The organism is Methylobacterium soli (assembly GCF_008806385.1).
Classification (GTDB): Bacteria; Pseudomonadota; Alphaproteobacteria; order Rhizobiales; family Beijerinckiaceae; genus Methylobacterium; species Methylobacterium soli.
On the sequence record NZ_VZZK01000042.1, the window covers coordinates 1 to 45,095 of the forward strand.

Sequence of the window (45,095 nt, forward strand, 5' to 3'; positions counted from 1 at the left end):
GCCGCCGAAGGAGCCGACCGGGGTGCGCGCCGCACCGACGATCACGATCTCTTCGCTGCCTGCCATGTGGCATACCTCAGGAGAATGGCTCTTTGATAGTGGACCTTAGGACGCCTCTTAGGAGTTTACATACAGCAGGCGGCACAGGAGGTGACTTTTGTCAGCAACACGTCACTTGCCAACTTGTGTCTATGGCTCCAGTTTCATCCACAATGCTTCTGCGAGATTTTTATTTCGCATTGCAGCAATTTAGGTGCCGCGCAAAAACGGTTGATGTCTTTGGTGCTGCTGATTTTCCTAATGAGGGATGCAAGAGGAGTCGAAAAACACAGGAGCCTGTCGTGCCGATAACATGCGCTGCGCAAGGAGCTTGTTGCTTAGGTCCGCAAGGATGTTGGGCCGATCGCCTCGCCGGACCTGATCCAGTTCGCTCTGGGGCTGCCCAAGACTCGGTCGGGCAAGATCATGCGCCGGATCCTGCGCAAGATCGCCGAGAACAAGTTTTCATCCCTTGGTGACACCTCGACGCTCGCCGAGCCCGCGGTGGTGGATGATTTGATCGAGAATTGACAAAATCGACGCTGACGGGGGCACGATGGCCCAGACGCTCACATTGAGCGCCCGGCCAACCAACGCTGAGAAGAACAAGACGGATAACATTCTGTGGCTGGCGTCGAACGAGCGAGAGCCAGTCCTCACGGGAGGGCAGTACCATGAGCAGAATACCGTATCCCCAGGCCATAAATCCTGCTGAGCCTGTCGTCCACGGACAGGGATCCTTGCAGGCGGCGAATGCGCAAAGCGCGTCGGAATACGACCGGATTGTCGCCAACCCAAAGTTCCAGCAGCTCGTGCACGAGCGTACGCGCTTCGGCTGGATCCTGACGGCGGTCATCCTGGTCGTCTATTTCGGCTTCATCGGGCTCATTGCCTTCGATAAGGCTTTGCTCGCCACGAAGGTTGGCGGCGGCACAGCCTCGCTCGGGCTATTCCTTGGCGTCGGTGTCATTCTCATCGCCTTCGCACTCACCGGCATTTACGTCGCGCGCGCGAACAGCCGCTTCGATGTCCTCAGCGCAGATCTCAAGCGGAGCCTCGGCCAGTGATCCGTTCCAGTTCTCTCGCCGTGCTCGGTACGGTCCTCGCCTTCCTCGCTGCCACTTCGGCATTTGCCGCCGGCCCTGATCTTGGCGCCGTCCAGCAATCAGCGACGAACTGGCCGGCCATCGGTATGTTCCTCTTCTTCGTGCTGTTCACACTCGGCATTACATACAAAGCTGCCATGGGGACTAAGTCGGCCGCGGACTTCTACGCGGCTGGCGGTGGTATCTCGGCCGGTACGAACTCGCTCGCCATCGCGGGTGACTACATGTCCGCCGCCTCGTTCCTGGGCATCTCCGGACTCGTCTACACGTCGGGCTTCGACGGGCTGATCTACTCCACGGGCTTCCTCGTCGGCTGGCCCATCGTGCTGTTCCTGATCGCCGAGCGGCTGCGCAATCTCGGCAAATTCACCTTCGCGGACGTCGCCTCGTTCCGCCTCGACCAGACGTCGATCCGCATCATCTCGGCGACCGGCACCCTCGTGGTCGTGGCCTTCTACCTGATTGCCCAGATGGTCGGTGCGGGGAAGCTGATTCAACTCCTGTTCGGCCTGCCCTACCTCTACGCCGTCATCATCGTCGGCGTGTTGATGATCGTCTACGTCGCCTTCGGCGGCATGAAGGCGACCACCTGGGTCCAGGTGATCAAGGCCTGCCTGCTTCTCGGCGGTGCCACCTTCATGGCGGCGGCGGTGCTCTACAAGTACGGCTTCAACCCCGAGGCCCTGTTCGCCTCCGCGGTCGCGACGCATCCCAAGGGCGATGCGATCATGGCCCCGGGCGGCCTCGTCTCGAACCCGATCGAAGCGATCTCCCTCGGCGTCGGCCTGATGTTCGGAACGGCCGGGCTGCCTCACATCCTGATGCGATTCTTTACGGTGTCGGATGCGCAGGCCGCCCGCAAGTCGGTGTTCTACGCCACCGGCCTGATCGGCTACTTCTACATCCTCACCTTCATCATCGGATTTGGTGGCATCGCCCTGCTGATGTCCGATCCAAGCTACTTCAAGCTCGGCCCTGCCGGCGCCTTTGACAAGCTGAAAGACATGATTGGCGGCACCAACATGGTGGCCGTGAACCTCGCCAACGCGGTGGGCGGCCCGTACTTCCTCGGCTTCATCTCGGCGGTTGCGTTCGCGACCATCCTCGCGGTGGTCGCCGGCCTCACCTTGGCCGGGGCCTCGGCGGTGAGCCATGACCTCTACGCGAGCGTGATCGCGCGCGGTCGCACCAACGAGGCGTCCGAGGTGCGGCTGTCGAAGATCGCGGCCGTCGTGATCGGTATCGTGGCGATCTATCTCGGCTACGTGTTCGAGAACCAGAACGTCGCCTTCATGGTGGGCCTCGCATTTTCGGTCGCGGCAAGCTGCAACTTCCCGGTTTTGGCGATGTCGATCCTATGGCGCGGCACCACGACCTGGGGCGCGCTCATCGGCGGCCTCGTTGGCCTGATCGCTGCCGTCGTGATGGTCGTCCTGTCGAAGGCCGTCTGGGTCAGCACCTTCGGCAATCCCACGGCAATCTTCCCCTACGACAACCCCGCTCTGTTCTCGATGCCGCTTGCCTTCCTGACGATCTATGCGGTGTCGAAGATGGACCGCTCGCGTCGAGCTCAGCGCGAACGCGCTTTGTTCGATGAGCAGTTCGTGCGCTCAGAGACCGGCATCGGAGCTGCCGGCGCTCACGCCCACTAAAAGCAACGCCGCGCTCTCCTAGGAGAGTGCGGCGCTGGATGACCAGGCATTGCAGCACCACCCGCCTGCCCGATGCCGCGGATGCCAAACCTCGAGCGATTGATGCGCCTGATCCTTCTCGGTCCTCCTGGAGCTGGTAAGGGCAAGCAAACCGCACGCATCATCGAGCGGTTGGGCATTCCCCAACTCTCCACTGGCGACATGCTCCGGTCTGCCGTGGCTGCCTCGTCGCCGATTGGCCTGCAAGCCAAAGCGATGATGGAGCGCGGTGAACTCGTATCCGACGAGATCGTGCTGAACCTTGTGGCCGCTCGAATCCAGCAGCCCGGTGCGCAACGAGGCTTCATTCTGGACGGCTTTCCGCGCACGGTCGCGCAGGCCGAAGCTCTCGATGCCATGTTGGAAGAGGAGGGTCTCGCCCTCGATGCTGTTCTCGAGCTGCAGGTCGACCTGAATGCCTTGATCGAGCGGATGGCCAATCGTGCCGCTGAAACACGCGCCAGGGGCGAGCCTGTCCGCTCCGATGACAACCCAGATGCCTTCAGAACACGGCTGGAGGCATGTGGAAAGCAAACGCTTCCTTTGTCGGCGTACTATGCAGAAAGAGGACTTCTACGATCTGTAGACGGGATGCGTAGCATCGGTGAGGTGTCACGAGAAACTATGTCTGCGCTAAATCTCTAATGGTAATTGCCATCGGCCGTGGCTTGCGCCGAATCTTCGCGTGCCCTGTAGTGACACGTCCCAGAAGCATCTGTGAGGGAACACAACGCTAAGGCGGCCTTTATGCTCAACGCACGAAAATGCCACCCGAACAAAACTCGGAGGTCGACCTTCACGGCGTGCGGGGGGGGGCTTGCCTGCTCCCGCAGAACGGAGCGGCGCTGCATCGTGGGCCAGCATAGGTCACTCGTGTGATGCTGTGGTGCGTTGCTGGGAGCAACTTCAGGCGCTGTGTTCAGCTGGCTTACTCGAGGCTGATTGACGTTCACCGGATGAACCCTGAGATATGATTGTAACAGGGGCAGCTCGTGAATGCTGCGCTGCAATAGATAAGCTCGAAATCAAGCAACCTGGAACTGGCGCCGAGTGACGCAGATACCCCAAGACCTGGGGGACTGACAGATGCTCATCGACGCCATCTCGATCGGCAAGAATCCGCCGCATGACGTCAACGTCGTCATCGAGGTTCCGCTCGGCGGCGAACCGATCAAGTACGAGATGGACAAGGAATCGGGCGCCCTCGTGGTCGACCGCTTCCTCTACACGGCGATGCATTATCCGGGCAATTACGGCTTCATCCCCCACACCCTCTCGGGCGACGGCGACCCCTGCGACGTGCTCGTGGCCAATACCCGGGCGGTGGCGCCCGGGGCGATCATGAGCGTGCGGCCCGTGGGCGTTCTCGTGATGGAGGACAATGCCGGCGAGGACGAGAAGATCATCGCGGTCCCGTCCCGCCACCTGACGATGCGCTACGACCGCGTCGAGAATTACACCGACCTGCCCGACATCACCCTGAGCCAGATCCAGCACTTCTTCGAGCACTACAAGGACCTGGAGCCCGGCAAGTGGGTCAAGGTCGTGCGCTGGGGCGACAAGGCCGAGGCGCAGCGCCTGATCCTCGAGGGCGTCGAGCGAGCCAAAAGCCAGAAGGCTTGAGGGAGGCGCGACGCAGACCTCTCTGACACACCACCTATAAAGTGATGGCGGGACAAACTCCGGCCGTTTTCGGTCGCGTTACATTCGACACACAGTTCACAAACCTGAGGAAAGTGCATCCGTCTTCTTCGGGTTCGGCATTGAGTACGAGGGCTCGCATTCTGGCTGCCCCTCGTCTGGTCGGCGCTTAGGGCGCTCGGGGTCGCCATGTACGTCGTCCGATTTCACCCCATCATTGTCAGCCATTCCGTCCTCCGAAGCAGGGTCAGTAGAACGGGTGTCACCATGCTGCGTTCGGCTGACCTCCCGATGCATGCGGTCGTCGGCAGCACTCGCATCGCTCTCTCTGCCTCGTCGTCACCCGCCCATACCGCCCCTTCGGGCCGAAGCGCTGAAGACGTGGCGGGGCTGCAACTCCAGCTGACAGCAGCCGGTGGCCCTCTCGCCTGCGGCCAAGTTCAGCAGCGTGACGATGCCTTGAGGGTTAAGCGCCGATCCCGAGATTGCCCACCGCGCCAGCACGGCTACGTGCGATGCGCACGCCGCGTTTCAGCATATCGTGCAACTGCACGTAGGCCATGGCAGTCATCAACGCATCATTGAAGGCATCGTGCTGAGCGAGTGGCGGGATCTTGAGATCCTGCAGCATGCTCGCGAAACTCAGGTCGATCATAAGATGATCCGGCGCACCCTTGTATTTGCACTCGTAGTACAGCGACGAGACGTCGATGCGTTGATTGGGCAGATGGATCTCCAGTAATCGCATCAGGTATCGATCGATCATCCTGACATCGAAGTCGGTGTAGTACCCGACGATCGGCCTGCTCCCGATGAAGTGCAGCAGGTCAGGCAGGATCTCGCGCATCGGCCGCCCGTTCTGAAGGTCTGCGTCCAAGATCCGATGGACCTTGATGGCGTCGGGATGCGACTTCCGCCTCCTTTGCGCAACGGCCTCAAAGCGCTGGCTCGTCAAGATCCGTTCTCCTCGGATCCGAATGGCCGCAATCGTGATGATCTCGTCCTTGCGCGGGTTGAGCCCCGTTGTCTCGCAATCAAGAGCGACGACCTCGTCCGGTGGCCCAGGCTCAAACAGGAAGGTAAAACGCCGATCGGCCAATCTCGCCCGGTCGAGCACACGCTGCAGTCGGCGCAGCATGTCAGAAGCTTCCGAGGTTGTAGCGCACACGGATCAGTTCACGGAAGCGGCGGACGATGCGCAGAGCGTCGCGCAGCATGTCGCGATCGACGGTCGTCATGGCACCGACATCTACAATCGAATCGGCATTGACGATGCCGCGCCGCCCCGCCTCAAGCTGTGCGCTAAGCCTCAAGTTCATGAAGATCAGAAGCGAGCTCGTGATCTCCTTACCGAACTTGTCATCGACGGCGCCCCGCGCGATCAGCGCCTGAACGCGTTTAGTCGTCGATCCGGCCAAGGTATCGTGCTCGAGCGACAGCACCCGCACCCCATGAACTAACGGGAAGGTGCCCTCGCGCTTCAGGTCGATCCGATTCTGCCGCAAGCCGATCGTGGCAAAGACAGTGCCGAGCACCCCGATGTCACTTGTGGGGAACAGCTCAATGAGCTTCGCAACTTGCGCCAGCAGTCGCGTCTCGCCCCGGAGCATCGCGATCAGAGCGTCCTTTGCCCGGAGTAGTACACTAGCATCGCCGGCCACGGCGGTTGCATCTGCGAAGATCGACAGGTTCATGGCTGCGTCACCATCGGCCGCTTGGACCCAGGTCCGGAGCTGCGCGACAAAGCCATCGAGGGGCTGCGACCACACAGGATTGCGCACCATGAGGTTGCCGGGGCAGAGCGGGAAGCCGAACGCCTCCAAAGCCTGTGAGAAAGCGCTGCGAAACGCCTTGAGGTCAGCCTCTGGTACGGCGTGGGAGAGGAGCAGCCCGTTGTCCTGATCAGTACGAACGGTCTGCTCTCCGCGTCCCTCTGATCCCATCAGCATAAGGCAGCCGGCCTCGCGGATAGAGGGTGGCGCCACGATCTCGAACAGCTTGGCATGAAGTCGATTGTTCAGGTCGGAGATGATGTCGCCGATCGCGTCGATCCGTACGCCCTGGCGGTGTAGCCGCTCCACCTGTTCCTGGATGTTGCGCGCCGCCTCGGATAGCTCTGCGATGGAAGTTGCGCGCGCAATGCGCCCCGGAATGAGCTGCGAATTTCCGGCAAACAGCCCAAGGATGTCGAGGTCGCGCAGCAGCCCAACGTAGCGGCCCTCTGCCTTAACGGCGATCCGGCGCTTGTTAAACCGCGTCATGATCAGCAAGGCGCCCACCAGCAGGTCATCGGCGTCGATCGCGACCACATCGAACTGGGCGATTTCGCGCACGGGTGTGTCAAGAGGTAGGCGCTGAATGATGCTGGCTCGGGTCAGCTTCAGGCCAGTCACGACCCCGATTCGGCCATCATCGTCCACGTAGACGGCGTCGATGTCGGCCTCAAGCATCGCGTGGGCCGCTTGCTCGAGTGTGTCGCTAGCCTTCACGAAGACGGCGGCGCCGTAGCGAACGTTGCGGATGCGGGTGCTGAGCACCGAATCCATGCCACGCGAGTCACGCGGCGCGAAGAGAGCATCGAGCTTCTGCGAGAGCTCGGCGTAGAAGAAGGCCGCGAAGCCCTGGTTCCGGTGAACCAACGCGAGGATGTGATCGCGGGGTAGCAGGAAACAGAGGGTCTCCTCGGCCGCGACGAAGTCTTCGCCCGCCTCGTTGTGGACGACCGCGCGTGCATCGAAGGTGTCGCCTGGCCCGAGCACCGCGTGCAGCGAGGCTCCTTCGCGAGCTTCCACCATTCCCTTGATCAGGACATGCAGGACCTCGGATGGTTGTCCTTGGCTGACGATGGTCTGGCCAGGCCGGAAGTACCCGATATCGACGCACCGCTTCAGCGCTTCAGCCTCATCATGGGTAAGCCGGTCGAAGGGTGGGCTCAGGATGTCGAAGCTCTGCATGTTTCACCTGCACCGCATCAGTCAGAGATAGTATTGGCGCTAACAAAAACCCGCTAGCCAATAGCTTGTCTGGTGCGTTCCTGCGAGCTACTGCCAGACCGCGGTCCCGGCCCACGTCTACTGACAGTCGAGGCAGTCCACTACGCTCTGGACCATCGCAGACGAGCCGACCGAACCTTTATGCATCGGCGTAGGCTTTGAACTCTCGCGGCTCACGATAATCCACCCACAGGGGCACGATGTGCCGATGGACATCATCACTGAGGGACACAGCAGCGGGGCTCCGTAACATTCAGGCGGAGAACGGGGTAGCGTGCGTGGACGAGGTGTAACTTCCACGACCGCTGCGGTGGGATTAGGGTGGCCATCGGGGTCAGCGGCTAAGATGGAGTTTGCGGACTTCAACCCGAGCCGAGAGAACCCCGATGACCGACGACAGAGTGGCACTGATCGAGGCGCTGCAGAAGGCCAACGACGGAAACTTCCTGCGCGCGATCGCCGAGACGGTCCTGCAGATCCTGATGTAGGCCAACGGTGTCCGGCCGGTTTTCCGGCACACAGCCTCCGCTGCCTGACGCATATCTTCCACCAACGATCCCGAACAAGAAAGTTCGGCATCTCTGCTGCCACCACTACCGTTGTTGTCTCTGTCGGCATCGTCCACCTCTGCTGCAGGCAGCGTCCGCAAACGAGGTGTTTCACTCAACTCTGGGGCGCAGGACAACGTACCTGTTCGTCTCGGACGAGGAGTGAGGCCTTTTCACCGAGCCAGACAAACAGAAGGCCCACCGGATGGCAGGGCTCAAGGAAGTCTCATTGGGGAAATGCACGACCTCCGGGGAGGCAGGCTGTACCCAGCGGCAACCCCCCGGCATTCCGACCGATCCCCCAATACCCTCTGCGGCCCGTCCGGTTTGCTCGTGGCTGGTCCTGTGTGTTCGGCCAAGGGATAAAAACTAAGCCGGGCCATAGCTCCTGCCCTGGGTCAGCCCAAGGGTCAGCCGGAGCCTTCCATGTCTCGGAGCGCTAACTGGGCGTCATTCGCTAATCCCAGTGAAGGCCGCTGAGAGGTCGATGACTCTCGGCTCAGCGACTGCTCTCTGCAAGCTCCACTCAAGAGCGAGCACCATAGCTGCGGCGTAGAGCATGACCATGAGCAAGCCGGTGATCCGCTCAGCGTGTCGTCGCTGTGCATGAATGAGAGCGCAGCCCATCGTGAAGGTCGCTGCTTCGATTGCCGGTATAGACAAGGCCATGCTCATCTACCTTCTCCCGATGCAAAGGAAGGCAAACTAGGGGAGGCACTTCCTTCAACACCCTCGCCAGCTCTGAGCCAAAGAGAAGCCCCACCGAAGGATCGGCAGGTCGTAAGGCTGAGGTGGGAACCCTTAGTCTCCCCCTTGGTGCTGACCTCGGCAAGCGTCTGAGCGAGCCCGTACCTGCCGCCCGGATAATGGATGGCGTCGTAGTAGCCTGTGGTTGGCCTCAGGCCGGTGGTTAGATTACCCGATCCTCTGAAGTGAACTGATGCGGTGGATGCCCCCACCGAGCGGCATCTCGTATGCCATGACGGTTCTGTAGGAACCGATCGAAGGGGTCATCGATGGCGACGAACATCAGCATGCTGGCAATCGATCTTTCCAAGGGCAGCTTCCAGGTCTGCGCGGTGGGGCCGGACGGGACGGTTCTGTACAACCGCGCGCTGTCGCGGACCCGGTTTGCAGCGCTCCTTGCCGATCAACCGGCTTGCGTCGTGGCGATGGAAGCGTGTGCGACGTCGCATCACTGGGGCCGCGTCGCCCAGAAGAGCGGCCACGAGGTCCGGCTTGTGCCGGCGGTCTACGTGAAGTCGTTCGTCAAGCGCCAGAAGAACGATCGTGCCGACGCGGAGGCGATCGCCGAGGCGGCTTTGCGCCCGACCATGCGCTTTGTAGCGGTGAAGAGCGCCGAGACGCAGGGCCGCGCGGTGGCCTTTCGCACGCACCAGTGTCTGGTCCGGCAGCGCGCGCAGCTCATCAACGCGGTCCGTGGCCACTTGGCCGAGTTCGGTGTGATTGCTCCGAAGGGGCCGGCAAACCTCAAGGTGCTGGAGGAGTCTCTCGCTGACGAGGCCAGTGATCTGCCTGTTGCAGTGCGCGCGATGGTGGCAATCTATCTCGACCAGATCGTGCGCCTCACGGACGTGATCGAGCGGCTCGCGGATGAACTGGAGACGGCGTCGCGGACGGACACCGATCTGCGACGCCTCTGCACAATACCGGGGAGCGGGCCGGTGACCGCGGGTGCCGTCGCCGCCTTCGCTCCGGACCTCGACACGTTCGACAGCGGACGCAACTTCGCCGCTTGGCTCGGCCTTGTGCCACGGCAGCGATCCACAGGCGGCAAGGCCAAGCTCGGATCCGTCAGCAAGATGGGCCAGACCGATATCCGGCGGCTGCTCATCGTCGGGGCCATGAGCGTGATCCGCTGGGTGGTTCGCAAAGGTGGCAGTGCGAACCGCTGGCTCACGAGTCTCGTCGCACGCAAACCGAAGATGGTTGCGGCGGTCGCGCTGGCGAACAAGATGGCGCGGATGATCTGGGCCGTGACGACGCGGCAGGAAGATTACCGGATGGCGTGACCCGAGCCTGGATAGGGCGAAGGCACGGCATGGCCGCAAGGTCGGGGTGAGTGATCGACGAGGAGTAGGTGATACGGACTTCGAAGTTCAAGGCAGGGACATTCAGACCCGGGGCTCGAGCGCATGCAGCTCTCTGAACCGATGTGAACCCCGCCTTCCGAACAGCATACCGGCCCGTGGCGTCATCGAAAGCCACATCGTGAGGCCTGACACACGTCCGATCGAAGCCCCGCCGAAAAAACGAAGATCAAGCTTGCCAAACAGGGGGCATCCACACACGATCGGCCATATCCCTCCCGCCGAGGCGGAGGCACGCTATTATACCCAGGCCGAGGTCCAAGCCTTGGCCGCCTGACTCAAACCAAATGGCCTCCGGGAAACCCGGCGCGGTTCAAGTAGACCTCTTCCTAAGCGTTCTCCTTCGCGTTTCCTCGAGCCGCCTTAGGAGCCACTCCACTAGGTAACGCGACCAGAGCGAAAGCCGTTCGAAATGACCGACCCATGCGCAACCTCAGGCATGAGTCGGATTCGTTAGGCTCTTGGACGCTTCCGCCACTGGGTGTTCGGCGACCGGATCGGCTCGATGCTCGCCGATCCTGGAACGTTCAGCCCCAATGATGTCGAGCGGCTTCTAAGCCAGGCTTACCGGCCTTTGTGCTGAACCGATTGTTCAGGATCATCGGCGCCGGCAGCCAGCTCGGATGAAGAAGCACCGATATGGCTTCCGTTTTGCTCTGATTGTTGCGGAAAAGTCTTCTCGCTCACTGCTTTGCGAGTTGCCAGCCAGCGGTTGTCGCTTAGTGATCGAGATCTCTGAAACAGTTAGGTCGCGAAATGTCCGAAACCGAAGTCGCTTCTCAGACCAACCATATCGAACTCGCCGTTGACATCGTCTCGGCCTACCTCTCGAACAACCACGTTGCCGCTGGGGACTTGCCGGCACTGCTCATGAACGTCCACGCGGCTGTATCTGGCCTCAGTCAGGCGCCTGCCGTGAGCGAGTCAGAGACAAAAGCCACACCTGCACAGATCCGCAAATCGATTACCCATGACGCGCTGATCAGCTTCGAGGATGGCAAGGCCTACAAGACCCTGCGTCGGCATCTGACGATCCGTGGGCTGTCGCCGGAGGCTTATCGCACCAAGCATGGCCTGCCGGCCGACTACCCAATGACTGCGGCTTCCTACTCGGAGCAGCGCTCCTCCCTCGCCAAGAGCCTTGGTCTTGGTCAGCAACGTCGTAAGCCGATCACAAAGTCCAGCGGCGCATCTGAGAAGGTGACGGAGGCTGCCGTACCTGCTGAGGCCTTGAAGGCCCGCGGCGGCCGGAAGAAGGCGGCAGAGGCTCCGACGGAAGCCGAAGCACCGAAGAAGCGGGCCGGCAAGCGCAAGGCGGCAGAGCCGGCAATGGCCTGAGGGAGGTTAGGTCCGGCGCGCTGTGACTCTCAGGGCGCGCCGGCGTCCTCATGGTCGCGGGCGATAATCTCAAGTGTGCGCAAGATGGCGAGGCCGATCGTATCGGCATCGACCCTGCCCTCGGGCGTGGGCGGCAAGACTGCCACGGCTTCGACGCCATTGGCTGCGATTAAGCCGACAAAGACCCGGAGCACGGGTCCTTCAGGCTCGCTGTCGTCCTGCACCAAACCAACTCGGTAGCCGGCCTCCTCGCCGTAGATGCAGAGCGCTTTAACAACCTGCCCGTCACTGCTTGAGGACTCGCTGCCTCGCTTGCTGCCGAAGTCTGGGCGAATGACGTTGCTCATGCGACCATCGTCGCGGGATGGTGGTTAAGTTCAAGTGCGCGAGCGCTGCGGATTCAGCGCGCGAGGTCGCGTTCAGGGTGGGCAGACTGTCGACGAGCGTGCCGTCGAGGTTGAGCAGCACGGCGTCGAACTGGGAGCAGGCCACGGCTAGTGCGGCAGGCTTTCGGCTGAATAAGATGCTTGTTGCGACCATGCAAGCTGAGCGTGAGAACCGCTTCTGGGCGCGCCATGATGCGCTCACCAGCCTGCCGAACCGCGCCGGTTTGGCTGAAGCCATGAACGCGAGGCGATCTGGCCGGGCGGCGCTCCTCCATCTGGATCTCGATGGCTTCAAAGCGGTCAATGCCACGCATGGCCACGAGACCGGAGACGAGTTGCTTCGAGCTGTGGCCGACCGCCTGAGAGGGGCGACACGGCCGAACGACGTGGTGGCGCGCATCGGCGGCGATGAGTTCGTTATTCTCACAGACGATCTCTCACCCGCCGCACTCAAAGCCTTCAGCGAGCGATTGATCGCTCAGATCTCTCTCTCCTACCTGTTCAGCTGCAGCCGAGTTGCTACCATCAGCGTGAGTATTGGCCTCGGTCTGACGCCGGAGCACGGCAGCGACATCGCGGGCCTGCTCGCGGCTGCCGATGCGGCACTTTATCGGGCAAAGGCGCTCGGCAAATCCCGCTGTGCGTTCGCTCCGTTGTCCATGCAGTAGCCTCTCAATCAGCCCGGTCCAAAATACCGGTCAAGTCAAATCATCTCGAGCTTCCTCACGGGCCAGCCAGTTCAAACGCCGAGCTTGGCCACACCGGCTTAGCTCGAAACTCCGCAGCCTGAAAGCCGTCGCTCGGTGATCACTCCGGATCGGCCCCGATCTCACGAAGGTACGCCGCAGTCGCCGGATGCAGCCAAGCGCTCGGGACATTCGAGACGAGATTGTGCGGGTCGCTCTCGCGGCCCTGGGGATAGAGCTGTGCCAAGGTGTCCCGGCCACGGTCGATCGCGTGCACGAGCCGGGTGACGGCGGCTCCGCCGAGCCTTGGTCGAGCGAGAATGAAGCTCCAAGATCCGACGGTCTCGATCGCTGCATTCTGTCCGCGGAAGGAGCCGGCTGGGACAGCCAGGCGACGCAGCGAGGTGCGCAAGGCCAGGATCTTCGGGATTGCCTCAGGTGCCGGACCGAAGAAACGGGCGCCGTCGGGCGCGTCCGCGAGAGTCTTAAAGCCTGGCCAGCCCAGGCTCGCGCCCCACAAGGCAGCCGCTCGGCCGTCGAGGACCTGTGTGGCGCCGTCAGCGGCATCGTCAAGCAGGATCGGTGTGATGTCATGGTCTGGGTCGATGCCGGAGCCCTGAAGCACGGTCCGCCCCATGATCGTGAAGCCCGAGCCGCGCGTGCCGAGGGCGACGGCACGGCCGCGCAGATCCGGAACGCTCCGGACCGGACTGGCGGCTTGGACTACGAACATGCCGGGCGAGGCGTCGATGGGAGCTACGACCGACAAACCACCACCGTCGGCACGCAGGCCAGATAATGCCTCATAAGCGTACTCACCTTGCACGAGCGCCAAGTCGAGCTTGCCCGCTTTGAGCAGGGCCAGGTTCTCCGTCGAACCCTTCGTGATCCTCGGCTCGATCATCGCACCCGGGTCGACCTCTTGGACCGCGGCGATGAGCGCTCGGCCGAAAGCGGGGAATGAACCGCCCGGCGTTGCCGTCCCGAGAGACAGATGGAGCTCAGTCTGCGGTGGTTGAGCCAGTGCGGGCGAAATCACGGAAAGACCCGCCATGCCCAGGAGCAATTCACGCCGCCGCATCATGATCTTCTCCACCGAGATGTTCGCCGCGGAACAGGAATGCCGGCGCTGAGCAACACACCTCGACAAGCGCGACGGAAAGCCCTCAGATCGACGCGTGGAATATACGTGGGATTCAAGGTCGCACGCCAACCATAGCGACCGACAATGTCCCGCGCTGGATCGGGAGGAAAATGCGATGCGACGGGACGCGCTGCGGCCGGCTGTAGCGGCTGCCATGAGCCTCTTTTGCGTCGGCAGCACCGTCGCAAAACCACTGGCCTTCACGGGAGTCCGGCTGATCGACGGTCGATCAGCCCAGCCTATCGAGGACGGGGTGTTGATCGTCGAGGCCGACCGCATCGTCGCAGCAGGGCCACGCACCGCGGTCACGGTGCCGTCCGATGCCGAGATCCGAGAGCAGCACGGCCGCACGATCATGCCGGGGCTGATCTCCGACCACTCCCATGTCGGCATCGTGCAGGGCGTCGAGGTGGGCGCCCAGAACTACACGCGCGAGAACATCCTCGCCCAGCTCAAGGCCTACACGGCCCGGGGCGTCACCACGGTCATGGCGCTCGGGCTTAACGGCGCGATCATGCCCGAGATTCGCGCCGAGGCACACGCGGGGCGGATCCCCGGTGCCGATCTGTTCGGCGTCGATCGCGGCATCGGCGTGCCCGATGGCGGGCCGCCGCAGGCGATGATCCGTGTGAGCCCGGATCAGCTTTTCCGCCCTACCGACGCCGAAGGGGCGCGCGAGGCGGTCCGCGCGATGAAGGCGCGCGGTACTGACATGGTGAAGCTCTGGCTCGACGACTTTGGTCGGTCCGTGCCGGCCAAGATGCAGCCGGCGGTCTACACGGCCGTGATCGACGAGGCACATCGGCTCGGTTTGCGGGTCGCTGCGCACGTACACGACCTGGAGGACGCGCGTGCGGTCACCAAGGCTGGCGTGGATGTGCTGGCGCACGGTGTGCGCGACAAGCTGGTCGATGCGGATCTCATCGCGCTGCTCAAGGCACACAACACTTGGTACATCGCGACACTCGCCCTCGATGAAGCGACCTTCGCCTACGCTGATGCACCGGCTTGGGCACAGACCCCCTTCGTCCGGACGGCGCTCGCGCCCGAACTTAAGGCCCGGTTCGACGATCCCACTTGGCAACGCGAGACGCGCACGAGCGCCAAGGCGCAGGCCGCTCGCGACTCGCTGATTATGAACCTCGCCAATCTGAAAGTCCTCTACGATGCCGGCGTCCGGATCGGGTTTGGCACCGACAGCGGCGCCGCACCCGAGCGCGTCTCGGGCGTGGCGGAGCACCGCGAGTTAGCGCTGATGGTACAGGCGGGTTTTACACCCATGCAGGCCCTGATCACCGCGACGTCGCGGGCGGCTGAACTTCTCGATCTTGCCGATCGCGGCAGCTTGGAAGCCGATCGTCGCGCCGACCTCGTCATCCTAGCCGCGGACCCATCCGAGGACATCGCCAATAGCTCTAGCATCGTCGAGGTATGGCGATCTGGTCGTCAGCAAGACCTAACCTCATCGACGTCACGTTGAGGGAACCTGTGACCGTCCACTGGACTAGCAAAAGAGCCCACCTTTTGAAGACCAGCTTACGAGTTGCCGTCACCGTCGGCTGAGCGACGGCAATAGGTGCAAAGCTGAAAGTCCGCCTTTCGGCAGAAAGCCAACTTCGGCTTCTGCGAAGATTTTCGATTGCTGGTCCCTGCGCGAAGATACTGGGACAGCTGCGGAGCCGGCGTTCGAAACCTTAAAGTGCGGAAGCCGCGGGACGGTGAGATTAGGGCACCAATCCGGCTGACCTGAGTTTGTCCGCGAGGCGCGGGTAGACCCGCAGAGCGTTCCCCGCATAGACCTTCTCCCGATCCGCGTCGGAGATCGCAGCCGCCGCGACATAGCGCTTGGTGTCATCGTAGGCGTGGCCGGTCTCTGGATCGACGCCGTTCACTGCACCGACCATCTCGGAGGCGAACAGCACGTTCTCACGCGGCACGACCTTGAGCAGCAGGTCGATGCCCGGCTGATGGTAGACGCAGGTGTCGAAGAAGACGTTGCGCATCAGCTCCGACAATGGCGGACGCTTCATGTCCTGCGCGAGCCCCCGGTAGCGGCCCCAGTGATAGGGCACCGCACCCCCGCCATGTGGGATAATCAGACGCAGCGTCGGGAAGTCCTTGAACAGGTCGGAGGTGACGAACTGCATGAAGGCGCTGGTGTCGCCGTTGATGTAGTGCGCCCCCGTCGCGTGGAAGTTGCGATTGGCTGAGGCGCTAACATGGACCATGCCAGGCACATCGAGTTCGACCATCTTCTCCCATAGCGGGTACCAGAAGCGGTCGGAGAGGGGCGGATCGGTCCAGTAGCCGCCGGACGGGTCCGGGTTGACGTTGCAGCCGACGAAGCCGAGCTCCTTCACGCAGCGCTCCAGCTCGGCCGTGCAGTTCTTCGGCGACACGCCCGGCGTCTGCGGCAACTGGCAGACCCCGACGAAGTTCTTAGGATGCAGGCTCGCGACGCGGTGTATCATGTCGTTCGACACGATTGACCAGTCGAGGCTTGTGCGGGCGTTGCCGATATGGTGTCCCATCCCGCCGGCCCGCGGCGAGAACAGGGCGAGCGAGATGCCGCGCTCGGATTGGAGCTTGAGCTGACGCCCACTCACGCTCGCGCGCACCTCGTCGTCGCTGACCTTCAGGTCGGATGGAGACGGCGATTGGGCGGGATCATTGATGGCGTCGATCTGGCGCTTGCGCCAGGCCAGCAGGGCGGGCGGCTCGGTGGTGTAGTGCCCGTGACAGTCGATCACGAGGCCTGTATAGCCCGAGGGCTCGGCCCGCGCTGAAATCGACGAGGCGGCGACGGCGGCCGCCCCGAGACCGGCAAGGCGGCGCATGAAGCTGCGGCGGGGCAGGCAGCAGGGGCAGGTAGCGCTTGTCGCGGGATCCAACTCGGCGATCATCGCTGGCCGCCCTCCGGCAAGGCGGCGCGCTTGCGCAGCACCATGTCGCCCCGGAACAGGAACTTCTGCGCCCGCTTGCCGGTGTCGACCTCGGTGGTGAAGACGTTGCCTTTCGAGTCGATCGCGAGGTTGTGGACCCAGTGGAAGTCGCCCGCCATCCGGCCGTTGCGGCCAAAGCGGCCGAGGATCTCGCCGGTGTCGCGGCTGAGCGTGCGAACCTCGTTGTTAGCTCCGTCCGCGTTGAGCAGGTAGGTCTGACGCTCGTCCGGCCACAGGGCGACCTCCCAGACGGCGCCGTTGGCGCGCGTGTTCTTCTCGACGAACATCTCCTTCACAAAGCTGCCATCCTTCTTGAACACCTGGATGCGGTTGTTGGTGCGGTCGCAGACGTAGACGAGGCCGTCGCGGGCGATCTGCACGCAGTGGACGGGATTGCGGAACTGGGCCGCGGGCTCCGCCGCGGGGTCGTAGGCGCCGAGCTTCTCGTCGGTGGGCGGCTTACCGTAGGCGCCCCACATCCGCTTGAAGGCGCCGGTCTCGGCGTCGAACACAATCACGCGGTGGTTGTAGTAGCCGTCGGCCACGTAGAGCTCGTTGGCCTCCGGATCGACCATCATGCCGGCCGGCTTGCCGAGGCGGCTCGTGTCCTGGCTGTCCGTCTGCGGCCCCTGCTTGCCGATCTGTAGGACGAAGCGGCCGTCCTGGGTGAACTTCAGAATCTGGCCATCGGTGTCGCCGTTGCCGGCAAGCCAGACGAAGCCTTTGTGGTCGATGTGGATGCCGTGCTCGTTCTGGGGCCACTGGTAGCCCTCGCCGGGGCCGCCCCAGGACTTCACCAGATTGCCGGCTTGATCGAAGACGAGGACTGGGGGAGCCGGCTTGCAGCAGCGGGTGCGGGGCGGATCGAGGCTTGCAGCCTTCTCGTCATCGGTGAGCGTGCGGGGCCGCTGGATCACCCAGACATTGTCCTGCGCGTCGACCGCAACCCCGGCCGCCTGCCCCATGATCCAGTCGTTCGGGAGCCGCTTGGGCCAAGCAGGATCGACCTCGAAGCGGAGTGGCTCCTCTGCCGCGGCGGAGATGGTCAATCCGAGTAGAACGACGGCCACCAGTCGCAGCATGCCAATTCCTCCCTGAGCTTCTGACTTTGCATCCTGGCGCGCATCAGACGATGCGAGGCCGTGTGCGTCCACCTTCAAGGCGCACGCACCGAACGCTTCGAGCTACGCTTTCGGTCGAATGTTCCCGGTCCAGAAGGAGCTTGCCGTTCCACACAGGTTTGCGCCTCGAGAGAGGCTCAACTTCGGCTGAGGCAAGGATGTCGGGCATCGCGTGGCTGATGCCGACGCATCGGACAGTCAAAACCGGTTGCCTTAGCGCGGGCAGGCTATCAAGCTTCCGGCTCGCGGATCGCTTCGGTGAAGGGCGAGCGCGGAGGAGGATGACCCATGAGCACCCGACGCGACTTCTTGCACCTCACGGCGGCCGCGACGGCGGTCGGGGCCCTAGCAGGACAAGCCGCCGCGCAGGCGCCTGCGTCCGGTTCGGGACGTCCTATTCCCCTTGCTGGCGGAGATGCCCTTCGTCTCGTCACGTTCATACCCTCGGCTGGGAGCAGTCCGCGCGTTGGGGCCGTTCGGACTGACGGACGCGTTGTCGATCTGACAAGCGCCTCAGTGCCAGACATCGATCCGACGCGGATGATCTCGCTCATCGAGGCTGGTCCGAAGGCGCTCGATGCCGTGCGTCGCGCCGCCGCCACAAGCGATGGTCCGCAGATTGAGACTGTGCGGCTCCTCGCGCCGATACCGGCCCCGACGCGCAACATCTACGCGGTCGGCTGGAACTATCTCGAACACTTCGCCGAGGGGCAGGCCGCTCGCGATACAAAGACAGAATACCCGGCCCATCCCGTATTCTTCACCAAGGGCGTCAACACGGTAAACGGGCCCTACGATCCGATCCCCTACGATCCGGAGGTCTCGACTGCGATTGACTGGGAGGCGGAACTCGCTGTGATTATCGGCACGCCTGGGCGTAACATCCCCGAGGCCGAGGCCATGAGCCACGTCTTCGGCTACACGGTCATCAACGACACGACCGCGCGCGACATGCAGCACAAGCTCCATGGTGGGCAGTGGTTCAAGGGCAAGAGCGTGGACGGGCATGGGCCGATCGGTCCGTGGATCGTGCCAGCCGAGGATCTCGACGCCACCGATCTACGCTTGACGACGCGCGTCAATGGCGTGGTGAAGCAGGATGCATCGACCAAGCAGATGTACTTCAAGGTCGGTCGCATCATCGCCGAATTGTCGCGTGGGCTTACCCTGATGCCCGGCGACATCATCGCCACCGGCACGCCGCCTGGCGTCGGCAACGCACGCAAGCCACCGGAGTACCTGAAGCCCGGCGACGTGATGGAGACCGAGATTGCCGGCATCGGCACTCTACGCAACCTGATCCAGGCGATCCCTGCCTGAGGTGAGCCTCAAGTCCGGCTATGGTTTCGACTCACGTCACTGCGTGACGGAGCATTAAACCGCAACCGCCTGCATGACACTCAGCAAAGAGAGTCCGGTTCGCGCGAAAACCGGACCTTCAACCGGGGGCAAACGAATGTCCGCTGGTGTGAAGGTTTTCGGATGGCGGCCCGAGCGCAACGATGGTGCTGAGGCTGCGGGGCCGCCGCAGCGTTTAGGAACGCTTGTGGCTATGCCATGCTCCTTCGCCCGGGAGACCGGACCCCGCGCAACCGGGCCGCCCAACCCCGGACTGGCGCCGTATCCCCGCGAGGCCAGAATGTCCGACGATCGCTACCACAAGAAGTCGCTGGGCACCCGCCCGCTTCATCCCGAGACCCTGATGCTCGGCTACGGCTACGATCCGGCCTTGTCTGAAGGCGCGGTGAAGCCGCCGGTCTTCCTCACCTCGACCTTCGTCTTCACCTCGGCCGAGCACGGTAAGGCCTTCTTCGACTACGTCTCCGGACGACGTGAGCCGCCGGCCGGCGAGGCGGCCGGGCTGGTCTATTCGCGCTTCAACCATCCCAACAGTGAGATCGTTGAGGACCGGCTGGCCGTGTTCGAGGAAGCCGAGGCCGGGCTGGTCTTCTCCTCTGGCATGTCGGCGATCGCTACCACGATCCTGGCCTTCGCGCGGCCCGGCGACGTGATCCTGCACTCGCAGCCGCTCTATGGCGGTACTGAGACGCTGATCACCAAGACCCTGGCGGGCTTCGGCATCGCTTCCGTCGGCTTCGCTGATGGGACTAATTCGGCAAGCGTACGCGACGCAGCCGGCCGTGCCGCCGAGGCGGGACGGGTCAGCATCATCATGGTCGAGACGCCATCCAACCCGCTTAACACCCTCGTCGACCTCGGATTGATCCGTTTGGTCGCCGACGAGATCGGCACCCGTCAGGGCGGTGGGGCACCCGTGGTGGTTTGCGACAACACCCTGCTCGGTCCGCTCTTTCAGCGCCCGCTGCCCCACGGCGTCGACATCTCGGTCTACTCGCTGACGAAGTATGTCGGCGGCCATTCGGACCTGATCGCCGGCGCCGCCCTCGGCTCGGCGGCACGGATCAAGCCGGTGCGGATGCTGCGCTCGGCGATCGGGACTGGGCTCGATCCGCATTCCTGCTGGATGCTCGGGCGCTCGCTCGAAACCCTGACGCTGCGGATGAGCGCTGCTAACCGCAATGGCGAGATCGTCGCGCGAATGTTGGCCGAGCACCCGAAGGTGTCGCGCCTCCACCATCTTGCTCATCTGGCGCCCGGCTCGGCTCAGGCCCGCATCTATGCCGGGCAATGCGCGGCGCCGGGCTCGACCTTCTCGTTCGACGTCGTCGGCGGCGAGGCGGAGGCGTTCCGGGTCCTTAACGCGCTGCAATTGTTCAAGCTCGCCGTCAGCCTCGGCGGCACCGAGTCGCTCGCCAGCCACCCCGCCTCGACGACCCATTCGGGTGTGCCGAAGGCAATGCGTGATCGGCTCGGCGTCACGGATGCGACGATCAGGGTGTCGATCGGGATCGAGCATCCTGACGATCTGGTGGCGGATCTGGCAGCGGCTCTCGCAACCCTCGGCTGAGCGCTACTCACTCTTGGCCCTGCCGCCCTACAATCAGGAGCACCGGGGCACATCCGTCCATCACCTCTTATGCCCGCTAGAACCCCAAGCTTCACGCCTATCACCTCAAGGCGCGCCATCACCGGTTTGGCAATTTCATCAACGAATTGGTTGGTCGCTCTGGTGCGAGCCATAGGGCGCTCTGGAGTCAGTTCCGCCGAACGTCGAGAAAACGGTCGGACACTGCTGAGGAAATAGACCTTGGACGGGCGGGCCGGCGGTCTACGCCGCTTTCGGGACGAGCATAACGTCGTAGCCGAGGTTGGTCAGGCGCTGGACGAGCTTGGAGGCGGAGCGCTTGCGGGCGACCTGGTCGAGGTAGCCCTCGCCGAGGTCGCGGAACGCCTCGCCCGTGCTCAGCATGTGGAACGCGGCGACGAGCAGCTTGTGCGCAATGGCCATGACCGCCCGCACCGGGCCACGACGCGCGCGCAGGCGGTTGTACTTGTCGCGGTAATAGCTGCCCTTGGTCCGCACCGCGGCTGAGGCGGCGGCGAACAGCGCCGATTTGAGGAACACGTTGCCCCGTCGCGTTCCGGCGCCCTTCGGCTTGCCCGCGCTCTCGTAGTTGCCCGGCGCGACCCCGGCCCAGGCTGCCAGGCGGCGCGCACTGGCGAACACGTCCATGTCGGTGCCGATCTCGGCGATGATCGAGGCCGCCGTCACCCAGTCCACGCCGGGGATTTGTGTCAGGAGCTGGTGCTGCGCCTGATACGGCTCGAGCTGGATCCCGATGCGGACGTCAAGGGTTTCCAGGTCCTGACCGATCGCCTTCAGGTTGCGCAGATGCATGCCGAGCAGAAAACACTGGTGCTCGCCCATGCGCCCCTGCAGCGCAGCTTCCAGAGCCGCGTGCTTGCTCCGCATCCGCCCACGCGCCAGACCGGCCATCTCGAAAGCGTTGGTGGTGCCCGCGGCGAGCGCCTCCAGCATCGCCATGCTGGAGACGCCGAATACGTCGCTGGCCACGCCGGATAGTTTGACGTTGGCACTCTCCAGCAGCTTCAGCACTCGGTTGCGCACTGCTGTCCGCGTTTCGATCAGCGTGCGGCGGTGACCCACCATCTCGCGCAGGTCGCGGATCGCGGGCGGCGGCACGAAGCTCTTGGCGACCAGGCCATGGCGGACCAGCTGCGCAATCCATTCCGCATCTTTCACGTCCGTCTTGCGGCCAGGCACGTTCTTGATGTGGTGGGCGTCGCCGACAGTCAGATCAACGTGCCCTTCCAGCACGGCATACACCGGCTTCCAGTAAACGCCGGTGCTCTCCATGCCGACGTGGGTGACGCCATGCTCGGTCAGCCACGCCCGCAAGGCCTCCAGATCGCGCGTGGTCGTGCCGAAGCTGCGCAGCAGCTTCTGCGGCTTGCGCCCTGGAGAGCCGATCAGGACGCAGCAGACGATGCTGGCTTGGTGGACGTCCAGGCCAGCGCAGCGTTCGAGGAAAACATCCATGGCCAACACCTGTCATGAGGGATCGGGGCGGCGGCCGCTGCAATGCAGGCAAAGTCAGAGACTGCTGATCGTGCTCGCCAAGGATGGCGGCGACAAAGGATGGTGCCTGGAAACAGTGCGGACCGATCTGTTGGGCAGAATTGGGACGTCCAGTGTCCGTCGGCCTCCATGCGGCCACCGCCAGAGCAGATGGACCGTCACCAGTCAGTCAGCAACGGGGCGCCCCATTTCCTCGCCATGATGGTGCGCGCCCCGCGCGGTTGATCTGTTGGCGAATGCGCCTTAGGGCCTGCCAAGGTTGCCGCCACGCTCCGAGATTGGGCAGCTTGCCCTCGCGGCTCAGCGCTACAGGGCCGCCCTCAAGCCGCAGGCGGAGCGACAATCCCGAATGCGCCAACAGTGTCCGGTCGTTTTCTCGGCAGAGCGTTTCGCACCGTGTGACCGGAAAAGCGGACCGGCTTGTCATCGTCGCTCCAAGATGCTGCTCGGCTAAGGTTTAGTCTCCTCGGGATGCCTCAGCGCCGGATCAGGACCACGCCGCCGATCAGCAGCCCTTGCGGCCAAACACGCGCCTTTGCCGGGCTGGCGCAGGCAGTGCTGTTCACGACCGGGCTCGACAGAGAGCATCGGCAGACCGCCAGGGTCGATTGTGGCGGACAGACCTACCACCTTGCCGATATCGAACGGCTCGCTGAACGATCAGACTACCCGCACCTGCCTGATCTCGCAGCAGCCTGAACATGCCTCTGGGTCCAAAGCGTGAAGTGGCACCGCGGTCTACTTTGCATGGTTCATTCGCTCCCAGACCCGATTCGCTGGGGGCATGCTCAAGCTGAACCGATGACAGTGCATGGCTTTGGCATGGGGTGGTGGGCCCGGCAGAAGTGCAATCTGCCAATAAAATCAGGGCCATGTCTCCCGCACCTCTCAGAGAGGTCCGCTCTGATGCCAAACGGTAATTTTCAGCGGATCCCGCACCCGCCCTCCCTTCCGCGCCATCGCGCCGGAGCACGACCGGCTGGGCGGGGTCTACCTACGCATACCGTTCAGGACGTGGGCGGCAATGTGGGCTTGCGCCAGCTACCGCTCAACTGTTGTGAGACCCATTGCTCCCTCAATCACGGGCACGCGACCGGAACGACGAGCAATCCGAGCAGCGCAGCTACTCCTCGTCGCCAGCGCTACGGACGAGTTCCAAGAGCTGGCGCCGCTTTTCTGGATCGCGAATGCGTAGGAAAGCTCGGAGCAAATCGCTGCATTCGTTCGTAGCCTCGCTGCCTGCGACAGGCTTTGCATCGGTCGTTTTGCGCAAGTAGAAATCGGTGGTTGGCATGCCCAGCGTGTCCGCAATCACGCGCAGCAGTTGCGCCGAGCGCGCCAAAGACGCTTCGGACGAAGCCGGGCTTACGGTCTCTGGCTGAGTGAGCTCGTCCTCCGCTACACCGAGAAACCGCGTGGGCGGTGCCTTCGAGCCCATCACAATTCCTAACTCAAAATACCAACGGCAGCGCTGCTGCTTAGTGCCAAGAAGGACAATATGCTAGGGTTGCATACACCAATCACTAAAACTTGAAATTGCACTCTGGTGCGGTTCCAACCTATGTCAATGCGTTGGTGTGCAGACGGGGGTGGCGGTGCCCAAGCTCAAAGGCATTCTGTCAAAGACATGTCCGGACGCTCTCCAGGCGGCTCTGGATGCCTTGGACATCATTGGCGAGTGGGACTGGGACATCACCACCAACTGCGTGCGCTCGGACGCCTTGGTCGCCTTGCTGTTCAGCGTCGATCCCGACCTTGCAGAAGCCGGGGCGCCATTCACTGCGTTCACGGATAGCATCCATGCGGAGGATCGCGAGCGCGTCACGCTGCTGCTTGGCGAATGCGCCTGCGCCGGCGGCTCGTACGTGGCAGAGTATCGCGTCTGCTCAGCGGACGGCATGACCCGCTGGATCCTTGCACGGGGACGCTTTGAGCTCGACGCGTCAGGTGCTCCTTGTCGAGGCCGTGGCATCATCATCGACATCACCGCAAGCCGGATGAGCGAGCATGCTTATGTCCGGAGCGAGAAGGCGGCATCAGGCCATCCTCTGGAACGAGCTGCGGATCACTGCATCGCGACCCACCGGGCGGTGATGGAGAGTGAGGATCCTCATCTAAAGCTGCTCTCGGAGATGCTGCTGCTCGAGGTCGGCCGCAAGCTCGCCAAGCTCGAAAGCAGCCGGCGACGCAAAGGCATGAACTGAGCGCTACGCGGTTGGCCACGGCCTTTTCCGAAGGAAGGCGGCAACCGACGAACTGGGTCATCGCTCTCGCGAATTCGGGCAGTGCAACCTGTGCTGGGCTGACTTCGGAGACGAAGCCGCGCGTCGCTGGATTCTTGATGAGCAGGTAACGTCTTGCGACGCCCCATCTGAGGATTCAGGCCTCTGTCCGGACTTGGTTGCCATCGCCTCTGATCGCCCCTGACATGCCGATATTGAGACAGTCTGGAACGTCCTGTTCAGGTGGAACGGAAAAACTCCGGCCTGCGCCCCGCACGTGGGCTAACCATGCCTCAGCACCGCAACGAGAGCGTGGATCACGGACGCGCCGCCAATCGGTGCGATGAGCAGGAGCAGCGCGTTCACAGCGATCAGCCACACCAAAACCAGCTTCTGGCGCTCAGAAAGCTGACGCTCCCGGCGGGGCGGCCGCGGCGGCTTCTGGGGTGGTTCCCATCCTCCCTCGGCATACATCGACGTCCCCAGTGTGGCTTCAGCTCCCACGAACCAGTGAGGTTGGAATTGGGAATGATAGCACCGGACGAGCGCCGCAGACCACAATCCCTCACTGGTCGGCTATCGTTCGCTCTCCTGACACTTGAGGAGTGCGTGAGATGAACGAGACGCCAATCACCCACGCGGAGGCTCTTGAGATGGCGCAGACGAAGGCGGTCGACTCGAATCTCGCGCGCCGCTACGTCGAACTCCACGCCGAATATGCTCAACTACGTGAGGCTGCAGAAGGGGCGCTGAGGCAGATGGGCCGGGCCGCCGCACCGGACGACGCCTACACAAGAGCGGCCAACTCCCTGGACGAGGTTCTCAGGTCGTCAACCAGAATCCCTAGCTGATAAGCAACAGGGTCGTTTCCCCGACATGGGTGACCGAATGCGGAAAAGCCCGTGTTGAGCCGGGAACCATCCGTCAGGTTTTGACCACTGGGACAGGGGAGACGGCGATATACGGTCTGCGCGAGGACGCAATCGCAAGCGCCGAGCGAGTCACAGCATGCGCTGTCGTGTCTGAAGCGCGCTGGCGAGAAACCAGCGTCTTGGCTTGCAGCCTACCTGTTGAAGAGGTAGCGCACGAGAAGATGGTCTCCTGCCGTGAGGGACGAAAAGACATGCCTGGACGTCGCGCCGAATACACTACCGAGGTGATCGGAAACGTGATTTGTCTCGTCGATCTCGACAAGGCGGAATCCATCACAAACGACGCCGTCCACGTCATCGAGGATCTTCATAAACGCTTCGGGGATCTCAGCGGCTACCGTGTGATCTATCGGGACACGGCCGGTACCTGGGACGAGCTCGCGGTCATGGAGAATCGGTTTCAGGGACTCAAGTCGGTCAACGAGCGCAGTCAGGCTGCTGCAGTCGCCAAAGTTGCACAGCAGGTCTCTGAAGAAGCTCCACACCCTCAGGACAGCTACCGGACGGGCTGAGATCCCGCGGCAGCGAACGGGCGTCCCTGTCGATGCTGGCGCTCCTGAGGTGGTATACGAAGCCCCAAGGGTGAGGTCCCAATGATGAACGAGGTCATCGTCGTCTGGGTGAGCGCCGAGCCGGTCCGGAGCACGGTTTTCGAGACGATGACGTACACGAACGAGCAACTGCCCAGCACACGCGAGACCGGAAAGCGACGCAGCTTCGATTTGCTGGGCGCCGAGTGGTGGTAACTGCGGAACACCCCCGTGGCATTCGAAGCCCTGTCGGAACAGGGGTCGAACCGTTTAGCGGACAAGATTATGACGATGCATTAGGTTCAGCAGGACCGACGATAGTTCGGGAGAGCGGCAAATGGCTGGTCATCTTCTGAGATGTAAGCGGTGCAAGCAACCCATTCTCAGCGATGCAAGGTGCTGCCCTCACTGCGCCGTTGTCCAGCCAGCGCGCCGACGCAACGCTCGCAACATTCTCCTGGGTATGCTTGTGGTCGCTGTCGCGGCGCTGAGCCTGCAGCGCTATGCTGACGCCGATCGAGTAGGCGGTATTGCTCACCTCGCCGCGGTTGCTGCAACCGCTCAAAAGTCAGTGCAAGCGTCCCTGGCAGCCTTGTTCTCCAGCCCCCCAGACGAATTCTCGACTGCCTGCCTGGGGCGCGGCGGGACGGTCGTTCAGGCGCGCAACTCGCAGGCAGGTTCGGTTCAACGCTGCGCCGTCAAGTTCGATGACAGCATACTGAAGTAGCTGCTCTCCTTAGCCGTTGATGATGGTGAGTAGACGTGGCAGGTAGGTGTGCTCATTGATCCGCCGCCCCTGTCAGAACGGGGCAGGCGCATGTTCGCGCCTGCTTGGCTCCACGTGATATGCCTACGCTTTGATCAGGTCGTCGGTAATGCTTCAGAAGACCTTATTGTACGGTTTCATACGATTATCCAGCTTATTGCATTTGAGAAGCAGTTAAGCAGCTTTCAGGTGATACACTTCGTGCGCATTGGGCAGGAAGGCGTCCATGGTGCGGAAGTCCCCCTACGATTCCGCTCTTTCCAAGCCGCAGAACTTCATTGCTGAAAGCTCACTGCGTCGCTTTTACCGCAAGTATCGTCTCATCCTTTGGTCCGTCGGGATCGTCACGGTGATTGGTGGCGGCTCAGCCGCCTTCTTCACGATCGGCCAACGCGGGCAAGATGCACGCGAGACGGAGGCACCTGCGCGGAAGGCGCCTCCGCCCGAGGCTCGCACCACACGAAAACCGGAGATGCCGCCGCTATGGACGGCGGAGGACTTCAAGCTGGCCGTCAATACGGCAAACCCAGCACCGGAACGGCTCACCAACCTGCCGCCCCCCGCGCTCCCGGAAGAGGCTGTGGCTCCCGCGCCATTGCGCGAAGTGGCGAACGCCCAAGATGCGCAGGTGCACGAGGCCACCTCCAATCCGGAGCCCGCAAGGGCCGCCGAGGTGAAGGAGACCGGATCAGCTGTGGACCCGGGAGGACCAAAAGTGGCCGCCGAGGCGAAACCAACGGATGCGGCGCCACAGCCGACCGTGACGCCAGGGGTGGCCGGAGCAGCGACTGGTCAGACGAAAACAGCTGAGCCGATGAGCCCCGGCCCCGATATGAGAGCACCCGGGTTGGTTGCCGCTGCCCCGACCGGCGCGGTGGAGAAAGCCGATCAATTTCTGCGCCGGGGCCAGTACTCGGTCGCCCGCTACCTCTACGAGGAAGCGTATAAGGCAGGCGAGATCTCCGGCGCACTTGGTATGGCAAAGAGCTACGATGCGGTCTACCTCAAGTCGCTCGGCCTACAAGCCAAAGGCGATGCCCAGAAGTCTCGGGTCTGGTATCGGCGGGCTGCCGAGATGAGCAGTAAGCGAAAAGAAGCCCCCTGACAGAGCCTTCGCGACCCAGTCGGTTCCGAAGCGTCCGATTTGCATCCGGTGCCTCGGACAGCGTGCTTGCCCGGACAACGGTCGTTCGAGAACACATACCCAGGCGCAATCAAGCTATTAGACGCCGATTGTCTCGGAACACATCCCAAAAAAGCGTCCGAGAAAGGGCTCGCGTTCTGCAACACGCCTCATTTGGCAGCCGTGGCTACTCGAACAGTGCCGCGGTGGGAAAGCATGGGAACATTCTCCCCGACAACGGCTCGACAATAAGCGGCCGAGCTCAGCCGCTTCGGACGGTCACGCGGGTCTCGACCATCCGCAACTGCACCGCCTTGGATCAACTTGAGTGTTGGAGCCGAACGCGCACGCTCTGCGGCCAGCATGGAGATGCCCGCGTCAACCATGCGCTGCTTCTCATTCTCGCGCAGGTCACCGAAGAGGTCGTCGACAGCGCTAAGCCAATCGTCGCGCGAGGGCTGATCGGTCTGCGACAACAGGAATAAGAGAACGTCCACAACGCGTTCGCGCACGGACCTGACTTCTTGCAGCACGATTCCTCGCATCGACAGTCTGTCCCGCACGTGGCTCGGCCCACAGCAGCGGTGTGATCAGACCAAATCATATTAACTTTCTTTAATATAGGTTCTGGCTCGTACCGAACGCGCGCAAAATTTGAAACGCATCTTGGAGTGGAGGACACTGCAGATGTGACTGCCACGCTCGACGCTCTACCGCTTTATCGCTGAGGGGAAGGGTTCGGTGCCGGAGCGGAGGTTGGCGACCCGTGGGTTGGTGGAGGGGCTTGCCGGGTGGGCCAGTGTGCCCTCCCAGTCCTAGCGAGTCGCCAGCCGCCCGCTTATTCCCGGCGCTCCCTCGAGCCGCCTGGGATCCATGTCCGCATCGCCCGCACCGCAGACACCACCCTCCGCCCTTCAGGCCTGGCGCGACGGCCTCTTGCGTCTCAAACCGAACGTGCCGCCATGCCCCGGGATGACGGCAGCGGCCTGGGCTGCGATGCACGAAGCCAGCCTGGATGCGCTCGATCGGCACAGTGCCGACCTCATCGAGCACGGCTGGACGACGCCCGAGCTCTTCGGCGTGCACCCTCAGCTCGGCACGGTCCGCGTCGATTTCTGCGGGGCGCTCGTGCTCGGCGGCAGGAAGGTGGAGACCGTGCTGGCCGACCGCATCAAGTCCGGGCCGGTGACCTACTACCGGAACGTGCCGGGCGCCGGGACTGGCATTCCGATCTGGGATTTCCGGTGGCGAACGGTATGATCTGAGACATGGCCGAATCACCACCGACCACCGGCGAGCTGTTCAAGGCGAAGGCGATCACCGCCGAGGACCTGCACGCGGCGGTAGACGCCTACATGGCGGATCGAAAGGCCGCCTCATTCTCGATCGGCGACGGCTACGAGCTGGATCTCGTCGCGGTCGTGAAGGCAGACCGACATGCCTCGGCAGTGCTCCGTGACAAAACGGCGTCACAAGGTACGAGGCGGATGGCTGTGCGCACGGCAATCCTGCTGGCTCGGCCGAAGAAGCGGTGATCCTGCCGACCATGCTGGGCCTGACCGGTCTGCAACTGCGCCCTAGCTATTTCGGTATGACTTCAGCCCAAACCATCGAGGCGCTGCTGCGGCAGGGATGCCTTTCTCAACAGGACGTGGACGCTGCTGTCGATGCAGCGGCAGCCGACCCATCGGTCGGGCGCCTCAACGTCGGGGCGGAGTATGCCTTGAACATGATCGCCTTCCTGCGGAGCCAGTCCTTCGTCGCTAAGACGCTGAGAGATCCTGAGGCGAGCATGGGGCTGAAGAAGGCCGCCCTTCGCAAAGTCATGCCGAAGGCGCGCTTGGAGAAGCGATGAACCCTGTTGCCGGCGCCGTCATGATCGCGATCGCGGCGGCCTTCTTTGGACTGATCTATTTCGCTGTCGCCTACGGACATCCCTGGCTGCTCGCAGCGTTGGTAATCTCGGTCATCGCAGCCTTCGTGAGGTGGGGCTGAAATGATCGTACTGCCGCCCTGGCGCGAGGTCACCACCGACGACTACCACTCGCGCAACTTCCCAGAGACGACCATCGGCTCCGCGTTCATCGCGCAGACGGCCGCCGCCCATGCGCTGATCCGCGGCCAGCACGCCGGCGAGCACCGGATCCGGCTCGTCCTACGCGTGGCCGTGGACCTGAAGCCCAGCAAGCGCTCCAACCCGTTCTGGGTTTTCGACTACCTCGTCGGCTCCGACGACATGCGGACCTGCGCGGAAGAGGTCGTCATCGAGTTCAGAAACGGCCGACGCGAGCTGGTGCCGATCTACAAGACGGCCGAGACAGCGAGCCTGAAGGGTGGCGGCTGGGCTGGTGGGGTCGTGCGGCGCTAGTGCCCGAACCTTGCCGGTGTCGCGCGGGCGTGCGACACCGCCCACGAAGCTTGAGCGGGAGAGGATGCGGATGCTGGAACGGGCGTTTGAGCGAGCCCTGTTCGCGTGCCGGTGGCTGCTGGCCCCGTTCTACGGGGCACTGGCGATCGGCCTGTTCGTGCTCCTCGTCAAGCTCCTCCAGGAAATCGCCCATTTCGCGCTCCACGCGCTCGAATCGAACGAGTCGCAGACGATCCTCGGCGTGCTGACGCTGGTGGACTTGTCCTTCACCGCCTCGCTCCTGATCATCGTGATGTTCTCGGGCTACGAGAACTTCGTCTCAAAGTTCGACCATTCGGACCACAAGGACTGGCCCGAATGGATGGGCACGATCGACTTCACGGGCCTGAAGCTCAAGCTGATGTCGTCGATCGTGGCCATCTCGGCGATCCAGCTCCTGAAGGCCTTCATGGACGTGAAGGCCAGTTCCGACCGCGACCTCGCCTGGCTCGTCGGCCTGCACATGATCTTCGTGGTCTCGGGGCTCCTGATGGCCCTGACCGACCGCGTCGCCGCCGGCCACCACGACAAGTAGGCGAAGCACAGCACGCCTTCAGGACGGCCCGGCAGGTGGCGGGAAACGGCTGAGAGCCGGCGGCTCGGCCTGCGACTGAGCGCGGCCGGTGCGGAGTGGCGGACCGAGCCGACCTTCGAAGAAAGCCCGGCCCGCCTGTCTGACTGCAAGGTTGAGCAATTCGCCGCCAGAGGCCAAATGATGGCGCGGCGTGGTTACCGGATCGCTACCCGCGCCGGGGTTTGGGGCCTGCGCTCTGGCATGGAGCAACCCGTCCGATAGCTGTTTGCCGTTGGCAGTCCCGGCTATGTTAGTCGGCTTATCTATGCGATGGGCCATCGATGCCGAAGGCCGATCGATACAAAGCGTTCTTGATCACGGTCGTCCAGCGACGCGAGGCTCATCGAACCTACGCGGTCGTGAAGCCGAGCGCCGAAGAGGCGTTAGCGGTGGTCAGAGGCCTCTCGGCCGACGGCACGAAGACCTACCTTGTGGGCGGCCTGTCCCGAGACATGGTGCGCAGGCTCGGACTTAAGCGGGACGATATGCAAATGATCTAAGATCACTTGCAGCCGACAGATCATCGACCGCGCAGGAAGAAGAACCAAACCAAGATGATGATCGGGATCGGAATCCCGATGAGCCACAACAGGCTGCCCGTTAGCATATCACTCCCCTGAAGTGCCAGGGCAACAGCGGGATGCGAAGGACCGTTCCGCCGAGCCGAGCAACCCTCATGCAGCCATCAGCGAGGGCCTCGGAGCGTGGTAAGTGCGCGGGACTAGCGGTGAGCGATTCTGGCGAAGGAACCGAAGCGATGACCGACCCGGGCCGATCATGCGGCGGATGCACGGTCTGTTGCCGAATGTTGGAGATCAAAGCGCTCAGCAAGCCCGCGGGCATCCTGTGTCGGCATAACACCGGGTGGGCGTGCGGGATCTACCATGAGCGTCCGAAGGCATGCGCGCGCTGGTACTGCCTCTGGCGCAGGATCGACGCTTTGCCAGATGAGCTGAGGCCTGATCGGTCAGGAGTGGTGTTCACGTTAGAAAGCCGACCACCTAGCGCGGGTGCTTCTGAAAGAGCCTGTATCGTGTGTCGCGCTGTGGACGGGGTGCGCGCCTTTGATCAGTGGGAGGTGGTCGAGGCGTTCGCCATGTTTATCCGAGAGGGATCCTTGCCAGTCTGGAGGGCGTCCGCCCAATCTGCAACCTTGATGTACCCTGGTCCGACCTACATGAGCTGAGCCAGGGGCAGCGCGCTGAAGTCTCGGCGTCGTTCCGGTCCATCGGTGGTGCCTCGTCTAGTGTTTGAGTGGGTATCGTACGAGTATCCGGCTCACCATCGCCGGTTGCCTCGCTATATAATTGGAAAATCTAGTCGCGGCCTTTGACAGGCTTGCGGCAGGAGCAATAGCTCTTATCACCGGCGCGCTTGGATATCGGTTCGGCAGCAAGGAGCCGCCCATGCCCTGACGCAATCGACCAACGAAAAGCCCCGCGAGCCGTAAGGCTGCGGGGCGAAGGGTGGCGACTGAACTACCCTGCAAGCCAGGGCGCGAAGCCGGCGCGAGGCTACTCGTCGCCTCCAGAGCCAGAATATTGACTCCGTTGCCGCATGATCCGTCGAGTATTGTCTCTGTGCAAGCCAACTGGATAAGCCAGACGGGTAAACTCGCTCGGCTCAAAGGGAGTAGGGCCACAGAAAACCCCGCGAGCCTGAGGCTGCGGGGCGGAAGTCACGCCCTAAGGTCAGGACGGCCCCGCCAGCGTGGGAACAGGCAGGTAGACTGGTGGGGCCGTGTCGGACGGCGGGGGGCATGCCGACCCGACGCACGCATCCTGCGCCTGCATCGCCCGGCAGTAACTGACCTAGATCAGGTTCGGAGCGCAACAAGAAGCCCGCGCCGGCGGGGAAGGCAGCCGGGCGGGCTGAGGTAGAGTCTCTCGGTTGAGGAATAGGGACATCCCTCGCGAGCAATCTGCGCGCATGCCAGGTCGAACGCAAGAAAGGCCCGCGCGCCAGAGGCTATGGGGCTGATTAGTGAGGGAAGCTAGCGCTCAGCTCACTCACTCTCGGTCAAGCTGTCGAACTCACTTTTCAGGCTGGTGTAGAGCCGCCCAAGCCAGAGCCGCGCTTCGGCCTCGGCAGCCTTGGCGGCCTGCGCCTGCGCCTCGGCGCGCTCGGCCCGCGCCTCGGCAAGGCGCGCGGCCTCCTCCGCCTTCTCGGCGCGCAAGATGGCCTTTTGGGCCGCGGCTGCCGCCACGCGTGCGCGCTCCTCGGCCGCCTCGGTCTGAGACAGGCTGCGCTGAACGAGGGATTGCGACTCCCGCGTGAGTTCCTGCGCCAGGTCGCGTGCCCGCCGGACTCGCGCGCCGACATCGCGCACGAGCTGAATGGCGCCCGGCCAGTCGGCAGCGTCCAGAGCATACGCTTCGGTCGCGTCGTCCGAAGGCATGGGCATCGCGCCGGCTCCGTCGTCGCGCGCCTCCTGCTCGTTGAAGAGCGGCACGACATTCTGCACGGGCGCCGTCATGGACGAGGCTCCCATGACGATGCTGCCGGGACCCGGACCATCGTTCGGACCAAAGAGCATGGCGTCCAGCACAACCTCCATCTCGCGTGCTGCCCGGGTCATACGGAGCGCTTCTCGGGCTGGGCGAATGCGAACTCGCTCGCGATGGTGTCGTAGACGCGTGCCAGCCACTCCTCCGCGATCCGTGCCCGCTCCTCGGCGGCACGCACCCGCTCATCGGCCGCCTTGAGCAGCGCGTCCGCGCGCGTCTGGATCTCGCGCGTATGCGCCTCCGCCGCCTTGACGCGCTCATTGGCGTTGGCGATGTCCTCGCGCACCCGCTCGAGAAGGTCCTGAACGCGCAATTCCTGTTCGTGGGCTTCGGTCTCGACTTCGCGCACGCGGGTTGCGGCGCTCCGCACACGTTCGATCAGGTGAGACCATTCCTCAGGTGACGAACTGCGGGTGGGCGGCGACTTGCCTGCAACCTCCTCGGCGGGGCTGATCAGCCGCACAACACTGTTGAGGTGGACCTCCGAGGATTCGACGCGATCAAGTGGCTTCGGGTCGGATGATTGGTTGAGTATGTCATCCCATGAAAGCTTTTTACGCTTGTCCACCTACGCCCCCGCACTGAACAGATTGCCGTCAGGACTGCTTCCTGTTCGTGATCTGCAACTGCCCAGGGCGAGGTTGCCCGCAATTAACCATTCGTCAACTCACATGGTTAGATGGCCGGTATGGGTTCGTACGAAACCCCGCCATTGTGACACAACTGGTACTGTCTAAAAGTCGACGATCCCGCGAACGAGTGAGGCCGTAGGCCTCTCGTTGAGGAAGGAAAAACCCGCCGCGGCGAACCCGGCGGGCTGAGGTGGTCTCGGGTGAGTGCGGCGCAGGCTAGGCTTCGGTCTTCTCCGTCAGGAACACGCTGCAGATTGGGCCTGCAAGAAAAGCTCCCACAAGTACGATCACAGGTGTCGGAGCGTCTATGGCAAAGAAGAGAGCGGGCAACGTAGCGAGTAGGAGTTTCATGGTTGGATCCAGCGTAAGTGCACGCTGGTAATACATTGCCTCTGGTGTTTCGCTTCCCTTGCTGGTGGAAAGCTTTATTCCTGGCGCCTATCTATCTTTTAGCTGATCCCGCACCACCGCCGCGACGGCGAGGCCGATGAGGATGCCGGCGAGGAGCGCCATGACGAGGTGGCCGGAGCCGGTCATTGCTCACTCGTCCGGCGCGGCAGGATCTCGAACTCCAGCGCCGGCAGCACGCTGACGATCGACCAGCCCAAGGCTCGCTGCAGCGGGTTGCAGTCGTAGGCCAAGACGCCGTAGAGCCGCCCGCGCCCGGGCATGGCATCGAGCGGGATGAAGGGACCGATGGTCTCCTCCTCGCGGCCCATCTCGCCGTAGGCGTCGAAGCGCTCGGCCTCGTAGTCCAGGCGGCGGCCACCGCCGTCGATCATCCACCAGCGTCGCGTCAGCTCGCATTGGCGGTCGCGCTGGCGGATGCCATGGATCAGGATGCGCTCGCCGACATGCACCTGCCGGTTCGGGTTCACCACCTCGCGCAGGATCTGCCGGACCGGCACAGTCCGGTCGAGCACCATGGAGAAGATCCAGGCGAGAGCGATCAGGATGGCGCCATAGTAGATTACGTTGAGCACGCGCTGCACGTTCGCCTGGCGCCGGGACGGGCCGTAGGCGAGCTCGATGGCGCGGGCGTAGATCTCGTCGGTGCGGTCGAGGTCTGGAATCGGGGGCTTGTTGCTGTCCATCAGTGCGGCACCCCGCCCTTGACCAGAACGAGTCCGAGCGCGGCCGTCAGCACCGCGCCGAGGATTGCCTTCACCAGCCAGCTCACGTTGTTTTTGAGGCCGGCCACATCCTCGGCGACCTCCTTCAGCTCGGTCTTGGTGGCGTAGACGTTGCGCAGGTCCTCGCGGATGCCCCGGACATCGCCCAGGACGGCGTCGACCTTCTCCTTGGTCACCGCCATGTCGATCTGCATCTTGACCCAGGCAGCGTCGTCCGAGGTCGGTTGTTGATCCCCCATCACTCTGTCCCTTGAGCCGTGCAGACGCAGAAAGGCGGGCCGCTGCACGCCTGCCGAGGGATCGATGGCGTCCATCGAGACGCCCTCACCGGGTACCAAAGAGCGAGCCCAGGATGCCGCCGAGCCGCGGCCCGTCGGGCGCCGCGGACACGGGCGGGCTCGGCGCCGGGTCAGGTTCGCCGTTGTGCAGGCCGGTCCGCTCGGCCACGACGCGGGCCTTGACGATGCCCTGGGCGGCGAGTGCGTTGTAGACGTTGAGCAGGATGATCAGGACCGGCGCGACCCACGGCGGCAGGAAGCCGAGGATCAGGCTAGCCGGAAATGGCAGGCTCGAAAGGTCGCCCTGCCAATTCTGGGCGAGGTACTGGAGGATGCCCATCGCGCCGAGCACGATCTGCCAGACCGAGGACCACGTCACCCGGCTGCCCTGAATCGCGATGACGGAGCCTTGCGCGCGGAGGTCGGCCGCGGTGGTGCGCTTCCGTTCGTCAGAGACTTTGCGCTGGTTCTTGTCGTCGTCGAGCGCGGCCTTCGACTGCGGACTCCAACGCCCGTCGGCGGTGATGCCGGCTTGGGTCTGCAGCGCGATCAGAGCGCCGGCCGTGGACGGCCCCCAGATGCCATCGACCTTACCGACCATGTAGTAGCCGAGGTCGCGCAGGCGCTTCTGGATCGCCTCCACCTCGTAGCGGGCGAGCGATGTCTCGGCCCAGTTGCCTGCGGTGACGGACATGCGATCGCTCTTCGGTTTGACGAGGGTAGCGGGGGCCGAGCCATCGGCCTTCACAGGCGAGCGGTCGCCGCTCCGGGCCTTCGGCGGGCTGACGCTGTAGGGGGTGAGGAACTGGTCGCGCTCGGCGGTGCGGCGGCCGATCAGCTCTTTATTCTTCGTCCAAGACATGATCGCCGCGGCGCAGCCGGCACGGTCGCCCGCATTCAGTCGCTTCACGAACGTGGACTTAGCGAAGCCGCCCTGGCCGATGTTGAAGCAGATCGAGACCAAGGCATCGCGCTCGTGGTCGGCGAGCCACACCTTCACGACCTGGTCGACGGTCGCCTCGTAGTTCACGAGGTCGCGGTCGAAGATCGCCAGCGCCTCAGCTTCAGTGACGACGAGACCGCTGGTCACGGCAGGCGGGCCAGCCGCCGAGGTGCGCCCGACGCCGATAGTCCAGACGCCGACATTATCCTTGTAGGCGCGGGTTTTCAGTGCCTCGCGCGCGACGAGGGGGCGCGGCCGATGGCAGTCAGAGCCATAGGATCTCTCGATGTCAGTAGGCGCGCGGTGACCGGCCGGCTCGGATTAGATCGGTCTTAATGCAGAATATTTGTTGCAAGCACGCGGCGTGCTTGCTCAAATTCAATCATGTCTGCCGAAAACCACCCCGACCCAAGTAATCTCTCGCCCTCCTCTGCGATTGGAGGGGTTGTGGGCATGGGAGCAGTGTACGCAATCATCTGTGCGCTTGCGGCCCTGTACCTCTTGGTCGAGTTCTCGGACTGAGAGCCTCATTTGCAGACCAGCCTATTTGCAGAGCCGGAGCGTGCTTCTCATCACGAGGCCTTCCCTGCCTGAGAAACAGCCGGAAACCATTATTGGGCGGGGTCGGTAGGCGGGCGTACTCAAGAGGCGGGGCCGCATCAGCTTCCTCGCGATACCCGAACCCTCCCACTGACGGCGGCCTGCACCGGTGAGCAGAGTGGTGTAGCCGACGCGGACGCACTTGCGTACCGTGACGCGCTCGAGCATCGGGTCGGTGATCGCGTCAGCGATCTCCTTCTGGAACGGCCAGAGCCGGACGGGTCCCGGCTTCGCGGCGAGCCCCTCGGGAAGGCGCATGTGACGCTCGATCCACTGCGACAGCGGCAGGCGGGGCGGTGGTCGAAGCTTGGCGAGTGCCTTCGCGGCGGTCTGATCAAGAAGCGTCGTCACCGGCGCCCGCTTCCATGGCATCCCGCACGATCCGGTCGATGACCGAGACGTCGTGCTTCGTCAGGTGGCTCAGCTCCAGCGCGATGTCACCCGGAATGGCGAGCAGGCGCGCCCGGAGCTTCACGATCTCATCGGCCCAGCGCCGGCCCGCGGCCTCGGCGTCGATCAGGCGCCCCTGAGCCTCAGCGTGTGCCTGGTTCCGCTGCCAGGTCTGGACGATCTTCTCTGCCGTGCGGGCATCGTTGAAGGTGAGCGGCCCATCGACCTGGATGCCCTCGGCCGCCAGGATCTCCCGGACCCGGGTGGTCGCAAGCTGAGCCTCGACCGAGGCCTGGGCGGCGATGGCCGGGGCTAGCTCGACCGGCTGCCTACCCTGCGAACCGGTGCGCACGGCGGTACGCGCCGGGTCCGTGCTCCTGATCCAGGCCTCACGAACAACCTCGGGATCCAGCGTCCCGTCCGGCTCTGCGGTGATGCGGCCGGACTTGATGGCCTTCCGGATCGCCGCCTCGGACACCCCGATGATCTTGGCGCATTCCCGCCGGCTAACACCTAATGCGAACCTCGAAATCCAGACCTGCAGAGAGCCAAAAGTCGGGAGCAACTCTGCCCGCAACGGGTGGGGCAGCCAGGGGAGGACCCGCAGAACCTATCTCCGCAACTCGGTTGCCGGGCCACCGGACAAGATGCCCATCTGTCCGCCTCCGCTCGGGCTTTTTTTGCGCGCGACGAAGCGTGCGGCCACGCTTCGCAGGTCCAGTTCCAACCCCATGGAGGTCGCTGAGCAAGACAGACTCAGGCGTCCGAGGAATTAACCACCTAGCAAGAATCCCCGGGACGGCAGCCCGGCCCTCTAGCTCTGCCGAAGCCGCCAACATAGGGTTAAGGATCACTTAACGGATCCTGGTGACATGGCGTCTTCTGCAGGTATCTCAAAGGGTACGGTGCCATATCCTGGACCGATCCCGGTTCGGCGTCGGCCGGGGGCTGTTGGCCGAAGGAGCGAGAAGCGGATCCTGAACTCAAGCGCACCGGCGCTGGAGCGAGGGCTTTCCGAACTGCAACAGGTCGAAGTCAATCTCGAAGCGTCGAATGGTACCTTGTGGGCTTACATGCGCCCCGACGGACGTCCATGCCAAAATCCGGGCATGTTGGCGGACTTCAAGCGGCTTCAAGACGGCATAGAGAGGAGTTTCGCTGCAAATTGCCTGGATATAAAATACTTTGTCTTCGGATCGCGTTTCCCTGGAGTGTTCAGCCTCGGAGGCGACCTGCAGCTCTTCGCCAGTAAGATCCGAGCGGGCGATGAAGCGGCCCTCATAAACTATGGCAACTCATGTGTCGACGTACTTCACCGCAACATGAACGCGCTCAATCTGCCGATCATAACAGTCGGCCTGGTCCAAGGCGATGCGCTGGGTGGTGGCTTCGAGGGCCTACTCTCGTTCGATGTGATTATAGCCGAGAAAGGGACCAAGTTCGGCTTCCCGGAAATTCTGTTCGGTTTATTTCCTGGGATGGGAGCCTACAGCTTCCTGGCTAGACGCCTCGGAACGATTAAAGCTCAAGAGCTTATTCTCGGAGGACGAACGTATTCAGCGGAGGAGATGCATGAGCTCGGAATCGTTCATATCCTTGCGGAGCGCGGTCAGGGCGAAGCCGCAGTGCGCTCTTACATTGCCGGCAATCACCGCCGCCGCAATGGTCAGCAAGCGATCTATCAGGCCGCACGCGAGGTCGACCGCATCTCGCTCGAGGAACTGAGAAAGATCGTAACGGTGTGGGCTGCCGCCGCTATGAACCTGACGGACAGGGATCTCAGTATCATGGAGCGCCTCGTCACCGCCCAGGATAGGCTGATAGCGAAAGCTCCGCCCGCCAAGCCGTGCGAGGTCCGGATACACGGCTAAGAGGCTTCAGCTGGCCAGCTTGGACAGTGTCCCCGGTGCTGCAAGCATGGCCCGAATACCTTGCGAGGGAACGGGTCGACTGAAGTAGTACCCCTGAACCAGATCGCAGCCCTCCTCCCTGAGGGTTGCAAGCTGCGCCTCTGTCTCGACGCCTTCAACGACAATCACCATACCGATGCTTCTGCCCATCCCGATGATTGCTCGGATGATAGCAATGGACTCGGCAGTCTTGCTCAAATCTGTAACAAAAGAACGATCTATCTTCAGCTTGTCAAAGGCGTATTTACGCAGGTAACTGAGAGACGAATATCCAGTTCCGAAGTCGTCCAGAGACAGGCGTACGCCGAGCCGACGGAGATTGCTGATCGTCTCGACAACCTTCTGGGTAGCACCCAGGGTCACGCTTTCAGTGATCTCCAGCTCCAAACGTTGTGGTGGCAGACCGGAGCGCTCGAGCGCCCTTACAACCTGGAATGCCAATTGAGGCTCGCTGAACTGCCGAGGAGACAGATTGACAGCGACGCTTACATCTTGTGGCCAGTGCCTGGCCTCCTGACAGGCCTCATGGAGAACCCATTCGCCGAGTTGCAGGATGAGGCCTGTATCCTCGGCTACGGGGATGAACTCGGAGGGAGGAATGTAGCCGGCGACCGGATGCTTCCATCTCAACAGGGCTTCGCAGCTGACAGCGTTGCCGGTCGCTGGATCAACGATGGGCTGGTAATGAAGTTCGAACTCGCCGTTGGCCAAGGCACCCCGAAGGTCGGACTCCACCGCGTGCCGGGCTCGCGTCGCTAACTCCATCTCATGTTGGAAGATTCTGAAGCCGCTTCGGCCGTCCGCTTTAACCGCGTAGAGTGCGATATCCGCGCGCTTGAGAAGTTTATCTTCGTCATCCGCATGATCTGGCGCAAGGGCGATGCCGATGGACGCGCCAACGGTGACCGGCATGCCATCGATTTCAAACGGGCGCTCCAGCTCTTGGAGGATGTGCTGAGCGAGCTCCACGGCGTCTGCCGGGCAGGTGACAGAGTGCTGGATGATGACGAACTCGTCTCCACCAAGCCGAGCGACTGTCTGAGAAGCTTGCGAGACAGCGCGCAACCGGTCCGCAACCAACTGCAGAAGTCGATCACCGGCAGGATGACCCATCGTGTCGTTGATCACTTTGAAATGATCGAGATCGAGCAGATGGACTGCAAAACCGCTTGCTTCTCGAGAGCTCGACTTCAACGATTCTGTTACTTTTGATCTGAAACTGCTTCGATTCAGCAAGCCCGTAAGATCGTCATAGCATGCCATCTGCTGGATGCGGGCCTCACTGTGCCGTCGCTCCGTAATGTCTTCGAAGATGATAACGGAGCCCTTTTCCGCAGTCTGGCGCTGCATCAATGAAACAATGCGATCGTCTGGCAGCTTGACGATCAAATTGCCGGACTTCAGCGCATTGGTTGCTTCGGTAAATTCCGCTTCTGCCGGATTTCGTCGGCATACCGTCGCATCGATGACAGCATTGCTGATTTCAAACAACGACTTGGCGGAGGCATCTGCGTGAACGAGGTTCGGGGATATGCCAGAAATTCTGACGAACTGCTCGTTCCAGACCTGGAGCTTGCCTTCGACATCAAACATGCAGAGCCCGTGCGACATGTTCCGTAACGCGATGTCGAACAGGTTCGCTTGGGCTCGGAACTGCTCTGCAAGAGCTTCCTTCTCCCGGGTCGTGACCAAGGCTGAGACGATGATCTCACGTGTACTGAGCGTGATATCGATCATCCCATATGCAAAAAGAAGCGAGAGAATACCGAGCGAGGCTCTCTCTCCATCTCCCGACGCGAGAAGCCCGGCCGACAGCGGCATTGCCGATAACAGCACCTGGCCGATGGCTAACAGCGGGCGCCCAGCATTTCGCCCTGAGATCCCTGCGGCATAGCCGATCGTGAAGGTAGGGGTGATGACCTGGAGGGCGAGATTGGAGGAGCGGGTGGTAATTAGAAACGAGAGAACGCCGAGCGATGCAGCAAACGCGTAGGCTCCGATCGAGAAGTACGTCTCCCATCTCTCGTAGCGATCGCTTCTCTCAGTCTCCCGGTTGAAGTAGATCCAAGCGAGCAGAACCCGAGCCAGCCCTATGATGGTGACCGCCCCTGCGGCCAAGGAGATTGCTAAGTCGTTTGACCAGAACGCTGCGGCGGTCGCAACAATAGCGCCGGAAACCGCTCCTACGACGAGAGAGGCAAACGGCTGGTAAAGCCCGTCCACCAACGAACGCTTTATGTCGCGCGCGAGTCGGGCATCATCAGCAAGTGCGGCCGCTAGTTTGCTATACAGTCCCAACTGTGTTTCCTGCTTCGCCTTCGCTGCTGCTCTGAGATCTGACCTAAAGTCATCGAATGGGCTTCTGAGGGTTTACCGGCCATCAGATTTCAAAGTCATTGAAAATCATAGTTAACCCTGGCCAAAATGCCGCGGTCAAAGCCTAGCCAGGATCTGTGCTTAGTCTTCGGAAAACAGCGCGTTCGGAATAGCATTCCCGTTAGGGGACGGGTTCGAGCAAACGTGCCGAACCCGACTTGCTGGCCTATGAAGGTTGATGGGAGCTTTTCGCGAACGTAAAGACACAACGCTTCGTGTGACGATCTATCGGTAATATAAAATACTACTTACTGAAATTTGATAGCTTTCAACATTGATAGTTGTTGAATTTTTTCATAATCGATCAATAGGAATACATCAGTTGACGCTTTGTTGTGAGTAGGGCTTTATTTATCGCACGAATCTATTTAAAACAACAACTTGCGAAAAGCGGTCGCTATCAACGCTTTTTGCATTTGCTTTAGTGCCCAACACCGCGAATGTGGTATCTGCGCTACAGACTCCGGTGCGATTTTCATTTAAAGATATTCCGAGCGGAGTAACAATGATTGTGCATCCCATTTCCATAACGGCGATACTCATGCTGGCGGTGAGCGCCGCTTACGCTTCGCTGCAGTATTCGCATCATAAGGATAGTCTCAGCCTGGTCACAGGCTGTCTCCTCGTGTTTGGCCTCGGAATGCTTGGTGGTCGATTAGGGGTACTATATTAAACCGCGAGATCGTCCTGAATGATCTCGCCAGCGCTCCAGATTGGCCGGAAAGTCATTCCGCATTCAACGCTCGCCGAGCTTGCGTTGCCGAACCCACAGAGTCGCTGGAGTGCGATGAGTCTCAGCACACAAAGGTAGCGAACTGTTCAGGCTGCGCTCGCTCGACTCACAGCCCCGGCATCCCCATCAGAAACCCGATCTCGTGGCTCACCCGGGCCTCGAGCTCGTCAACCATGACCTTGTCGAACGCCGCTGCGGTCGCGCCCTGCAGCATCTCGTCCGGGATGTAGACGCCCGAGTTCTGCGGCAGCGCCTTGCCGCACCATACGTGGTTGGGGCTGACGTTCGTGAACACGTGGCCGCCCATTACTGGGCCTTTGCGGTTCAGGAAGCGACCGCCCTTGGTGAAGGTGCCGGCGAAGAGTTGACGGCGACCGCGGGGCGCGGCTGAGACGCCGGCCCGGGTCTCCTTCGGGCTGAAGAACTTGAGACTGATGTCGCCGCCCTGCGTCGTCAGCGTGTAGGTCAGGCTGCCGGCGTAGCCGAACTGCTCGGCCGTTGCGGTCGCCTTGTTGACCCTCACGGCCCGGACGATGGTGGAGCGCTTCAGGCCTGTCTGCTGCGTGAGCGCCCTGATGACTTGGGCGCGTGCCTTGGTGCCGGTGTGGTTCAGAGCGCGGGCCAGGGCGATGGGTGCGCGGGCGCCGAGCTCGCCAAGTTGGTTGGAGAAGCGCTGGAGCAGGCCGTCGCCGGAGAAGGTCAGGCCGGTCATCGAGGGGCACTTATCTCCCGCATCACCGCACCCGGCATCTCGATGGCGGTGAGCGCCATGATCTCCCAGGCGCACCAGTGAAGTTGCCAGAGGTCGGAGAGGGCGGGGTTGCCGGGCATCAGCACCTTCTTACGCCAGCCGAGCCTGGACTGGCCTACGGCCTCGGCATTCAACCTTCCGAAACCCGAGCGCATCAGAAGGATCGGATCGAACCGCGACCCAACTGCAAAATGATGCCTCCCGAAGACCGGCCACAAGCCGCCACCCAGCCCGAGAAGCGCACGGGCGGCGATCGTCACACCACGATGACGCTGGCGACGATCCTGCTGGAAGACGGTGAGCAGATCCCGTGTGTCCTCAGGGATATGTCTGTGTCGGGAGCCAAGCTCGGCGTCGCACGGCGGCACGTACTGCCCGAGAGTTTCACGTTGAACTTCCCTGGCCGCAACCTGACCTGCCGTGTCCGCCGTGCCTGGAGGCGTGGTGACTTTGTTGGCGTCACGCTGCTGGCCGAGAACGAGCCGGTGCGCAAGTAGGCTTCCGTCTCGCGGCCAACGCCGCACAAGCCGCGTCGGTCAATTGCTGGATCAGCTCGACGGCGCGCTCGGGCGCGATCTCAATGGATCGTCCTCCCCGCTCATCCCCGATCCTGATGCAGACCTTGTCGCCGGAGGCGCGGGCTGAGGTGGTGGGGTGCATGGGCGAAGACGGCCGACAACGTTGGGTTCAGTTGAACCAATACCGGAAACTCTGCTGCAGGAAGGCAGATCCGGGAGACCGTATGACGCAGTTCGACTACGATGAACCTGTCACGATCGTTTGGAACGACGAGATCGGCACTAACTCTGTTCAACGGAAAGCGACGACAGACATCTGTCTGTCCGAAGCCGTCCGTCAGGTCATGCCCGAGTGGTCCGCTCGGCCGAATGCTCGCTTGTGCATCATCAGGCGGGATGCGAAGCGCAAGCCACTCACGACCTACAAGGCAGTTCGGTCGATATACGAGCGTCCTGACTTCCCGAAGGATTGACCCGTAGAAAAGCCCTGCAGCGCTACGACCGCACTCGGCCTTGCGTGAGCTTCGAGGATCGGGTGCAGGACCCTACGGACGCGCGAGAAGGGACTTATGCTCGCACAGTTGGGTACGCGGCCGTACTCAGCGCAGCGCAGCCGTTGCTGTCTCCGGAGAAATGATTCTTCTCTGTACAGCGAACCCAATATGGGCAGGCATATGCGCCAGATCGATTATAACGAGCCGGTCACGCTCCTCTGGATCGAGGGCGGCGAGACAAGCCCGGCCTCCGAGAAGAGCTCGGCAAAGTGCAGCCTGGGCGAAGCGGTGCTTCAAGCCTATAGACGTTGGGTCGGCCGGCCGCATGAACGTGTTTGTCTGATCGTCCGAGACGGAGGCAAGAAGCCGATATCGACCTTCAAGGCGGTACGTTCGCTCTACGAACGGCCTGATTTCCAGAGGGGTTGACCGGTCGGTGAAAAGTCCCGCAGCGCTACGACCGCACTCGGCTTGCGTGGATTACACCGCTGGCGGGCTCAGGAGTGCTATCGACGATCCCGCCGCGGTTATGCACGCGCTGGCTGTAGGCAAAATGCAAAAAATTCCCTTAAAACCCATTAACCATCACAGGTGAAGATTCTGAACCTTCGAATTCCCGAACCGTAGACCCGCCACAGTGTAGGTTCACGACAGAAAACGGAGGGCTCATGGCACACTCTATTTTCATTCGCGATCTTGGAAGCTTCGGTGGCCGCCGGCCGCAGATGCTCGCTTGCGACATTGCCGATCGGATAGAGGCCGAAACCTTGGTGCGAAGCATCGCGACGGCCTACCACGATCACGGACTGAACCCCGCGACGGAGGTCTACTGGTTCAACTACAACGGCAGCGTGCACGAGATTTACGTGTGGCCGAGTTGAGGGGCCGTAGAAAAGCCCCGCAGCGATACGATCGCTCGGGGCGCAACAATCCCGTTGCCTCGGTGATACCGTGGGCTGGGTCTGGGTGACATAACCTGCCTGAGGCAGTGGTCGAGGCGGTCTAGCTGTCCGGATGCGAAACCTCCTTGGCGACGGCTACAACCTTGAGCGCTTTCGGCAGCGCGTC

Annotated in this window: 47 protein-coding genes and 2 pseudogenes; 29 read left to right on the forward strand and 20 right to left on the reverse strand. The window is 62.5% G+C overall.

Features of this window, described 5'->3' with window-relative positions:
- Nucleotides 1–357 precede the first annotated feature (357 nt).
- The 5 genes and pseudogenes from F6X53_RS26845 to ppa all read left to right on the forward strand — a co-directional run.
- Nucleotides 358–570 (forward strand): annotated as a pseudogene (locus tag F6X53_RS26845) (AMP-binding enzyme); the annotation flags it as partial.
- Between the two features lie 143 nt (nucleotides 571–713).
- Complete coding sequence (locus F6X53_RS26850) at nucleotides 714–1,106, forward strand: DUF485 domain-containing protein (protein WP_151004138.1); 393 nt, start codon at nucleotides 714–716, stop codon at nucleotides 1,104–1,106.
- The gene (locus tag F6X53_RS26855) at nucleotides 1,106–2,797 is read left to right on the forward strand and encodes a cation acetate symporter (protein ID WP_373875989.1); all 1,692 of its coding nucleotides are present in this window, start codon (nucleotides 1,106–1,108) and stop codon (nucleotides 2,795–2,797) included. The genes F6X53_RS26850 and F6X53_RS26855 overlap by 1 nt, the downstream gene beginning before the upstream one ends.
- A gap of 102 nt (nucleotides 2,798–2,899) precedes the next feature.
- The gene (locus F6X53_RS26860; RefSeq protein ID WP_151004227.1) at nucleotides 2,900–3,481 is read left to right on the forward strand and encodes an adenylate kinase; all 582 of its coding nucleotides are present in this window, start codon (nucleotides 2,900–2,902) and stop codon (nucleotides 3,479–3,481) included.
- 441 nt (nucleotides 3,482–3,922) lie between these two features.
- On the forward strand, nucleotides 3,923–4,459 hold the full coding sequence (gene ppa, locus F6X53_RS26865) for an inorganic diphosphatase (protein WP_151004142.1): 537 nt from the start codon (nucleotides 3,923–3,925) through the stop codon (nucleotides 4,457–4,459).
- Between the two features lie 484 nt (nucleotides 4,460–4,943).
- Here the strand turns inward: ppa and F6X53_RS26870 are convergent, their stop codons facing one another.
- The 3 genes from F6X53_RS26870 to F6X53_RS26880 form a co-directional block, all read right to left on the reverse strand.
- Nucleotides 4,944–5,615, reverse strand: coding sequence for a 3'-5' exonuclease (locus F6X53_RS26870; RefSeq protein ID WP_151004144.1), 672 nt, complete (start codon nucleotides 5,613–5,615; stop codon nucleotides 4,944–4,946).
- Between the two features lies 1 nt (nucleotide 5,616).
- On the reverse strand, nucleotides 5,617–7,431 hold the full coding sequence (locus F6X53_RS26875) for a DUF294 nucleotidyltransferase-like domain-containing protein (protein WP_151004146.1): 1,815 nt from the start codon (nucleotides 7,429–7,431) through the stop codon (nucleotides 5,617–5,619).
- A 1,037-nt stretch (nucleotides 7,432–8,468) separates the two neighbouring features.
- Nucleotides 8,469–8,693, reverse strand: coding sequence for a hypothetical protein (locus F6X53_RS26880; RefSeq protein ID WP_151004148.1), 225 nt, complete (start codon nucleotides 8,691–8,693; stop codon nucleotides 8,469–8,471).
- Between the two features lie 341 nt (nucleotides 8,694–9,034).
- Here F6X53_RS26880 and F6X53_RS26885 point away from each other — a divergent pair, with 341 nt between their 5' ends.
- Both F6X53_RS26885 and F6X53_RS26890 read left to right on the forward strand, forming a co-directional pair.
- On the forward strand, nucleotides 9,035–10,051 hold the full coding sequence (locus F6X53_RS26885) for an IS110 family RNA-guided transposase (RefSeq protein ID WP_151004150.1): 1,017 nt from the start codon (nucleotides 9,035–9,037) through the stop codon (nucleotides 10,049–10,051).
- Nucleotides 10,052–10,885: 834 nt separating this feature from the next.
- Nucleotides 10,886–11,467, forward strand: coding sequence for a Ros/MucR family transcriptional regulator (locus F6X53_RS26890; protein WP_151004152.1), 582 nt, complete (start codon nucleotides 10,886–10,888; stop codon nucleotides 11,465–11,467).
- Between the two features lie 29 nt (nucleotides 11,468–11,496).
- Here the strand turns inward: F6X53_RS26890 and F6X53_RS26895 are convergent, their stop codons facing one another.
- On the reverse strand, nucleotides 11,497–11,814 hold the full coding sequence (locus tag F6X53_RS26895; RefSeq protein WP_151004154.1) for a hypothetical protein: 318 nt from the start codon (nucleotides 11,812–11,814) through the stop codon (nucleotides 11,497–11,499).
- Nucleotides 11,815–11,831: 17 nt separating this feature from the next.
- On the opposite strand from F6X53_RS26895, the gene F6X53_RS26900 reads away from it, so the two are divergent.
- Nucleotides 11,832–12,521 carry a GGDEF domain-containing protein gene (locus F6X53_RS26900; protein WP_151004156.1) on the forward strand — a complete coding sequence of 230 codons (690 nt, stop codon included), beginning with the start codon at nucleotides 11,832–11,834 and terminating at the stop codon, nucleotides 12,519–12,521.
- A gap of 139 nt (nucleotides 12,522–12,660) precedes the next feature.
- Here F6X53_RS26900 and F6X53_RS26905 read toward each other — a convergent pair whose 3' ends face one another.
- Nucleotides 12,661–13,635 carry a TAXI family TRAP transporter solute-binding subunit gene (locus F6X53_RS26905; RefSeq protein ID WP_238297039.1) on the reverse strand — a complete coding sequence of 325 codons (975 nt, stop codon included), beginning with the start codon at nucleotides 13,633–13,635 and terminating at the stop codon, nucleotides 12,661–12,663.
- Between the two features lie 163 nt (nucleotides 13,636–13,798).
- Between F6X53_RS26905 and F6X53_RS26910 the strand changes: the two genes are divergently transcribed.
- Complete coding sequence (locus F6X53_RS26910; RefSeq protein ID WP_151004158.1) at nucleotides 13,799–15,163, forward strand: amidohydrolase family protein; 1,365 nt, start codon at nucleotides 13,799–13,801, stop codon at nucleotides 15,161–15,163.
- A gap of 244 nt (nucleotides 15,164–15,407) precedes the next feature.
- Here the strand turns inward: F6X53_RS26910 and F6X53_RS26915 are convergent, their stop codons facing one another.
- Nucleotides 15,408–16,586 carry an amidohydrolase family protein gene (locus tag F6X53_RS26915; protein WP_238297041.1) on the reverse strand — a complete coding sequence of 393 codons (1,179 nt, stop codon included), beginning with the start codon at nucleotides 16,584–16,586 and terminating at the stop codon, nucleotides 15,408–15,410.
- Entirely contained in the window at nucleotides 16,583–17,707 is a 1,125-nt protein-coding gene (locus F6X53_RS26920; RefSeq protein WP_151004160.1) for an NHL repeat-containing protein, read from the reverse strand. The genes F6X53_RS26915 and F6X53_RS26920 overlap by 4 nt, the downstream gene beginning before the upstream one ends.
- A 327-nt stretch (nucleotides 17,708–18,034) precedes the next feature.
- Between F6X53_RS26920 and F6X53_RS33430 the strand changes: the two are divergent.
- From F6X53_RS33430 to F6X53_RS26930, 3 genes and pseudogenes are all read left to right on the forward strand, one after another.
- Nucleotides 18,035–18,103: pseudogene (locus F6X53_RS33430) on the forward strand (twin-arginine translocation signal domain-containing protein); the annotation flags it as partial.
- Between the two features lie 183 nt (nucleotides 18,104–18,286).
- Nucleotides 18,287–19,066: a fumarylacetoacetate hydrolase family protein gene (locus F6X53_RS26925; RefSeq protein WP_238297045.1), complete on the forward strand. Its 780-nt coding sequence runs from the start codon at nucleotides 18,287–18,289 to the stop codon at nucleotides 19,064–19,066.
- A 319-nt stretch (nucleotides 19,067–19,385) separates the two neighbouring features.
- Nucleotides 19,386–20,675, forward strand: coding sequence for a cystathionine gamma-synthase family protein (locus tag F6X53_RS26930; RefSeq protein WP_151004164.1), 1,290 nt, complete (start codon nucleotides 19,386–19,388; stop codon nucleotides 20,673–20,675).
- Nucleotides 20,676–20,936: 261 nt separating this feature from the next.
- Here F6X53_RS26930 and F6X53_RS26935 read toward each other — a convergent pair whose 3' ends face one another.
- Both F6X53_RS26935 and F6X53_RS26940 read right to left on the reverse strand, forming a co-directional pair.
- Nucleotides 20,937–22,169 carry an IS110 family RNA-guided transposase gene (locus tag F6X53_RS26935; RefSeq protein ID WP_151004166.1) on the reverse strand — a complete coding sequence of 411 codons (1,233 nt, stop codon included), beginning with the start codon at nucleotides 22,167–22,169 and terminating at the stop codon, nucleotides 20,937–20,939.
- A gap of 1,162 nt (nucleotides 22,170–23,331) precedes the next feature.
- A complete protein-coding gene (locus F6X53_RS26940; RefSeq protein WP_151004168.1) occupies nucleotides 23,332–23,646 on the reverse strand; it encodes a hypothetical protein in 315 nt (104 codons plus the stop codon).
- A 157-nt stretch (nucleotides 23,647–23,803) separates the two neighbouring features.
- Between F6X53_RS26940 and F6X53_RS26945 the strand changes: the two genes are divergently transcribed.
- The 5 genes from F6X53_RS26945 (at nucleotide 23,804) to F6X53_RS26965 (ending at nucleotide 27,763) form a co-directional block, all read left to right on the forward strand.
- Nucleotides 23,804–24,412, forward strand: a complete 609-nt coding sequence (locus F6X53_RS26945) for a PAS domain-containing protein (RefSeq protein WP_151004170.1) — start codon at nucleotides 23,804–23,806, stop codon at nucleotides 24,410–24,412.
- Nucleotides 24,413–25,044: 632 nt separating this feature from the next.
- Nucleotides 25,045–25,281 (forward strand): hypothetical protein, encoded by a 237-nt coding sequence (locus F6X53_RS26955; RefSeq protein WP_151004175.1) that lies wholly within the window; start codon nucleotides 25,045–25,047, stop codon nucleotides 25,279–25,281.
- Nucleotides 25,282–25,448: 167 nt separating this feature from the next.
- Nucleotides 25,449–25,874 carry a hypothetical protein gene (locus F6X53_RS26960; RefSeq protein WP_151004177.1) on the forward strand — a complete coding sequence of 142 codons (426 nt, stop codon included), beginning with the start codon at nucleotides 25,449–25,451 and terminating at the stop codon, nucleotides 25,872–25,874.
- Between the two features lie 81 nt (nucleotides 25,875–25,955).
- Complete coding sequence (locus F6X53_RS32715; RefSeq protein ID WP_191971022.1) at nucleotides 25,956–26,108, forward strand: hypothetical protein; 153 nt, start codon at nucleotides 25,956–25,958, stop codon at nucleotides 26,106–26,108.
- A gap of 776 nt (nucleotides 26,109–26,884) precedes the next feature.
- Complete coding sequence (locus tag F6X53_RS26965) at nucleotides 26,885–27,763, forward strand: hypothetical protein (RefSeq protein ID WP_151004179.1); 879 nt, start codon at nucleotides 26,885–26,887, stop codon at nucleotides 27,761–27,763.
- A 188-nt stretch (nucleotides 27,764–27,951) separates the two neighbouring features.
- On the opposite strand, the gene F6X53_RS26970 is transcribed toward F6X53_RS26965, so the two are convergent.
- A complete protein-coding gene (locus F6X53_RS26970) occupies nucleotides 27,952–28,326 on the reverse strand; it encodes a hypothetical protein (protein WP_151004181.1) in 375 nt (124 codons plus the stop codon).
- 328 nt (nucleotides 28,327–28,654) lie between these two features.
- Between F6X53_RS26970 and F6X53_RS26975 the strand changes: the two genes are divergently transcribed.
- From F6X53_RS26975 to F6X53_RS27005, 7 genes are all read left to right on the forward strand, one after another.
- Nucleotides 28,655–29,041 (forward strand): hypothetical protein, encoded by a 387-nt coding sequence (locus F6X53_RS26975; RefSeq protein ID WP_151004183.1) that lies wholly within the window; start codon nucleotides 28,655–28,657, stop codon nucleotides 29,039–29,041.
- An 8-nt stretch (nucleotides 29,042–29,049) separates the two neighbouring features.
- Nucleotides 29,050–29,316, forward strand: coding sequence for a hypothetical protein (locus F6X53_RS26980; RefSeq protein ID WP_151004185.1), 267 nt, complete (start codon nucleotides 29,050–29,052; stop codon nucleotides 29,314–29,316).
- Nucleotides 29,313–29,636 carry a hypothetical protein gene (locus F6X53_RS26985; RefSeq protein WP_151004187.1) on the forward strand — a complete coding sequence of 108 codons (324 nt, stop codon included), beginning with the start codon at nucleotides 29,313–29,315 and terminating at the stop codon, nucleotides 29,634–29,636. Before F6X53_RS26980 ends, F6X53_RS26985 begins: the two co-directional genes overlap by 4 nt.
- Nucleotides 29,633–29,776, forward strand: a complete 144-nt coding sequence (locus tag F6X53_RS26990) for a DUF4175 domain-containing protein (protein WP_151004189.1) — start codon at nucleotides 29,633–29,635, stop codon at nucleotides 29,774–29,776. The genes F6X53_RS26985 and F6X53_RS26990 overlap by 4 nt, the downstream gene beginning before the upstream one ends.
- A 1-nt stretch (nucleotide 29,777) precedes the next feature.
- Complete coding sequence (locus tag F6X53_RS26995; RefSeq protein ID WP_151004191.1) at nucleotides 29,778–30,149, forward strand: hypothetical protein; 372 nt, start codon at nucleotides 29,778–29,780, stop codon at nucleotides 30,147–30,149.
- Between the two features lie 70 nt (nucleotides 30,150–30,219).
- The gene (locus tag F6X53_RS27000; RefSeq protein WP_151004193.1) at nucleotides 30,220–30,723 is read left to right on the forward strand and encodes a TIGR00645 family protein; all 504 of its coding nucleotides are present in this window, start codon (nucleotides 30,220–30,222) and stop codon (nucleotides 30,721–30,723) included.
- A 320-nt stretch (nucleotides 30,724–31,043) separates the two neighbouring features.
- A complete protein-coding gene (locus F6X53_RS27005) occupies nucleotides 31,044–31,262 on the forward strand; it encodes a hypothetical protein (RefSeq protein ID WP_151004195.1) in 219 nt (72 codons plus the stop codon).
- A 1,505-nt stretch (nucleotides 31,263–32,767) separates the two neighbouring features.
- Here the strand turns inward: F6X53_RS27005 and F6X53_RS27015 are convergent.
- From F6X53_RS27015 to F6X53_RS27045, 7 genes are all read right to left on the reverse strand, one after another.
- On the reverse strand, nucleotides 32,768–33,238 hold the full coding sequence (locus F6X53_RS27015) for a hypothetical protein (RefSeq protein ID WP_151004197.1): 471 nt from the start codon (nucleotides 33,236–33,238) through the stop codon (nucleotides 32,768–32,770).
- A gap of 98 nt (nucleotides 33,239–33,336) precedes the next feature.
- Complete coding sequence (locus tag F6X53_RS27020) at nucleotides 33,337–33,837, reverse strand: hypothetical protein (RefSeq protein ID WP_151004199.1); 501 nt, start codon at nucleotides 33,835–33,837, stop codon at nucleotides 33,337–33,339.
- 597 nt (nucleotides 33,838–34,434) lie between these two features.
- Nucleotides 34,435–34,995 carry a hypothetical protein gene (locus F6X53_RS27025; RefSeq protein WP_151004201.1) on the reverse strand — a complete coding sequence of 187 codons (561 nt, stop codon included), beginning with the start codon at nucleotides 34,993–34,995 and terminating at the stop codon, nucleotides 34,435–34,437.
- Nucleotides 34,995–35,348, reverse strand: a complete 354-nt coding sequence (locus F6X53_RS27030; RefSeq protein WP_151004203.1) for a hypothetical protein — start codon at nucleotides 35,346–35,348, stop codon at nucleotides 34,995–34,997. The genes F6X53_RS27025 and F6X53_RS27030 overlap by 1 nt, the downstream gene beginning before the upstream one ends.
- Before the next feature lie 10 nt (nucleotides 35,349–35,358).
- A complete protein-coding gene (locus F6X53_RS27035) occupies nucleotides 35,359–36,543 on the reverse strand; it encodes a glycoside hydrolase family protein (protein ID WP_373875877.1) in 1,185 nt (394 codons plus the stop codon).
- A gap of 255 nt (nucleotides 36,544–36,798) precedes the next feature.
- Nucleotides 36,799–37,206, reverse strand: a complete 408-nt coding sequence (locus tag F6X53_RS27040) for a phage terminase large subunit family protein (RefSeq protein ID WP_238296178.1) — start codon at nucleotides 37,204–37,206, stop codon at nucleotides 36,799–36,801.
- The gene (locus F6X53_RS27045; protein WP_151004209.1) at nucleotides 37,190–37,723 is read right to left on the reverse strand and encodes a hypothetical protein; all 534 of its coding nucleotides are present in this window, start codon (nucleotides 37,721–37,723) and stop codon (nucleotides 37,190–37,192) included. The genes F6X53_RS27040 and F6X53_RS27045 overlap by 17 nt, the downstream gene beginning before the upstream one ends.
- Before the next feature lie 394 nt (nucleotides 37,724–38,117).
- On the opposite strand from F6X53_RS27045, the gene F6X53_RS27050 reads away from it, so the two are divergent.
- Entirely contained in the window at nucleotides 38,118–39,116 is a 999-nt protein-coding gene (locus F6X53_RS27050) for a crotonase/enoyl-CoA hydratase family protein (RefSeq protein WP_151004211.1), read from the forward strand.
- Nucleotides 39,117–39,122: 6 nt separating this feature from the next.
- Here the strand turns inward: F6X53_RS27050 and F6X53_RS27055 are convergent, their stop codons facing one another.
- From F6X53_RS27055 to F6X53_RS27065, 3 genes are all read right to left on the reverse strand, one after another.
- Nucleotides 39,123–41,453: a putative bifunctional diguanylate cyclase/phosphodiesterase gene (locus F6X53_RS27055; protein WP_151004213.1), complete on the reverse strand. Its 2,331-nt coding sequence runs from the start codon at nucleotides 41,451–41,453 to the stop codon at nucleotides 39,123–39,125.
- 917 nt (nucleotides 41,454–42,370) lie between these two features.
- On the reverse strand, nucleotides 42,371–42,976 hold the full coding sequence (locus F6X53_RS27060; protein WP_151004215.1) for a hypothetical protein: 606 nt from the start codon (nucleotides 42,974–42,976) through the stop codon (nucleotides 42,371–42,373).
- A complete protein-coding gene (locus F6X53_RS27065) occupies nucleotides 42,973–43,170 on the reverse strand; it encodes a hypothetical protein (protein ID WP_151004217.1) in 198 nt (65 codons plus the stop codon). Before F6X53_RS27065 ends, F6X53_RS27060 begins: the two co-directional genes overlap by 4 nt.
- Before the next feature lie 36 nt (nucleotides 43,171–43,206).
- Here F6X53_RS27065 and F6X53_RS27070 point away from each other — a divergent pair, with 36 nt between their 5' ends.
- From F6X53_RS27070 to F6X53_RS27085, 4 genes are all read left to right on the forward strand, one after another.
- Nucleotides 43,207–43,512, forward strand: coding sequence for a PilZ domain-containing protein (locus tag F6X53_RS27070; protein ID WP_151004219.1), 306 nt, complete (start codon nucleotides 43,207–43,209; stop codon nucleotides 43,510–43,512).
- Nucleotides 43,513–43,757: 245 nt separating this feature from the next.
- Nucleotides 43,758–44,006: a hypothetical protein gene (locus F6X53_RS27075; RefSeq protein ID WP_151004221.1), complete on the forward strand. Its 249-nt coding sequence runs from the start codon at nucleotides 43,758–43,760 to the stop codon at nucleotides 44,004–44,006.
- A 201-nt stretch (nucleotides 44,007–44,207) separates the two neighbouring features.
- A complete protein-coding gene (locus F6X53_RS27080; RefSeq protein ID WP_151004223.1) occupies nucleotides 44,208–44,456 on the forward strand; it encodes a hypothetical protein in 249 nt (82 codons plus the stop codon).
- 239 nt (nucleotides 44,457–44,695) lie between these two features.
- Complete coding sequence (locus F6X53_RS27085) at nucleotides 44,696–44,908, forward strand: phosphoribosylformylglycinamidine synthase subunit PurQ (protein WP_151004225.1); 213 nt, start codon at nucleotides 44,696–44,698, stop codon at nucleotides 44,906–44,908.
- The last annotated feature ends 187 nt before the right edge of the window (nucleotides 44,909–45,095 follow it).

Bases quoted from the DNA above. Each gene is read 5' to 3' on its own strand.
- ppa (WP_151004142.1), top strand. From the start codon at position 3,923: ATGCTCATCGACGCCATCTCGATCGGCAAGAATCCGCCGCATGACGTC.
- F6X53_RS27000 (WP_151004193.1), top strand. From the start codon at position 30,220: ATGCTGGAACGGGCGTTTGAGCGAGCCCTGTTCGCGTGCCGGTGGCTG.
- F6X53_RS32715 (WP_191971022.1), top strand. From the start codon at position 25,956: ATGATGAACGAGGTCATCGTCGTCTGGGTGAGCGCCGAGCCGGTCCGG.
- F6X53_RS26850 (WP_151004138.1), top strand. From the start codon at position 714: ATGAGCAGAATACCGTATCCCCAGGCCATAAATCCTGCTGAGCCTGTC.
- F6X53_RS26965 (WP_151004179.1), top strand. From the start codon at position 26,885: ATGGTGCGGAAGTCCCCCTACGATTCCGCTCTTTCCAAGCCGCAGAAC.
- F6X53_RS26910 (WP_151004158.1), top strand. From the start codon at position 13,799: ATGCGACGGGACGCGCTGCGGCCGGCTGTAGCGGCTGCCATGAGCCTC.
- F6X53_RS26975 (WP_151004183.1), top strand. From the start codon at position 28,655: ATGTCCGCATCGCCCGCACCGCAGACACCACCCTCCGCCCTTCAGGCC.
- F6X53_RS26935 (WP_151004166.1), bottom strand. From the start codon at position 22,169: ATGGATGTTTTCCTCGAACGCTGCGCTGGCCTGGACGTCCACCAAGCC.
- F6X53_RS27050 (WP_151004211.1), top strand. From the start codon at position 38,118: ATGGCGTCTTCTGCAGGTATCTCAAAGGGTACGGTGCCATATCCTGGA.
- F6X53_RS26930 (WP_151004164.1), top strand. From the start codon at position 19,386: ATGTCCGACGATCGCTACCACAAGAAGTCGCTGGGCACCCGCCCGCTT.
- F6X53_RS27060 (WP_151004215.1), bottom strand. From the start codon at position 42,976: ATGACCGGCCTGACCTTCTCCGGCGACGGCCTGCTCCAGCGCTTCTCC.
- F6X53_RS27075 (WP_151004221.1), top strand. From the start codon at position 43,758: ATGACGCAGTTCGACTACGATGAACCTGTCACGATCGTTTGGAACGAC.
- F6X53_RS27005 (WP_151004195.1), top strand. From the start codon at position 31,044: ATGCCGAAGGCCGATCGATACAAAGCGTTCTTGATCACGGTCGTCCAG.
- F6X53_RS27065 (WP_151004217.1), bottom strand. From the start codon at position 43,170: ATGCGCTCGGGTTTCGGAAGGTTGAATGCCGAGGCCGTAGGCCAGTCC.
- F6X53_RS26900 (WP_151004156.1), top strand. From the start codon at position 11,832: ATGGTGGTTAAGTTCAAGTGCGCGAGCGCTGCGGATTCAGCGCGCGAG.
- F6X53_RS26970 (WP_151004181.1), bottom strand. From the start codon at position 28,326: ATGCGAGGAATCGTGCTGCAAGAAGTCAGGTCCGTGCGCGAACGCGTT.
- F6X53_RS26895 (WP_151004154.1), bottom strand. From the start codon at position 11,814: ATGAGCAACGTCATTCGCCCAGACTTCGGCAGCAAGCGAGGCAGCGAG.
- F6X53_RS27030 (WP_151004203.1), bottom strand. From the start codon at position 35,348: ATGGACGCCATCGATCCCTCGGCAGGCGTGCAGCGGCCCGCCTTTCTG.
- F6X53_RS26990 (WP_151004189.1), top strand. From the start codon at position 29,633: ATGAACCCTGTTGCCGGCGCCGTCATGATCGCGATCGCGGCGGCCTTC.
- F6X53_RS26920 (WP_151004160.1), bottom strand. From the start codon at position 17,707: ATGCTGCGACTGGTGGCCGTCGTTCTACTCGGATTGACCATCTCCGCC.
- F6X53_RS27070 (WP_151004219.1), top strand. From the start codon at position 43,207: ATGATGCCTCCCGAAGACCGGCCACAAGCCGCCACCCAGCCCGAGAAG.
- F6X53_RS26980 (WP_151004185.1), top strand. From the start codon at position 29,050: ATGGCCGAATCACCACCGACCACCGGCGAGCTGTTCAAGGCGAAGGCG.
- F6X53_RS26940 (WP_151004168.1), bottom strand. From the start codon at position 23,646: ATGGGCTCGAAGGCACCGCCCACGCGGTTTCTCGGTGTAGCGGAGGAC.
- F6X53_RS26955 (WP_151004175.1), top strand. From the start codon at position 25,045: ATGAACGAGACGCCAATCACCCACGCGGAGGCTCTTGAGATGGCGCAG.
- F6X53_RS26915 (WP_238297041.1), bottom strand. From the start codon at position 16,586: ATGATCGCCGAGTTGGATCCCGCGACAAGCGCTACCTGCCCCTGCTGC.
- F6X53_RS26875 (WP_151004146.1), bottom strand. From the start codon at position 7,431: ATGCAGAGCTTCGACATCCTGAGCCCACCCTTCGACCGGCTTACCCAT.
- F6X53_RS26860 (WP_151004227.1), top strand. From the start codon at position 2,900: ATGCGCCTGATCCTTCTCGGTCCTCCTGGAGCTGGTAAGGGCAAGCAA.
- F6X53_RS27080 (WP_151004223.1), top strand. From the start codon at position 44,208: ATGCGCCAGATCGATTATAACGAGCCGGTCACGCTCCTCTGGATCGAG.
- F6X53_RS26925 (WP_238297045.1), top strand. From the start codon at position 18,287: ATGATCTCGCTCATCGAGGCTGGTCCGAAGGCGCTCGATGCCGTGCGT.
- F6X53_RS26890 (WP_151004152.1), top strand. From the start codon at position 10,886: ATGTCCGAAACCGAAGTCGCTTCTCAGACCAACCATATCGAACTCGCC.
- F6X53_RS26880 (WP_151004148.1), bottom strand. From the start codon at position 8,693: ATGAGCATGGCCTTGTCTATACCGGCAATCGAAGCAGCGACCTTCACG.
- F6X53_RS26995 (WP_151004191.1), top strand. From the start codon at position 29,778: ATGATCGTACTGCCGCCCTGGCGCGAGGTCACCACCGACGACTACCAC.
- F6X53_RS27025 (WP_151004201.1), bottom strand. From the start codon at position 34,995: ATGGACAGCAACAAGCCCCCGATTCCAGACCTCGACCGCACCGACGAG.
- F6X53_RS26870 (WP_151004144.1), bottom strand. From the start codon at position 5,615: ATGCTGCGCCGACTGCAGCGTGTGCTCGACCGGGCGAGATTGGCCGAT.
- F6X53_RS26885 (WP_151004150.1), top strand. From the start codon at position 9,035: ATGGCGACGAACATCAGCATGCTGGCAATCGATCTTTCCAAGGGCAGC.
- F6X53_RS27015 (WP_151004197.1), bottom strand. From the start codon at position 33,238: ATGACGGCGCCCGTGCAGAATGTCGTGCCGCTCTTCAACGAGCAGGAG.
- F6X53_RS27085 (WP_151004225.1), top strand. From the start codon at position 44,696: ATGGCACACTCTATTTTCATTCGCGATCTTGGAAGCTTCGGTGGCCGC.